The sequence below is a fragment of the Bradyrhizobium ottawaense genome (assembly GCF_002278135.3).
Classification (GTDB): domain Bacteria; phylum Pseudomonadota; class Alphaproteobacteria; order Rhizobiales; family Xanthobacteraceae; genus Bradyrhizobium; species Bradyrhizobium ottawaense.
On sequence record NZ_CP029425.2, the window covers coordinates 8101283 to 8156759 of the forward strand.

Sequence of the window (55477 nt, forward strand, 5' to 3'; positions counted from 1 at the left end):
CTACACCGAAGCGGCCGCCACCTTTCAGGATCTATCCGGTGGCACCAACGACTTATCCAAGCTCCTGTCGCACTATGCCGCAAGAGTGTCGCCCTTCAAGCTCTCGCCAGACCAACCCGTGATCATGATCGTCGACAACGACAAGGGATCAGCCGATCTGTTTAGGAAATTGACCAAGATGCTCGGCAGGGTCGTCGGCGGGCTCGATCCATTCTACTACGTTTGCGCAAACCTTTATGTCGTGCCAGTCCCGAAGGGCATAACAACCCTTGAGGCAGCCATCGAGGACCTGTTCGAACCGGCGCTTCTTGCCAGGACCATCAAGGGCAAAAACTTCGATAGAACCGGCAAGGAGAAGGATCGAAGCAAGTGGTACTCCAAGGTCGAGTTCGCAACTGAGGTTGTGAAGCCCGAGCGAGCTACAATCAACTTCTCCGGTTTCGAACCGCTCCTGCAGGCCATATCAGACGCATGCAAAGACTTTACCGGACGTCGGGCCGCACCGTCCAAACCTTTGCCCAGCGCCTCCGCGAGCGCCGGTTCTCCGTAAACCATGGAGAGTGCTCTCAACTTGTGGTATGGGATGGACTCCCAACTCGCGGGGGAGCGCCGTGTCCGACGACTATGACGAAAGGCAGATGTTCTTCGAAAGGCGCACTGATAAGACGATTATCAGCAAGCGCTTTCCCAGCGCCCCCTCGGGACAGATGCTCCGCATCGCTACGCACATTGTGCAGGGCGATTCCGGCCTCGCGTTCGCGCAGGTGAAGGACGAGGTTGTCCTGCGGCAGACGCCGTCTGGACGATACGAAATAAAGGCGACCTTTGTCGAGGACGACAGGTCGGTAAGAACGCTGACGATTCAGAAGTACAGCAAGCGAACCGGCCCGATTGAAAAGCAGTCCTTCTCATTTGTCGGATCGGAAATCGCCACACTCTTGAATTTCGTGGCAGGCCTGAAGACGGTGCCATTCGATGATGGATCGAAGGTGCATCTTCCCGATGACATATTGCGCGACATCATTCTTGATCAAGGGCAGGCTCGACGCATCTTCGCCAAGAATTCGGAGGTATTCTTGCAACTTGCTCAGCAGGAAGACCTGACACGGGACTTGGTGGCCATCGGATACAGACGCAAGCAACTTCGTTACTTCGAGAGACTGCTAAGAGATCGGGAATTTTTTGCTGCCGAGCAAGATCGGCTCGATTGCAAGCCCGAGGCTTTGTGGCAACAGTTTTTCGAGGCCAACACCTGGATATTTGGGTACGGCCTATCCTACCAGTTCGCTTCGAAACTCGATGAAGGCAAGCTTGAGCGAATTGTGAGGGGACGAGACTTAACCGGACCTGGCAAGCGAGCAGACGCGCTGATGAAAACGCGCGGCATCGTGAGTTCTCTCTGCTTTGTTGAGATTAAGCGGAACGACACGCCGCTGCTTGGACCGAGTGAGTACCGCTCCGGAGCATGGCCGCCTTCATCCGAATTGGTGGGCGGCGTGGCTCAGACTCAAATGACCGTTCATGCAGCTGTGGAGGCAATCGGTCACAAGTTATCGCTCGAAGACGAGTTGGGCGATCCAACGGGAGAAATTGTTTTCAGCATCGAGCCGCGATCTTGCCTCGTTGTTGGCAGTCTCGATGAGTTCAAGACCGAGAACGGCGTGAACATCTCCAAATTTCGTTCGTTTGAGCTTTATCGCAAGAATACTTGGCGACCGGAGATACTGACTTTTGACGAACTGTTGCAGCGCGCTCGCTTTATCGTCGAACACGAGCCGGCGGACAAAGAAGCTGATGGCTAGTGGGCGTCTGATTGTGGAACGGATTTGCAGCGTGATCCATTCGCGTTGTTCCGAGCGCTGTGCTGATTTTGACCCGCGTGGTCCGCTCATTCCCCCGTCGTCAGCAACCAGTGTCCAATTTGTCTCTCGCGTATCTCGCGGCAGTCATGTAGTGGTTGGACTAGTGGCCCCCAAAAGTGCCACACAAAGACAGATCGCCGGATCGAAAACGTCAATAAAATCAATTTGAAGCAGGGTTGCGGCCTAAGTTCAATCCTGTCTGGCAGCACCATTTTTCCCCATTGAAGCGAGCCCTCCACTTGGCAGCCCCATTTGGCAGCGAGCCCGCAACACCCACGGATGCGATCGTGATCACACGTTCCCTGCCCTATGAAGGACTGCTCCACGAAATCGTCGAGCATAATGGCGTGCTCTATCTCGGCGGCATCGTCCCTGAAAATGCGGGGCTCGATATGGCGGGCCAGGCCGACGATGTGCTGCGCCAGTTGAAGACTCTGCTCGATGGGGCCGGCTCCGATCTCTCCTGCGTTCTGCAGGTGACGATCTTTATGGCTGATCTCGCCGACAAGGCGGCGTTCAATCAGGTGTGGAAGCGCAATTTCACCGCGGACCACCTGCCGGCACGTGCGGCCGTTGGCGTTGCGGATCTCGGCCCGGGCGTCAAGCTGGAGCTGACGGCGATCGCCGCCCGCCGCTGATCTACACGGGCGAGGCGAGAGCGCTCGGTCATTCCAGTGTTCGCACATCAAGCAACGTTCTCGCGGCGCGAAGCGTCCGAGTTTTGCTGTATTCCTTGACCCTCTTCCTTGAAGAGGGCGCAGGGAAGACCGGGTGCCGGCTGGCACCCATGACCCGCTGCGCGAAGAATTTGCACACGCAAATGCGCAGGCGGACAACAGGTGGGCCGGAAAACACCCGGCCTTCCCTGCGCGATGGGTTGACGGCTTATGCCTGCTCTCCCCGGAGCCGAGTTCCTTCTGGCCTCCGTCACCTCGCGAAAACCGACGCACCGCGTCCGGTTGGCCGATGCATCTTCGCGAAAGCTTGGCTGTAGCAACGACAGCCAGGACCACATGGTTTAGCCGTACGCGACCGCCCGGCTTCGCCCAAGGGGCTTCGCCGGACACTGCGCCGTTCGTCACACGGAGACGGACCTCACGAGGTTCACCCGCCCTGGTCCCGCCTTCCCGTGCCCGACGCAGCCGCGTCCACCGCACCCCAGCCCACGTTCGTTGCGACGTACGATCGCCCCTCTCCATCGGGCCGGGATGGCGGGAATATGCCGCGAATCCGAATTTCGGTAAAGTGGAATATTTTTGCGAGGAGGGGTTGACGGGGTCTGGGGTGTTTTGCCCGACGGGTCGCGATTGGGCGCGCTGGTAAGGTTAATCCTTCCTTTCGATTGTCGGTAAAGTTTTATCTATTATCGTGTTTGCCGTGGATGACGAACCAGAGGCTTGGATAGTGTTTGCGTGTTGCCTGATCGTGACTGGGATTGCGTTGCTTCTCTCCGGCATCGTTGCCTTCGGCTTTCATAGAAACTCGCTGCACGCGATGGCGTTGCTGTAACCGGATCAGGGCGCCCGGCTCGCAGGATGGGTGTCGACTTGTCCGCCGTGGCTCAATGAGCGAAGGCGGAAGCGAAACCCATCAAGTCCTTTCGAGGCGGTGACGAAACATGATGGGTTTCGCAAGGGCTCTACCCATCCTACGCACTACGCACTATCAATTGTCGTTACCCGCAGCACGCCTCGCAAACCGATCATCTGCCCGACGCAGCCGTCGACACAGTTCGCGGTTGATGTTCTGCAGCACGATCACATAGGCGTGGATGTCGGCCTTGTAGCAAGCGTAGAGATTTTGGGCGGTCAGCTCGTACAGCACCGTCGGTGCCTCCGCGACAACCGTTGCCGAGCGGTTTTGCATTTCGATCAGCGTCATCTCACCGAAGAAGTCGCCGCGCTCCAGCACGGAAATCGGGATGACGCTCCCCGCATTCGTCCGTTTGCTCACCGCGAGCCGGCCGGATTTGACGATGAACAGCGAGCGGCCCGGCTCGCCCTCCGCCACGACGGTTGCGCCCGCGTCGAAGCGGCGCTCGACCAGCATCGACATCAGCAGGTCGAGACCTGGCTCCGGAAGGCCGCCGAAGAACGGCGTCGCGAGCAGGAACGCTTCCAGATCGGGGGCCGTGACAACCATTGCGCTAGGATACGCCCCACCGCTATCTGCGGCAAGCAGAGCGGCGTGTTCCGTCATTGCGAGTGTAGCGAAGCAATCCAGAATCGGTCCGCAGCGACAGTCTGGATTGCTTGGTCGCATCGGCGCAAAATTGCTTCGCAATTTTGTCGCGAGCTCCTCGCAATGCCTCGCAAATCCGCCGCTCACTGCCGCGCAGCGCTCTCCCCGCGCAGTTCCCTTCGCTTTCGCCACACCTGCAGGTCGATCATGGCTTTGATCGTCGCCGCGAGGACGGCCGCGCAAAGCACGGCCTTCGAGATCGTCTCCATCGTTCCCTCGATCAGGAGGCAGTGGACCACGCTGCCCGCGACGATGACGAACGCGAGGGGAATATGAATGATGCGCCAGGTGCGCGGTCGCAGCTCCAACCGCCGGCGCAGGGACGCCAGCAGCGCAACGATGAAGATGGCCCACATCGCGGTCACGCCGAAGGGCGAGAATGGCGTCGGCGATGAGAAGGTCAGCGCGTCGATCATGTCGGGCGGACTGGTGATCCAGAGGCCGGCGACGTGGATCAGCACCGCGAAGGCCAGTGCGCCGCCGATCCAGTGATGGGCACGCCGTCCGCGATAGGCCGACAGTGGAGGCAGATATCCGCCGATCAGCAGAGGCTGAACCAGCACGAGACCGAGCGCGATGATCCCGGCGAAGCCGGCGAGGATGTAGACCGGACCGCGCCATGCGAGCTGCTCGCTTGTCGCAGCGGCAGCGATCGGCACGCCGATGGCCAGGGCGAGGGCAACCCAGATCAGGATCGCCCGGGCCGATCTCCACCCCGTCATTCGCTGGCCCGATCAGGCCGGCTGCAGGACGAAGTGCGCCTCGAGGCTGGTTTCCTTGGCGCTGCGCATCACCGGCCGCAGAAAGACGGTTTTGAATTCGCCGCTGTCATAGGCGAGGTGACCATGCGGCTGGCCGAAGATCGGAATGATCTGCGGCATCTCGAGCCGGAACTTGCCGTCCTTGTCGGTGAGCGTGGCGCCGTGGCTCTGCGGCTCGTGCTCCTGGCCTTCGGTCGTGTGCGCCCAGATCTGGATACGCTGCCCCGCGAGCGGAGCGCCGTCGCCGGCGCGGCGCACGGTGCCGCTCATCCAGAAACCACCCTTGCCGATCCGATCCACGATCGCCGCACCCTTGCGGTAGTTGTTGGCGCCGCCCGACATCGTTTCCGTCGGCGCGAGGGCGTCGGCGCGAGCGGGCAACAGCAGGCCAGGCACGCCGGCTGCGAAAACCCCGCTCGCCAGGACGGAGCCGCCCGCGACCAGCAGGTTGCGGCGATTGAGTACGACCATGGTCATGTCGGTTCCTCCGGGCGAGCAGTGCAGTGGCACCAGTGAGACTACAGCAACTGACGCCCGACGCCCAGTTACGACGAAGGGCGTCCCGGGTCGCAATAACGCTGTTGTGAAAGCAGATAGAGCCGCGTCAGAAGTTCGCCTTGACGTACTTCTCGCCGATATTGAGGGCGTCCAGCAGCGACTTCCTGTCGTCGTGTCCGGTCTGGTAACCCTTGACGATCGCGTCCCCGCGTTCTTTCGGGGTGCCGTGATGTTTCGGGTGCTTGAGCATGTTGTCGCCCGCGTTGAATTGCGTCAGGGCGATCACGGCGGCGTTGAAGCTCGATTGCTGCAATTTGCGAACGCCTGCAAAATAACCGGCAAGAAAATCCGCATGCAGCTCCACCCGTTTGACGGTGGGCTGCCCATCGAGGAGAATTTCGTCCACCCCCACCTTCCACTGCAGGACATGTCCAAACTCGTGGGCGCAGATGCCGGCGACCGCGGCATCTCCCGCCTCGGGATCTGCCATCAATTGCTTCAGGAGCCGTTGGCCGAACAGCACTGTGCCATCGGTCCCGGCCACGCGCTTCTCCCGCAACGCAAAGGCATTCGGCGAGTCATGGTCGTCGAAATAGGCGAAGCTGGGCGTGACGTTCAGACAATCGGAAATCCGGACCAGCGTCTCCGCCAGCGCCCGGTCGAAATCCTTGTCGCCCGACTTCGGTATCGATGGCATCTCGCGCACGTTGCCGCCATCCTGCTTGTCGCCGAGAATGTTGCTGGCTTCGCTCGCGGTCAGACTGCAGCCATAGGACGGATTGTGGCGAGCGTCGGCGGCCCTTGCACCAATGCCGCCGAAAAGAAGAAGGCCACAGCCCGCGATGCAACATCGTCGTGTCAGCATCTGCATGTCTCCCTAGCAGAGATTTGGAAACCGCTTACAAGCCTCGGAGGTGCCGCTGGTCTGGGGCGGGGGATTCGCCGGAGGATTTGGCACGCTTCCGGGAGTCGGAGCCGCGGTTTGCGGAAGCGGCACGGGCTGGGCCGGCAGTTGCTGGGGCGTGGAGCCGATGTTGAAGTTCGCGTATTCGATCCGGTTGGTATAGAGGCTGATGCCCAGCAGCCAGGTCGACACCCCCTGCTGATGCTGCGCGACCATCGAATAGACCGGTCCCGCCGGGAGCTGAGTTTGCCCGCTCAGGACGACATTGGTCACCTGCCCGAGCTGAACCAGCGGCATGTAGACGTCGCTGTTGTTGGTCTGCATGGCGATGGTCTGCCAGAGCTGGGGACCGTACCAGGTTGGATTCGGCGTGCCCGTCTGCAATTGCTGGATGACGGCCGTCAGGATTTGCCGGGGATCCGCCTGCGCCGACGCCGTCCGCGTCACCGGCACCTGAAGCAGGCAGGCCAGCACCACCGCGATCAAGAACCGAATCGATCCCTTCAACATCATCTGCATTCCCCTGACACTCACGCTGCGAAGCCAAAGCCGCCAAATGCTCGATGCCCACCGGCACCTCGATCGGTCAGTCAGCCGATCACCTGTTGATCTGTCCGGTCGAGCTCCTGATATCCGGCACCGTCGGCGGCACGACGATCGGCCGCTCCGGGACTGAACGATCGACATCAGGGGCAATCCTGAACGTACTCGACCCGCCGCCCGTACCGGTTCCCGACCCAATGTCGGAGCATTGGATCCTGCACGCCATCTTGCTTCGGTCGCAGTTGCAGCCTTCGGCGATCCGGCTGGACAGCTCAGCGCGGGGCAGCGGAAGCGCGATCAGCGCCAGGCTGGCCAGCATCAGTGTCTTGCGTGTGCTCATCCTTCACTCCACAGGCCTCAATCGAACGCTCTTGAAACCGACCACGACCGGGCGCGGCAGCAGCGTATCCGGCAACAGCACGTTCGACGTCGCGCGGCGCTCGAAGGCGATCGCCCCGCCGGGCGCTTCGTTCGGGCCGGCCTGCGGCGTCGGAGCGGGGGGCTGCGGCTTGCCGTCGCCGCTTGCGCCTGCAGCCGCCGGGGCCGCCTCCGCTGCGGCCGCCGGCAATACAGCCTGCCGATTCACCCCCACGTTCCCCCGCGTACTGCCATCCTCGCCCATGCTGGTTTGAATCGAGCGTGCCAGGAACACGCGGCTGACGAGCGCGAGTTCCACCGAGAAGCGCGGCCGCTCGACGCCCGTCTTCCGATCTTTCACCTTGTCGTCGATCCTCTTGCCGATCAGGATCGAAAGCTGCTTGCGCAATCCTTGCTGCGAGCAGAACCCTTTCGTTGCGTCGTCTTCGCAGAAGTCGAGCAGCCGAAGCTCCGCCGGCACCGCCGGAACGCCATAGGTCTCGGTGGCGGAAAACCTGACCTCGACCGTCTCGGTCGAGCTGGCGTCGGCGCCGAACCCGCCGCTCAACAGCTGGGACATCGCGCTGGCGCTGCCGCTGCCGCTGGCCCGCTTCACATTGGTGATGGTGAAGCGCGGAAACAGCACGAGCGGAAGGGTGGTCCGGGTCGCGGGCGGCTTGAACAGCGATTCGGTGGAGTTCGCTTGCGGCCAGATCTGTCCGTCATGCTCAGGCCGCACGTTCGTGGCAGGAAACTGATAGACCGCCCGATAGGCCTCCTCGATTTCCGGCGTCAAATCGAGATGCAGCAATTTGATCGAGCGCCCCGCGAACGGCTCGTCCGTCGCCGAATCGCTGACCGCATCGTCGGAGATCATCGCAAAGACATCGCCGACCTGGATGTCCTCGACGGGTGGATAGACCGGCTCGAAGCCGAGCTTCTGGATCGCCTCGTTCCATTGCTTTGCGACCGAAAGCTTGGGCTGCTCGCCGGTCCCGGCCCAACGCACCAAAGCGAATATCGCGGCGGCCGCAACGATGAAGCCCGCCACTACGATCCAGGTCCTTGACCCCTTCTTCGCCGGGGCAGGCGCTTCGTCAGCCGGGGGAGTCACTTCGCCGGGAGGACCACCCATGATCCAACTCTCTATTCCGTTATGCGGCGCAGCCTGCGGCTGGAACGCCTTGCCAATACATTTTCAGCGAGCCCAGCCTTGCTGGTGCTCGCTCACGACGGCCGCTCCATCGACAATCAATCGCGTCTCGGGATGCCGCTTCGTTCGCAAAAACAGGCCTTCAAACAATACGCGTCACTAAACATGAAACCCGTGCTGGTTGCCACTGGCAATTCGCACAATTCCGGAATTGGCGATGCTGCCGCGCGGCTGGGCGCCGGGTCGTCATGACGCACACAGCGATGCCCTGCCAGGGCGCACCGGCGCTGATGCCAGGGACGCTTTCCCCGCGCCTGAAAACATCAGCTATTTCAATACGATCCATATCCATCCATGCCGGGCCGACATGGTCGGTCATTGCGCGGCGGCGCTAACATTCCGATCGACGGGCACTACATGTGAAAGCCCAATGCGCATCCCCTCACCGGTACCCTCCCCATGATCCCCTTCTCCGTGCTCGACCTCGCACCGATCCGCCAAGGCGGCAACGCCGCGCAGGCGTTCCGCAATTCGCTCGATCTCGCCCGGCATGCGGAGGGCTGGGGCTTCAAGCGGTTCTGGCTCGCCGAGCATCACAACATGACGGGCATCGCGAGCGCGGCGACGTCGGTGGTGATCGGGCATATCGCGGGCGGAACGAAGACGATCCGCGTCGGCTCCGGCGGGATCATGCTGCCGAACCATTCGCCGCTGGTCATCGCCGAGCAGTTCGGCACGCTGGAATCGCTCTATCCCGGGCGGATCGATCTCGGGCTCGGGCGGGCGCCGGGCACCGACCAGTTCACCGCGCGGGCGATGCGGCGCGACCTCGCGACGGCATCGGAGAATTTTCCGCATGACGTGCTGGAATTGCAGGCGCTGCTTGGCGATGTGCAGCCGAACCAGGCGATCCGCGCCGTGCCCGGCATGGGAACGAAGGTGCCGCTCTGGATTTTGGGATCGAGCACGTTTGGCGCGCAGCTTGCCGCAATGCTCGGGCTGCCGTTCGCCTTCGCCTCGCATTTCGCGCCGCAGATGATGATGCCGGCGCTGCGCGAATATCGCGCGCGCTTCGAGCCGTCGGCGCAGCTCGACAAGCCCTATGCGATGGTCGGCGTCAACGTGTTCGCGGCCGATAGCGACGCGGAGGCGCAGCGGATGTTTTCCTCGCTGCAGCAGCAATTCATCAATTTGCGCCGCGGCACGCCCGGCCCGCTGCCGCCGCCGGTGGACGACATGGATGCGCTGTGGTCGCCGGGGGAGAAGGCCATGGTCGGCCAATCGCTGTCCTGCTCCGCGGTCGGCTCGCCTGATGTGGTCGAGCAGAAGCTGAAGGCGCTGCTCGCCGAGACCGGCGCGGACGAACTGATCACCACGGGGCAGATCTACGACCACGCCGCGCGGCTGCGCTCGTTCGAGATCGCGGCGGCGGTGCGGGATCGGCTGGCGCAACAGCCGGCGGTGTGAGCGCGATCGAGCGCCCCGCCAGAAGTGCGCCCTCTCCCGCAGGCGGGAGAGGGCGCGCACCGCGTTTGTGGCGACAACTCGAATTCTAATCCGGAAAGCCGAACAGCTTTGCCGGATTGTGGACGAGAATCTTCTCCAGCTCCGTCTGGTCGGGCGCGTAGCGGTACATCAGCTCGAGCAGATCGGCGTCGTTGGGCGGCTGCTTCACGGAGACCGGGTGCGGCCAGTCGCTGGCCCAGACGCAGCGGTCGACGGCGGCCTCGATATAGGCGCGCGCGATCGGGATCACGTCGTCGTAAGGAGCGCCGGCTTTCGAGGTCTTCTCGCCGAGTGACAGCATGACCCAGAAATTGCCCTTCTCGAGCAGCTCCAGCATCTTGCGCAAATTCGGATCGTTCCTGCCGGCCTCGGGATCAGGGCGCGCCATGTGATCGATCAGCACGGGGACGTCGAGATTCTCGTATTTGGCGACGCTCGACATGATGCCGTCCTTCTCCGGCTGGATCTTGACGTACCAGCCGAGCTCGCGAATGCGGGCAATGGCGCGGGCGAAATCGGCATCCGAGAGCACGGCGCCGAGCTCCTGGCGGAAGCTGAAGCGCGCGCCGCGCACGCCGGCGTCATGCAGCCTGGCGAGATAGGCGTCGTTCGCCTCCGCGAACACCAGCGCGTTGGCGCAGCCGCGATAGTTCGGACCCATCGCTTTGAGCCCGTCGAGCACGACGGCGTGGTCGGCGCCGTAGGTCGTGGTCTGCACGATGATGCCGCGCTCGATGCCGAGCGTCTTGTGCACGCGCAGCGCAGCCTCCCAGGTCGCAGTCGGCATCCGATAGGCCGCACCGGGGCGCTCCGGATATTTGTCGATGGGCCCCAGCACATGAAACTGGCTGTCGACGGTCTTTGGCGGCGGAGCCTTGACCGGGCGGCGCGGATTGGGATCGAACGGCAAATAGGTCGGCATGCGATGCTCCTTCAGTCGATCACGGCGGTGAAGTCGCACTGCACCAGCGCGCCGCCGTCCATATTGTCCATCGGCAGCGCGTGACGTGCCGGGCGGGAATGCTCGTCCGGAAACATCTTGAGCCATTCGACATTGACGGGACCGCGCTGCGTGCGGTCCTTCAGCCACACCGTCATCTTGATGATGTCGTCGGTGCTGCCGCCGGCGGCTTCCACGATCGCCTTCATATGCGCGAACATGTTGGCGCATTGGGCATCCAGGCTCTCGGGCATCGCGTTGGTCGCGGGATCGCGGCCGAGGATGACGCCGGACATCACGAGATTGCCGATGCGGCAGGCGTTCGGAATCGGATTGACGTGCTTGAAGCCGCCGATGTGGACGCTCTTGCGCCGTGTGTGACCACTCATGGTGCGCTTCCTCTTTGTTATTGCTTCAGACGAACTGGCACGACACCGAGCCGAACGGACCGTAATCGGCATGAAAGGTGTCGCCGCGGCGGATGTCGACGGGGCGCGTGAACGAGCCCGCCAGCACGACTTCGCCGGCCTTGAGATGCTCGTCATGCGGCGCGAGGCGGTTGGCGAGCCAGGCGATGCCGTTGGCGGGGTGATTGAGCACGCCGGCGGCAAGCCCGGTTTCCTCGACCTCGCCGTTGCGGAACAAGAGCGCGCCGATCCAGCGCAGATCCGCATCGAGCGGGCGGAACGGCCGGCCGCCGAGCACCAGCGCCGCATTCGCCGCGTTGTCGGAGATGGTGTCCATGACCTTTCGCGTCTTGCCGGTCTCGGGGTCGACGCGGTGCATGCGCGTTTCAAGAATCTCCAGCGCGGGCGTGACGTAGTCGGTGGCGTTGAGCACGTCGAAGATGGTGCAGTCGGGCCCGCGCAGCGGCGCCTTCAGCACGAAGGCGAGCTCGACCTCGATCCGCGGCGCGTGGAAGCGATCGAACGGAATCGGCGTGGCGTCGGCATAGAACATGTCGGCGAACAGCACGCCGTAATCCGGCTCGCTGATGCCGACCGCATTCTGCATCGCCTTCGAGGTCAGGCCGATCTTGTGGCCCTTGATGACCCGGCCGCGGCCGAGCTGCAGCTTGGTCCAGCTGCGCTGGACGGCGTAGGCATCCTCGATGGCGAAATCGGGATAGTCCTTCGTGAACATCGGGATCAGCGTCTTGGTGCGCTCGGCTTCATCCAGGCGCGCGGCAAGCCGTTCGATCGTGGCGGCATCGAGCATGGTCTACTGCTCCGCCGCGACGGTGTTGCGCAGCATGCCGATGCGGCTGGACTCGACCTCGACGACGTCGCCAGCCTTCAGCCAGCGCGGCGGATCGAAGCGAACACCCGCCCCCGTCGGCGTGCCGGTCACGATCATGTCGCCGGGCTTCAGCGTCGCGAAGGTCGAGAGATAGGAGATCAGATAATCGAACGGGAACATCAGCCGCTCGGTGGTGTCCTGCTGCCGCACCTCGCCATTGACGCGCGTGGTGATGTCATGCGGGCCGCGCGGGTCGAGCTCGTCCGACGTGACGATCCACGGGCCGATGCTGCCGGAGCGATCGAAATTCTTGCCTTGCGTGACGTTGAACTTGCCGTGCCGCAGCCAGTCGCGAATCGTGCCCTCGTTGCACAGCGTCATGCCGAAGATGTGCCCCCACGCCTTCTCGCGCGGAATGTGACGGCCGCCCTGCCCGATCACGATGACGAGCTCGCCTTCATAGTCGAGCTGATCCGAAACCTTGGGCTTCTCGAGCGGCTGACCGGAGCCCGTCATCGACGACATGCTGCGCACGAACAGGCTGGGATATTTTGGCAGGTCCGAATTGTCCTTGTACTCGGCGTTGCGCTCGGCGTAGTTGACGCCGATGCACCAGAGCTTTTCCGGCGCCAGCACGGGCGGCAGCAGGACGAGATCGTCGAGCGCATAGTCCGGCGTCGCGCCCGCGATCGCTTCCTGCGCATCGGACAGCGCGTTGGCCGCGATCAGCGCCTTCACGTCGGAGAAGTCGCGGCCGATCCGCCTGGTCAGATCGATCACGCCGTCAGCGACGGCCGCGCCGTAGCGCGGCTCTCCGTCCACGAGATAGCTCAGGAGTCGCATGGTCGTTCTCCAATTTGTGTCGGGCAGCGCGGCTGGCGGCGCGCTCAGTCTTTCGATTTGGGCGTCTGAAATACGGTGTTCAGCGTCACGATCTCGCCGAGGCGGGCGTAACGGGGACCGCCGATGCGCGCGATCGGGTCGAGCGCCTTGGTCTCGACCTTGCCGTCGTTCACGAGGCCGTCGCGCAAATGGAACATCACGACCTCACCGACGATCAGCCGGCTCTTGGCCTCGCCGAACTCGAGGCACTGGCGGAAGCGGCATTCCATCGCGACCGGCGCGGCGGCAAGCCGCGGCACCTTGATGCGCTCGCTCGGAATCGTTTCCAGGCCGAGATGCTCGACCTCACTGATTTCAGGCGGATGCTCGACCGATGAGTCGTGCACCGCCGACATCAGCGGCGTATCGGCGATGTGGATGACGTATTCCTCGGTGTCGAGGATGTTGTGCGCGGTGTCCTTGTAGTCGGCGCCCTTGCGGCCGACGCTGATGGCGAGCATCGGCGGCTTCTGCGAGACGAAGGTGAAGGCGCTGAACGGCGCGAGGTTGAGCACGCCCGTGGCTGACCGACTGGTCACCCAGGCGATCGGACGCGGCACCACGATGCCGGTCATCAGGCGGTAGATGCGCTCGGCGCCGAGCTCGGTGGGATCGATCCGCATCGATCAATCCGCCCTGATGTTGGCCTTGCGCACCACCGGAATCCACTTGGCGTCCTCGCGCTCGAGGTAGGCCTTGAACTCGTCCGGCGTCATCGGCGTGGCTTCGCCGCCGAGCTTTTCGAATTTGTCGACTACGGCAGGATCCTTCAGGATCGCAACCAGCGTCTCGTGCAGCTTGTCGATGACGGGCGCCGGCGTGCCCGCGGGCGCGAACAGGCCCGTAAACGTCTGGCCATCGAAATCCTTGTAGCCGAGCTCGGCGAAGGTCGACACGTCGGGCAGCGATTTCAGCCGGTGCGGGCTGGTGACGGCGAGCGCGCGAAACAGGCCGGCCTTGATGTGCTGGAGGCTGACCGTGAGCTGGTCGAACGCGAACTGCACCTGGCCGCCGAGCAGATCGTTGATCGCCGGCGCATTGCCGCGATAATGCGCGGTGACCCATTGCAGCTCGAGGTTCGACTGCATCAGCTCGCTGAGCAGATGGTTGGTGGTGCCGGGGCCGGGCGAGGCCATGGTCAACTTGCCGGGCTCGCGTTTGGCGAGATCGAGGAATTCCTTCAGCGTCGTCGCCTGCACCGACGGATGCACCTCGAGCACCAGCGGGGTCATCGAGATGGTCGAGATCGGCATGAAGTCCTTTTTCCAATTATAGGCTTCGCGCTTGTTGATCTCGGTTGCGAACAGCACCGGGCCGTTGGCGCCGACGAACAGCGTGTAGCCGTCGGGCGCGGATTTCGCGAACGCCTCGCCCGCGATCATGCCGCCGGCGCCGGCCTTGTTCTCGATGATGAAGGGCTGGCCGAGCTTTTCCTGAAGCTTGTCGGCGACGATGCGCGCGGCGCTGTCGACATTGCCGCCGGCCGGATAAGGCACGATCAGCTTGACGCTGCGGGCCGGCCATTGCTGGCCCGACGCGGGCCCTGCCAGCATCGCGGTGGCGGCAGCTATGGCAATCCAGATTAATCTCATGTTAACCTCCCGGCAGCGCTTCCAATTCCATGTCGCGTGCGGCGATGCGCGCGGCAGCTCGATCGGGGCGCAATCTCCAGATGCGCGCTTGTCCTGTCGAGTGAATTGTGGCGTTCTTGTCCATATTATGGACAAGACGCGAATCGCCCGCAACGCGATATCACCGCGGCAGGGCGCGCAGGCGATCCGGCGCGCCCTCGCCGTGCTACGCATTCTTGCCGCGGGTCGCGAGGACGGTGTGCCATTGGCCGAGGTGATCCGGGCGACCGGTCTCACCCGTCCGACCGTGCATCGCATCATCCATGTGCTGATCGAGGAAGGCATCGTCGAGCGACACGAGCGGACCGGCCGCTACGCGATCGGCAACGAGGTGCCGGAGCTGGCGCTGGCACGGCCGCGGCCGTCGCGGCTGCTGATCGCCGCCAATCCATCGCTGCAACGTGCTTCCACCGAAATCGGCGACACGATGTTCCTGACGGTGCGCACCGGCAACGACACGCTGTGCGTCGATCGCAGGATCGGAATCTATCCGATCCAGGTGCTGTCGATCGAGGTCGGCGCGCGCCGGCCGCTCGGCGTCTCCAGTGCCGGCGTCGCCATCCTCGCCGCGATGCCGGCGCCGGAGGCGCGAAAGATCGTCGCAGCGAACGAGAAGCGGTTCGAGGCTTACAAGACCGATGTGGCGACGGTCCTCGGCGAGGTCACCGCCGCGCGACGGCTCGGATACGGCCTGAGGGAAATCGGCCTCGTGCAGGGCACGAAATCGATCTCGACCTGGATCAAGACCCCGGATGGGCGACCGGCCGCCGCCATCACCGTTTCCGCCGTTCGAACGAGGCTCGGCCCCCGCCGCGAGCAGGAGGTCGCGGAGATCTTGTTACGGGAGGCGCGGAGTATCGAGCAGGCGATCGGTGGGTAATCACAACCAGCGCTCAGGCGGTGGTCCTTCGCCTCTCCCCGCTTGCGGGGAGAGGCCGGAATTCGAGCGAAGCTTGAATTCCGGGTGAGGGGGAGTCTCCGCGAATCCGATTGCCACCGAGATCGCGGATGGAGCCCCTCACCCCAACCCTCTCCCCGTAAGAACGGGGCGAGGGAGCGCACCGGCGATGCGGACAGAGCTCGCCTCAATCATGTCACCGCTGCGCGTCATCACACGGCGCTGTCAATGGGCTGACTTCGCGCGCATTTTTATGGCACAACGCCCCCTCCGCCGACCGACCAACGAGGCCCCCGCATGCCCGCGCCAAAACCGCCTGCCTTCGAGACCCTGAGCCTGCATGCGGGCCAGCATCCGGATCCCGTGACCGGAGCCCGCGCGGTCCCGATCTACCAGACCACGTCCTACGTGTTCCAGGATTCCGACCACGCCGCCGCACTGTTCAATCTGGAGCGTGCCGGCCACATCTATACGCGCATCTCCAATCCGACCACGGGCGTGCTGGAGGAGCGGCTGGCGGCGCTGGAGGGCGGCGTCGGCGCGATCTGCACTGCGAGCGGCATGGCCGCGCTGCATCTGGCGATCGCGACGCTGCTGAGCGCCGGCGATCACATCGTGGCGTCGAGCTCGCTCTATGGCGGCACCATCAACCTGCTGGCACACACGCTGCCGCGCTTCGGCATCACCACCACTTTCGTGAAACCGCGCGATCTCGATGCGTTCCGCGCGGCGATCAGGCCCAGCACCAAGCTCGTGATCGGCGAGACCATCGGCAATCCCGGGCTGGAAGTGCTCGACCTTCCCAAGGTCGCTCAGATCGCCCATGACGCAAAAATTCCGCTGCTGATCGACAACACCTTTGCCACGCCCTATCTCAGCCGGCCCATCGAGCTCGGGGCCGACATCGTCATGCATTCGGCGACCAAATGGATCGGCGGCCACGGCATCGCGATCGGCGGCGCCATCGTCGACGGCGGCCGCTTCGACTGGCGCGCATCGGGCAAGTTCGGCGTGCTGACCGAGCCCTATGGCGGCTATCACGGCATCGTCTTCGACGAGCAGTTCGGCACGGCGGCCTTCATCATGCGTGCGCGCACCGAAGGCTTGCGCGATTTCGGAGCCTGCCTGTCGCCGACCAACGCGTTCCAGCTTCTGCAGGGCGTCGAGACGCTGGGCGTGCGCATGGACCGTCACATGCAGAACACGCACCTCGTGCTGGAAGCCCTGAAGTCCAACAAGGCCGTCGACTGGGTGCTGCATCCCTCGCTGGAGACGCACACGGACTATCAGCTCGCCAAGCAACTGCTGCCGCGCGGTGCCGGCTCGATCATCTCCTTCGGCATCAAGGGCGGGCGGCCCGCGGGCCGCAAGTTCATCGAATCGCTGCGCATGATCAGCCATCTCGCCAATGTCGGCGACGCCAAGACGCTGGTGATCCACCCGGCCTCGACCACCCATCAGCAGATGGACGCCGAACAGCTCAAGGCGGCCGGCATCGGGGAGGAGCTGGTGCGGCTCTCGGTCGGCATCGAGACCGCTGGCGACATCATCGACGATCTCGCGCAGGCGCTGCGCATCTCGCAGAAGGTCTGACACCATGAAGCTCTCCGTCAACGGCCTTGATGTGTTCACCGCAACCGGCGGCCGCGACTTCGACAAGTCCCTGCCCGCGGTCGTCTTCATCCACGGCGCCGGCTTCGACCATTCGACCTGGGCGCTGCACACGCGCTGGTTCGCCCATCACGGTTTTTCCGTGCTGGCGCCTGATATGCCCGGCCACGGCCGCTCTAGCGGGCCTTCGCTCGGCAGCATCGCCGAGATGGCCGACTGGACCGCGGCGCTGCTCGATGCGGCGGGAGCTGCGAAGGCGCATCTGATCGGCCATTCCATGGGATCGCTGATCTCGCTGGAGACGGCGGCCCGTCACCCCGACAAGGTTTCCGCGCTGAGCCTGATCGGCACCGCCGCGACCATGACGGTCGGCCCGGATTTGTTGAAGGCCGCCGAGGCCAACTCGCAGGACGCCAACGACATGGTCTCGATCTGGGGCCTCGGATTCAACGCCGAGCTCGGCGGCAGTCTCGCGCCGGGCCTGTGGATGCATGGCGGCGCGCAGGCGGTGCTGAAGTCTTGCGAGCCGGGCGTGCTGTTCAGGGATCTGTCGGCCTGCAATGCCTATGCGAATGCGCTCGCCGCGGCCGCGAGCGTGAAGGTGCCGACGACATTGATTCTCGGCGAACGCGACATGATGACCCCGGCGAAGGCGGGCAAGGCGCTAGCGGCCGCCATCCCGCATGCGAAGACCGTCGTTGTGCCGGGCGCCGGCCACATGATCATGGCCGAGCGCCCGGATGAATTGCTGGCGGCGCTGAGGGGCTGAGAGTTCAGCCGCAAGAACTTCCACGGCGTCATGGCCGGGCTTGTCCCGGCCATCCACGATCTTTCTTGCAACACAAAGAACGTGGATGCCCGGGACAAGCCCGGGCATGACGCCGTCGCGTTATCTCAGGACCCCGGCGTCCACTTCCAGACGATGTCGGAGACGTTGACCGGCTTCGGGATCAGGCCGAGCTTCGCAAAACGGTCGGCGACGGCCTGCTGGGTCTTGATCACCTCGGCGTCGAGCGGCACCACGCTGTAAGTCGATCGATTGACGAAGCGGCGGACGGCCTCGATGTCGACGCCGGTCGCCTCGGACTGCGCCTTCGCGACCTCCTCGTGATGTGAGTTCGCCCAGGCGCCTTCCGAGGCGAAGGTGGTGTTGAGCCGGGCGACCAGCGACGGATGTTTTTCGACGAAATCCGTGTTGGCGATGTAATAGGCGTTCGGCTTGTGCACGTCCTTGTCGAACGCGATCACCCGCGCGCCCTCCTTCAGTTCGGCGAGCGCCAGATAAGGATCCCAGATCGACCAGGCGTCGACCGAGCCCTTGACGAAGGCCGCGGTCGCATCAGCCGGCGCGAGCGGCGCCGGCGTGATATCGGACCAGGACAGCCCGGCCCTTTCGAGCGATGCGACCAGCAGATTGTGCGCGCTCGATCCCTTGCCGAAGGCGACGCGCTTGCCCTTGAGGTCGGCGAGCGTCTTGATCGGTGAATCCTTCGGCACGATGATCGCCTGATTGTCGCCTTCGGACTTCACAGCCGCGACGTAGCGGATCCTGGCGCCGCCCGCTTGCGCGAAAATCGGCGGCGTATCGCCGACGAAGCCGAAATCGACGCTACCGACATTGATGGCCTCCAGCAGCGGCGGACCGAACTGGAAGTCGACCCATTTGACCTCGATGCCGAGCGGCCTGAAGGCGTTTTCGAGTGTCTGACGCTGGCGCACGGCCGGGAAGAAGCCACCCTTCTGCGTGCCGATCCGGATTTCCGCGGGCTTGTCCTCGGCGTGCGCGGACACATTGAATGCGGTCGCGACGAGCAGCGCTGCGGTCAGAAAATGGCGTCGTGCAATCATGTTGCGTTCCTTTGCGTTGGATTCAGTTGGCGAAGAACGGAGAATTCGCGCGCCGGCTCCGCTCGGAGAGCACCGCGCGGGCCGCGCGCTCGGCCTCTCGCGCCGAGCGGAACTGACGGCCTTCGAGACTGTCGAACAGGCGCTCGGAGGAGAAGAAGCGGAAGCCGCGGGCATCCCTCGTGACGATGCCGGCGGCACGGTCGTGGATCTCGATGATGTAGGCGTTGGACTGAGCCTGAGACATGACTGCTCGTTCGCCGGAATTCCGGCGCTCCTGACTTGCAAATTTGCGGTGTGGATATTGCTAGGACGAGGTCAGCAACAACAACAGGCGCCCGTCGCCGCCGAGAAACAGCGCCGCGTCATGCACGCATGCATGTCATTGGAAGTGCGCTGGCGATCGGTTCTCATGGTGCGGCGTGGACTCGAGGAGCAGTTTCGATGCTGCAAATATCCAGCGATTGCCGCGATTGGTCAATGAAATGGCTATCCATATTTGCGGGCCGCGCGCGGGGGTGCTTCTCCCACAGGATGCGCTTGCAGTCGGATTCATCTTGCGCGGCAAGGATCGCCGCGGCGATATGCCGGGCTCTTGTAGGGTGGGCAAAGCGACTTGTCCGCCGTAGCTCGAAGAGCGAAGGCGGAAGCGTGCCCACGATCTGTCGCGATGTTGGACAGGAGGTGGGCACGGCGCAAGCGCGCCTTTGCCCACCCTACGATACTGAACTTGCGGAGAGAACCCCTCACCCCGCCCTCTCCCCGCAAGAGCGGGGCCAGGGAGACGAGAGAGCGCGGAACGTCACCACATCGTCGCGGCAGCCCGTTCCGGCCAGATGCGATCGTACTCCGCGCCGCCGACCTGGTTGTCGCTCATCTCGGCGAGGATCTGGCCCGGCGTCGGCAGCGTCTTCGGATCGATACGCTTGTCGGGATTCCAGAGGTCGGAGCGGACGATGGCGCGGGCGCACTGGAAGTAGATTTCGTCCACCTTCATCACCATGACGCTGCGCGGCGCCTTGCCTTCCACCTTGAACGAGGCCAGCAGCTCGGGATCGATGGATAGATGTGCGCGACCGTTGGCACGAACCGCATTGCCGGAGCCGGGGATCAGGAACATCAACGACACCCTGGGATCGCGCACGATGTTGCGCAAGGAGTCGACACGATTGTTGCCGCGGCGGTCCGGCAGCATCAGCGTGTTGGGATCATGAATCCGGACAAAGCCGGGCAAGTCACCACGCGGCGAGCAGTCGATGCCTTCCGGTCCGATGGTGGCAAGCGCGGCGAACGGCGCCTTCTCGATGAAGATGCGGTAGAGCGGCGTGACGTGGTCGGCGACTTTCACGGTCGAGGCGTCGTTGGTGGCGCCGTAGATGGCCTCCAGCTGTTCGATCGTTTCAATCACCGACATTCCGTTCTCCCTGCTGTAGTGGCTAATCGTGCCAGCCTTCGTTCCTGATCACGCGCACGAGCTGGCGGGCGTGATACTCGGCGCTGCCGGCATTGAGGATGGTGACATCCGCCTGCGCCGACCTGTCGTCGACGCTGCGAGTGAGGCGCTCGGCGATATTGCCGTCGCTCTGTCGCGCGCGCGCGGCCAGCCGCGCGGCCAGCACATCCGGCGGCGCCGTGATCGCGACCACCACGACGTCGGCGTAGGCCTGGCGCAGCGCACCGATCACCGTGCGCGAGACATTGGCGACGACCGTGCGGCCGGCGCGGATATCCTCGTTGATGTCGAGCGGCAACGCATAGGAATGCCCGTGCGCGTCCCAATGCACGGCGAAGTCGCCATGCTCGCACGCGCCGCGGAATTCGTCGAAGCCGAGCGCGACATTGTCTTCGTCGGCGGAGGATTCACGCGTCACGATTCGGCGCGGGAAGACAATGTCGTGATCGTCAACGCAGGCCGCCTGCGCCAGCCGCAGCAGCGTGTCCTTGCCGGCGCCGCTGGGACCGACCACGAGCACGAGCCGGCCGGGACCGATCGCGCCCGCGTCGTCCTGCGCCATGGCCGGAATCTCGCTCATGCGACGCGGCTTCCTTCACGCCAGACGCTGCGGACGACGGGAACACTGCCGGCAACATGCACGCGAATGAGGTCGGCGCGCTTGCCGATCGCGACCTCGCCGCGGTCGGTGAGGCCCACCGCTTCCGCGGGCGCCTTCGTCACGGTGCGGATCGCCGCGGGAAGGCCGATCGCGGGCACATGCTCGGGCAATTGCAGCGCTCCCATCAGGAGGCTCGACGGGATGTAGTCCGACGACAGGATGTCGAGCAGGCCTTCGCGGGCGAGATCGACCGCGGCGATGTTGCCGGAATGCGAGCCGCCGCGCACGACATTCGGCGCGCCCATCAGGATGTCGATGCCAGCCTCGTGCAAGCCGCGCGCGGCCTCGAGCGTGGTCGGGAATTCCGCCACCGACACGCGGTCGCGCACGGCGTCCGCGACGTTCTCCTCGGTGGTGTCGTCGTGGCTCGCGAGCGGGATCTTGTACTGATGCGCCAGCGACACGATCTCGCGCATGTTGGTGGCGGCATAGAGCTTCTGATATTCGAAGCGCTTTGCGAACAGTTCGTCGAGCTCGGCATCGGTCTTGCCGCCGCCCCTGCCGCGGTAATAGTCACGCAGCTTGACCTCGTCGCGGAACTGACGCTGACCGGGGGTGTGGTCCATCAGCGACATCAGCTTGACGTCGGGACGGTCGATCAGCTCCCTGGCCTCCTCGACCACGCTCGGCATCGGGATTTCGCAGCGCAGATGCAGGAAGTGGTCGGCGCGCAGCAGGCTAGCGTCGCGCGCGGTCGTGATCGCGGCGGCGAGCACGCCGGCCCGGCCGTCCACTTCCTCGGCGCCGTCCTCGCGCCAGACCCGAAGCGAATCGAACACGGTGGTGATGCCCGAAGTCGCGAGTTGGCCGTCGTAGGAGATGACGGCGGCAACCGGATTCCAGAACACCTTTGGCCGCGGCACGTAATGGGCTTCGAGATGGTCGGTGTGCAGCTCGATCAGCCCCGGCATGATCAAATCGCCGCCGGCATCCTCGGCGCCCGCAGGCGCAGTCCCATCGCCGATCTCGGCAATGCGCCCGTCGGCAAGAGCGAGCCAGCCCTGCTCGATCACCCGGTCGGCCAGCACGATCCTGGCGTTGGCGATCACAATGTCCTTCGGCTTGGCGTTCATTTCCATGTCCCTCAGGCCGCGGCGGCGAAGCTGGTGACGTCGACGATGCGGTCGGCAATCAGATGACGGATTTCGTCGTCATGGACAATGGCGACCATGGCGACGCCCTGGCGTTTCTTCTCGGCGACCAGCTCGACCACGACGGCGCGGTTGGCGGCATCGAGCGAGGCGGTCGGCTCGTCCAGCAGCAGGATCGGCAGGTCCGAGATGAAGCCGCGCGCGATGTTGACGCGCTGCTGCTCGCCGCCGGAGAAGGTCGCGGGCGGAAGCTGCCAGAGGCGCTCGGGGATGTTGAGGCGGTGCAGCAGCTCGCCGGCGCGGGCCTGCGCCTCAGTGCGGGCCATGCCGTTGACGATCAGCGGCTCGGCGACGACGTCGATGGTGGCCACGCGCGGTACCGCGCGCAGGAACTGGCTGACATAGCCGATGGTGGAGCGGCGGACGTTGAGGATCTGCCGCGGCTCGGCGCTGGCCAGATCAATCACCGCGCCTCGATGGCGGACGCCGATGCGGCCGCTATCGCAGCGGTAGTTGCCGAAGATCATTTTCAGGATCGAGGACTTGCCGGCGCCGGATGGCCCGGAGAGCACGACGCACTCGCCCGGATTGACCTGGAAGGTCACGCCGCTGACGACCGGCAATTCGATGCCGCCCTGCAGGTGCATGGTGAAGGTCTTGTTGGCGTCGGCAACGTCGATCATGGCAGTCATTGGGCGGCTCATCTGAGAAATCTCATGGCGGCAGAATCGAGGAGACGAGGAGTTGCGTATAGGGCTCGCGCGGATCGTCGAGCACCTGATCGGTGAGACCGGTTTCGATGACCCGACCGCCCTTCATCACCATCACGCGGTGCGACAAGAGCCGGGCGACCGCGAGGTCGTGGGTGACGATGATGACGGCGAGATGCAGCTCGGCGACGAGGCTGCGCAGGAGGTCGAGCAGGCGCGCCTGCACGGACACGTCGAGGCCGCCGGTCGGCTCGTCCATGAACACCAGCCGCGGCTCGGTGACGAGGTTGCGCGCGATCTGGAGGCGCTGGCGCATGCCGCCGGAATAGGTGCGCGGCGCATCGTCGATGCGCGCGGTGTCGATCTCGACGCGGGTGAGCCAGTCGGAGGCAGTCGCGCGGATGCGGCCATAGTGATTCCACCCCACCGCCATCAGCCGCTCGCCGACATTGGCGCCGGCCGAGACCGCCATGCGCAAGCCCTGGGCGGGATCCTGATGCACAAAACCCCAGTCGGTGCGGTACAGGAAGCGCCGCTCGGCTTCGCCGAGCGAGGCGAGATCGCGGGCGACACCGTCGCGCATCCGATAGGACACATGGCCGCCGCTGGCCGCAAGCTGGCCCGACAGCAGTTGCAGCAGCGTCGACTTGCCCGAACCTGATTCGCCGACGATCGCCAGCACCTCGCCGGGATAGAGCGAGAAGGAGACGTCGCGGCAGGCGGCGATGCGGCCGAAGGATTTGCTGAGGGAGGTCGCGACCAGCAGCGGCTGGTCGTTTTCGAGCGCGGCCTGATCAACCATTGGTGCCTCCTTGCGCCTTCTCCTTGTACGGCGCGGCACTGAGGCTGCCGTGATGGCCGGCGGCCTGACGGCCCTCGCAATAATCGGTGTCCGAGCACACGAACATCCGTCCGCCCTTGTCGTCGGTGACGATCTCGTCGAGATAGGAATTCTCCGCGCCGCACAGCGCGCAGGGCGCGTTGAAGCGGTAGGGTTCGAACGGGTGATCCTCGAAATCGAGCGACACCACCTGCGTATAAGGCGGGATCGCATAGATGCGCTTCTCGCGGCCGGCGCCGAACAATTGCAACGCCGGGCAATTGTCCATCTTGGGATTGTCGAATTTCGGCGTCGGCGACGGATCCATCACATAGCGCGCATTGACCTTGACCGGATAGGCGTAGGCGGTGGCGATGTGACCGAAGCGGGCGATGTCCTCATAGAGCTTCACATGCATCAGGCCGTATTCGGCCAGCGCATGCATGCGCCGCGTCTCGGTCTCGCGCGGCTCGAGGAAGCGCAACGGCTCCGGGATCGGCACCTGATAGACCAGCACCTGGTCTGCGTGCAGCGTCGCCTCGGGGATGCGGTGGCGGGTCTGGATCACGGTCGCCTCATCCGTCGCCGTGGTCGTGGCGACGCCGGCGGTCTTGGCGAAGAATTTTCGGATCGAGATCGCGTTGGTGGTGTCGTCGGAGCCCTGGTCGATCACCTTCAGCACGTCGGCGGGACCGAGGATCGCAGCGGTGACCTGCACGCCGCCGGTGCCCCAGCCATAGGGCATCGGCATCTCGCGGCTGGCGAACGGCACCTGATAGCCGGGAATGGCGATCGCCTTCAGGATCGCGCGGCGGATCATCCGCTTGGTCTGCTCGTCGAGATAGGCGAAATTGTAGGCGGGCGCGTTCATTCCGCGGCCTCCTTCATGGCGTCCGCCGCCTGGGCGTCAGTGAATTCCTTGCGCAGCTTGCGGAGCAGGCCTAGCTCGGACTGGAAGTCGACATAATGCGGCAGCTTCAGATGCTCGACGAAGCCGGTGGCCTGGACGTTGTCCGAATGCGACATCACGAATTCTTCATCTTGCGCCGGGGCGAGTGCCTCCTCGCCCAGCTCGCGGGCGCGCAGCGCGCGATCGACCAGCGCCATCGACATGGTCTTGCGCTCGCTCTGGCCGAAGGCGAGGCCATAGCCGCGGGTGAAGCACGGCGCTTCCGTCGCGGAGCCCTTGAACTGGTTGACCATCTGGCACTCCGTGAGCTCGATCGCGCCGAGCGGCACGGCGAAGCCGACGTCCTCCGCCAGGAATTCCACCTCGACCTCGCCGAAGCGGATCTCGCCGGCGAAAGGATGGTTGCGGCCATAGCCGCGCTGGGTGGAATAGCCCATCGCCAGCAGGAAACCTTCGTCGCCGCGCGCGAGGTTTTGCAGGCGCAGATCGCGGTCCGCCGGAAAATTCAGCGGCTCGCGGGTGAGATCGCCGACGCTGGCACCGTCTTCGGCCTGCGGCGAGGATTCGATCAGCCCGTCGCGGCCGAGAATGTCCGTCACGCGCGGCGTTGGCGCCGTCGTCGCATCAGCCGTTGCCGGCGCTTCCGGCACAAAGCCTTGCGCGAGCGCGGGATCGAGCAGGCGGTGGGTGTAGTCGAAGGTCGGCCCGAGGATCTGGCCGCCCGGAATGTCCTTGAAGGTCGAGGACACCCGCCGCTGCACCCGCATCGCGCCGGTGTCGACCGGCTCGCTGGCGCCGAAACGCGGCATCGTGGCGCGGAAGGCGCGAACCAGGAAGATCGCCTCGATCAGGTCGCCGCGCGCCTGCTTGATCGCGAGCGCCGCGAGCTCGCGATCATAGAGCGAGCCTTCGCTCATGACACGGTCGACGGCCAGCCCAAGCTGCTCCGAGATCTGGTCGAGCGTGAGCTCCGGAACGCCTCGGTCGCCGCGCCGCTTATCTGCGAGCAAGCGATGGGCGTTCTCGATGGCGCGTTCGCCGCCTTTGACTGCGACATACATGCTTCTAGCTTCCCTTGCTCACGATGCGCGTGGTGCGGGGGATCGCGGCCACGGCGTCATCGGCGACCAGCACCACATCGATGCCGCGCGGAAACAGTGCTTCGTTGACGCGCAGGCGCTCGAACAGATCGAACGGCTTGACCGACGCCTGGAGCATCGCGGCGCCGTCGATGCCGGGACCGCGCAGCTCGAAGCTGCGTCCTGCGTCGAGGCTGTCGACCTGGAGGATCAATGTGGTGGACCGATCCGGATATTCGCTGGTGCCGAGCGCGAAGCGTTCGAGCGGCGGCAGCGCACCGCCGTCACTGATCAGCGCAAAGCTCGCGATGGAGGAATCCTGCACCACCGGCGCGCCGGTGTGGAACTTCAGCCATTTCACCACGTCCGGGCTCTCCGCCATCCGCGCCTCGAGCCAGAGCGGCGTGTCGTGGTCGAACAGCGTCAGCGCGATCGCGGCGGTGCCGCGCATCATCGTTTCCGGCTTGCCAGCCATCGGCACGATGCGCTGGACCGAGCCCGGCCGCGCCATCGCGTCCATCACCGAGCGAAAGGTCGATTGCGCCGACAGCACCTTGTCGGCGAAACCGGGCGGCAATTCCGCAATCGTGGTCATGATCTCACCCCTCACCGCGCACCATGGTGTAGAAATCAACCTTCGTCGCGGCGGTCTCGGCCGCCGCCTGCTTCCGGCGAATCATAAGCTGCTCACGCAACGGCGCGATTACGTCCCGCTCCACCGCTCCGCCGAAATCCCGGGACTGAACCAGCGCGTCGCACAGCGCGATCAGCCGCGCTTTCTCGCCGTCGCGCCCGAGCGTGTAGCCGAACCCGACCTCGCCGCTCGCCAGCCGGACCGCGGCGCGCGACACCGTGGCTTCGCCGAGATTGAAGGGCGCGCCGTCGCCGCCGACCCGGCCACGCAGCATGACGAGGCCGTTTTCGGGCGCACGCAAATCCTGATGGGCCGGGACAGCCAAGTTGCGGAGGCGGGCGGCGATCTCGCCCGCCTCCGCGTGCGCCAGCACGGCCATGGCGGCCTGACGCTGGGCTTGCTGGTTGTTGTGCTGGGTCACCTGATCCACCGAACCTCTGACAGAACTTGCCGCATCGAAGTTGTCTATGATAATAGACAACTTCATACGGGAGCGCCATGACTGTTTCGTGACAAAGCTGTGATTTCTGGAGTAGGTTGCCGCAACATGAGCATGCAGGACACCGCCTCCTCGGGCGTCGCGCTATGGCGCCTCGTTGCCGACGGCATCGAGCGCGGCATCGCCGATGGCCGCTTCGCGGCCGGCGACAAATTGCCGGGCGAGATGGAAATCGCCGAAACCTATCGGGTGAACCGCCACACCGTGCGGCGCGCGCTGGCAGCCCTTGCCGAGCGCGGCCTCGTGCGCGCCGAGCGCGGCAGCGGAACCTATGTCGAGGCACAGAAGCTCGCTTATCCCCTGCGCTCACGCACCCGCTTCTCCGAGATCGTCGGCGCCGGCGGCCGCGAGCCGCGCGGGCAGCTGATCGAGGCGACCGACGATGTCGCGACCCGTGAGCTGGCGCGCGAGCTCGGCTTGAAGGCCGGCGCGCCGCTGGTGCGGATCGAGGCGATTCGCCTCGCCGACCGCACGCCGATCTGCGTCTCCACCACCTGGCTGTCGGCGGAACTATTTCCGGGTGCCGGCGCCGTGTTCGCAGCGACGCGCTCGATGACGAAGCTGCTGGAACATTACGGCGTCCGCGACTATCGCCGCGGCGCGACCCGGATCACCGCCGGCATCGTCGACGCAACCGACGCGGCCCGGCTCGATCTGGCGCTGGGACGGCCGATCCTGGTGGTCGATGCGACCGACCACGATCTCGACGGCAAGCCGCTGATGACCAAGCATTCGCGCTTTGCGGCGGAGCGGGTGGAGTTTCTGGTGGAGTCGTAGGGTGGGTTAGCCTTGGGCTGCGCGAAGCGCAGTCCGAAGGCGTAACCCACCTCTTCTGTCTCCGCGGAGATAAACAGTGGTGGGTTACGCCTTCGGCTAACCCACCCTACGGCACCTTTGATCAGGCGACAGCCCGCCTGCCAATAATCGCAAAGCGCAGCTTGCCCGAGATGAAATCGATCGCGGCGACCGCTACCAGGATCATCAGGATCAGGAACGACACCTTCTGCCATTCCAGCACGCGGATCTGCTCGGCGAGCTGGAGGCCGATGCCGCCGGCGCCGACGATGCCGATGATGGTGGCCGAGCGGGTGTTGGATTCGATGAAATAGAGCACCTGCCCGGCGATCACGGGCAGGACCTGCGGCAACAGGCCGAAGCGGATCTCGTGCAGCGGGCTGCCGCCGGAGGCGCGGATGCCCTCGACCTGCTTCTGGTCGGCGGCCTCGATCGCCTCCGAGAACAGCTTTCCGAAGGCGCCGAAATCCGACACCGCAATGGCAAGCACGCCGGCGAACGGGCCAAGCCCGACGACGTTGATCCACACCAGCGCCCAGATCAGCGTGTCGACGCCGCGGATCGAATCCAGCACGCGGCGGACAGGAAAACGCAGGAGCTTCGACGGCACCACGTTGCGCGCCGCGAGCAGGCTGACCGGAAGCGCGAATATCGCGGCCAGCGTCGTGCCGAGCAGCGCGATCGACAGCGTCTCGCCGAGCGCCTTCAGATAGATCGGGAGCGACGATCCGGGGTCAGGCGGGATCATCATCAGGCTGATCCAGCCGAGCTGGCTGAGACCTGCGAAGAATCGCGACGGCGAGAAATCGAGATCGACTAGGCCGTAAATGAGGATCGCGAACGCCGCGACGATCATCGCCGGCGTGGCAAGCCGCGCCGAGGCCGGCCGGTCGAACACATCGGGATAGCGCGCGCGAAGCTCTCGCGTGTCGACCGCTTGCCGCCTCGTCACGTCCGCGCCTCCTTGCCGAACAGGCGGCCGCGCAGCCAACCGGTGCTGATGTCGATGATGAACACGGTGACGATGATGGTGAGCAGGATCGCGCTGACGTCCGAATAGTAGAATTTGCGGATGGCGACGACGAGTTCCTGGCCGATGCCGCCGGCGCCGACGAAGCCCATCACCGAGGCTTCGCGGACGTTGATCTCGAAGCGCAGCAGCGCGTAGCTCGCATAGCCCGCGGTCACCTGCGGCACGACGGCGAACCGCATGCAGGACAGCCAGCTCGCGCCGGTCGAGCGGATGCCTTCGACCGGCTTCATATCGGCGTTCTCGACGATTTCCGAGAACAGCTTTCCGAGCGCGCCGGTGGAGTGGATCGCGATCGCGAGCACGCCCGCCATCGGTCCGAGCCCGAAGGCGATGACGAAGATCAGCGCGAAGACGATGCCCGGAACGGTGCGGGCGAATTCGAGCAGGCGCCGGACGACGAAGCGCAGCCAGGGTGCGGGCGAGGTGTTTTCAGCCGCGAAGAAGTTCAGACAAAATGCCAAGGTCGCGCCGATCAGCGTGCCGACATAGGAGATCAGCAGCGTCTCGCCGAGCATCTTCAGCCATTTGCGCCAGCCCCAGAGCCACTCGCCGACATCGGTCCAGACGCGCTGGCCGTTGTCGAGCGTGAGGATGCGGTCGAAATAGCTGATGAAATTGCCGAAATAGGTGAACAGCGTGCGCAGATTCACTTCCGCACCGACCGCGGCGAGAAGCAGCGCGGCGGCGAAGACCGCGATCCCCAACAGCAGGCGGAGCCGCCTGCGCCCGACCGCCTGGCGATAAGCGGCGTTGAGCACGGCAAGCTGCTGCTCGGGGAGGATCGAAACCGCTGTTGTCATCGGCCTGAGCCAAGTTCCGTCAAAGAAAGAGCCGGGTCCAAGGACCCGGCTCCAGTTACATCGCCCTGAGATCAGGACGCCTTCTTCTTACGCAGCGCATCGACGAACTTGATCAGCTCGATCGTGCCGTCCCAATCCTTGGTGGTGGCGGGATGAAAGCCCTTCTTCTGGCCGTCGGAGAGGCGGTCGAACGCGGCCTTGTCCTTGGCCGGCGCGTCGAAGAACGCCTTGGCGATAGCGGCCTTGGCGTCTTCCGGCAGGTCGGAATTGTAGGCATAGGGGCCGTTGATGATCGGCGCCGACTTATGGATGATACGGAAATCGTCCTTCTTCATCGCCGAGCCGTCGGCATTCTTCAGCATGCCCTTGGTCAGCATCTGCGCCAGCGTGGAATCGTCGTCGCTGGTCCACTGGTTGGCGGCAACGTCGACGGTGCCCTGCGACAGCGCCAGCATCGCGTTCTCGTGACTGCCGGTGAAGACGACCTTGCCGAAATAGCCGTCGGCATCGGGGATGCCCATCTTGTCCAGCTCGAAGCGCGGCACATTGTTGCCGGAGGTCGAGTTCGGATCGACGAGGCCGAGGTTCTTGCCCTTGAGCTGGTCGACGCTCTTGTAGGCGCTGCTCGCCTTGACGAAGAACACCGAATAATAGCCGGTCGAGCCGTCGGCGTTGATGTCGTTGGCGAAGGCGTCGGACTTGACGCCGGTCAGGCGGGCGCGGGCGAACGAGGCCGAGCCATAGCTGGCGATATGGATGTTGCCGGCGCGCTGGCCCTCGATGACGGCGGCGTAGTCGTTGGCGATGCGCAGCGTGACCTTCACGCCGAGTTCCTTGGAGAGATAGCTCACGAAAGGCGCCCAGCGCTCGGTGACGCCGGAGGCGTTCTCGGCCGGGACGACCGCGAAGGTCAGCTCGGGATATTTGGCTTTCCAGTCTTCGGCGGAAGCCGACGAGGCGAAGGCGAGCGCCGCGGCGCCGGCCAGAACGAGTCTACGAGTGATCATGATACCCTCTTCATCGGTTGGGTCGGTTGACGCAAAAGCTTGCAACTCAAACAGGCGCGACGCGGCTCAGGCGGCGGCCGCCGTTCCAAGTGCCGGGACGCCCGCGGGCGCCGGGTCAGGCATGGTGCCCATGACGTCGGCGGCTTCGAGATCGTAAAGCTCGCGCGCGACGTGGTCGGTCAGTGCGGCCGGCGCGCCGTCGAACACCACCCGGCCCTGCGCCATGCCGATCAGGCGGTCGCAATAGCTGCGCGCCAGATCGAGCGAATGCAGATTGCAGATCACGGTGATGCCGAAATGCTTGTTGATGCGCAGCAGCGCATCCATCACGATCTTGGTGTTGCGCGGATCGAGCGATGCGATCGGCTCGTCGGCGAGGATGATGTCGGGCTGCTGCACCAGCGCACGCGCGATCGCGACGCGCTGCTGCTGGCCGCCGGAAAGCTGGTCGGCGCGCTGGGCCGCGAGCGACGCGATGTCGAACTGTTCGAGCGCGGACATCGCCAGCGCCTTGTCCTGCTCGGGCCACACTTGCGACAGCGAGCGCCAGGCCGGCATCGTCGCAAGCCGTCCCATCAGGACGTTGGTGAGGACGTCGAGCCGGCCGACCAGGTTGAATTGCTGGAAGATCATGGCTGAGCGCGCCCGCCACTGCCGCAGCTCCTTGCCGCGCAGCGCGGTGACGTTGATGCCGTCGAACAGGATGCGGCCCTGCGTCGGCGTCGCGAGACGATTGATGGTTCGCAGCAGCGTCGACTTGCCGGCGCCGGACCGTCCGATCACACCGACGAAGCCGCCGGAGGAGACTTGAAACGAAGCGTCGTCCACCGCGGCTTTCGCGCCGAAGCGACACGTCAGACCTTCCACCACCAGCATGCAGGACTCCAGATTAGCTGGAGCCAACCGCTAACGCCCGCGCTTGACACTTGTGTGACACGGGCGTTGCACTGCGGCGATGCTACACACCTCATCCCCTGTCATCGCCGCGTCATGACATCGTCATCAAGCCGCTCGAAGAGGAACGCCCGCCCTCGCGCTCCGGATGCAACATGGCCGCCAAAACTCTTTCGGTCCAGCCGACCATCGATCCCTCGGCCAAACTGCATGAGACCAGGCTCGGCGCCTATACCGAGGTCGGCGCGCGCACCATCCTGCATGAAGTGGCGATGGGCGATTACTCCTATGTCGTGAACGATTCCCAGATCACCTACACCACCATCGGAAAGTTCTGCTCGATCGCGGCCATGACGCGCATCAATCCCGGCAATCATCCGATGCACCGCGCGACCCAGGCGCATTTCACCTATCGCTCGAGCGCCTACTTCGAAGGCGAGAGCGACGACGCCGAATTCTTCGACTGGCGGCGCCAGCATCACGTCCATATCGGCCACGACGTCTGGATCGGCCACGGCGCGATCGTGCTGCCGGGCCGCAACATCGGCACCGGCGCGGTGATCGCGGCCGGCGCCATCGTCACCAAGGACGTGCCGGCCTACGCCATCGTCGCCGGCAATCCGGCCCGCATCGTGCGGCGGCGTTTCTCCGAGGAGATCGCCGGAAGGCTCGCGCGGCTCGCCTGGTGGGACTGGGATCACGACAAGTTGCGTGAAGCGCTGCCCGATTTCCGCAAGCTCGGGATTGAAGATTTTCTTGCGACATACGAAGCAGGGGCGGCTCCCCTGACCAGATCCCTTACCAGCAAACGAAACGCGGTCGCGTGACAGACATTTTCCTTGAAGGCGGCCGGGCCCTGATCGGCGCCGAACTCGTCGAAACGTCATTGGCGGTGTCGGGACAGGACATCGCGCAGGTCGATGCCTCACGGGGCCGGGCGCGGCTGATAATCGATTCGCGCAACCTGCTGGTGCTGCCCGGCATCGTCGACCTGCACGGCGACGCCTTCGAGCGGCAGATGATGCCGCGCGCCGGTGTCGACTTCCCGATCGACGTCGCGCTCGCCGACAGCGATCGCCAGGCGATCAGCAACGGCATCACCACCGTCTTTCACGCCACCACCTGCTCGTGGGAGCCGGGCCTGCGCAGCGCCGATAACGCGCGCGGCCTGATGGAGGCCATCGAGCGGCAGCGTCCGCAGTTCGCCGCGGACACCCGCTTCCATCTGCGGCACGAGACCTACAATCTCGGCGCCGAGGCCGAGATCAGCGAATGGCTCGACGAAGGCCGGGTCGACCTGTTCGCTTTCAACGACCACATGGACGGCACGGTCGCCGACATGGCCAAGCCGCGCAAGCGCAACCGCATGGTGGAGCGCACCGGGCTGTCAGCTGAGGAATTCGACCGGCTGGTCGAACGCGTGGTCTCGCGCGCCGACGAAGTGCCGGCTTCGGTTGCGCGGCTGGCCGCCGCGGCGCGCGCAGCCGAGGTGCGGATGCTCTCGCACGACGATGCGACGCCGGCGATGCGCCAGGAGTTTCGCGAGCTCGGCGCTGACATCGCGGAGTTTCCGATCAACGAGGAGACGGCGCGGGCGGCAGCAAGCCACGGCGATGCCATCGTCTACGGCGCGCCCAACGTCGTGCGCGGCGGCAGCCACACAGGCTGGACGAAGGCCTCCGACATGATCGCCAAGGGGCTCTGCTCGGTGCTGGCGTCCGACTATTATTATCCCGCGCAGCTGCTTGCCGCGTTCCGCCTCGCCGCCGATGGCGTGCTGCCGCTGACGGAAGCCTGGAATCTGGTCTCCGCCGGCCCGGCGCGCGCCACCGGCCTTGCCGATCGCGGCGTGCTCGCCGAAGGCCGCCGCGCCGACATTCTGCTGATCGACGACAGCGTGAAGCTGCGGCCGCGGCTGATCGCGGTGATATCAGGTGGCAAGCTCGTCCATCTCACCGATGCGACGCGGCTGCTCACTGCTGAGGCGACGCCCCGCGAGGCTGTCGTCGCGGCCTAAATTGGTTATGCTGAGGCGATGACAGGTTTTCCCCGCTACGCGATCTATTTTGCCTCCGGCAGTGACAGCGCGCTGTCCCGCTTCGGCGCCGAGTTGCTCGGCTACGATGCCTACACCGGCAACGAATTGCCGTTCCCGCATGATGCGCTGCATGTCGCGCCGGACTGGCGCGACGTCAGCGCCGATCCACGCAAATACGGCTTTCACGCCACGCTGAAGGCGCCGATGGCGCTCGTATCAGACAGGACCGAAGCGGAACTGATGGCCGCCTGCGCCGCATTCGCCGGCAAATCGCGGCCGCTTGCCGTGATCCGGCCCGTGGTCGATGCCATCAGCGGCTTCATCGCCGTCATTCCGGCCGAGCCGGTCGAGGCGCTCCAGCAGCTCGCCGCCGATTGCGTCCGCGAATTCGACTCGTTTCGCGCCGCGCTGTCGGCGGGCGATCGGGCGCGGCGCAAACCCGAGAAACTCAGCGAGCGGCAGCGCGACTATCTCGACCGTTGGGGCTACCCTTACGTGATGGAAGAATTCCGCTTCCACATGACGCTGACGGGGCGGCTGGATGCCGAGCGCCGCGGACCGATCCTGGAGATGCTGAGGCCGCGGTTTGCGACGCTCGGTCTCGATACGCTGGCGATCGACCGCATCGCGCTATTTCGGCAGGATGATGCGGCGGCAAGATTCCACATCGTCGACGAGTGGCCTCTGGCGCGATAGACCTCAGCGCCAGCTCGCAAGATTCAAGGCGAGCGCCACCGCGCCAACCAGAACGAGGCTGGCCGCCCAGACTGCATCCAGATTGAACCAGCTTCGCGAGACGAACCTCAATCCAAGATGGCGGTAGACCAGCCACGCCAGACATCCGCCGGCGCCGACCATGGCGGCAACATGCACCAGGGACACCAGCACCGCCATCCCCAGACTTGTCTTCATCAGCGCGCCCGCCGCTTCATGGCCGGCATCGAATTCGAAGGCCTGGCAGAGCCCGAGATAGATCGGCACGAGCATCAAGGCGGCGCCGTGAGCGATGGCGACGGCAAATGACCAGAGCGCCAATTGCGTCGGCGGAATTCGTGCCAGCGCGCGGGGATGACGCCGCGCGATCAGCCGATAAACGCCGAAGCCGATGACGAGAAGGCTCGCGCCAATCTGGATCGAACGCTGCCACTCGGCCAGCACGAGCAGGAACGCGAATGGCAGCAGCACGAGAAATGTTGCCAGGAGATGCCCGGCCGACAGGGCCCACAACGCACGAAAGAGCGCGCGCGGGCTCTTGTCCATGAGCCCGGCCGAAACGGCGAGCGGCCATCCCATCCCCGGATTGACTCCGTGATAGAGGCCGCTCGCGACAAGGGCGAGCCACAGCCAGCCAAGCGCCGGGCTCGCGTGCCCACCATCTAGACCGACGGGTAGCAAAAGGAGTCCGTCGAACAATCGCCGCCCTCCAGCCTGATCTGGTGCGCACGATAGCCGTCCGGGAAGCTCACGAAATAGTCCTTGTCGAGCTCGAGGCCGCCGTTGCGACCGACATTGGCCATCACCTCCACGCCCGGAACCCCATCGGGATAGAACTGGTCGTCCCAGGTGGAATAGAGCGAATTGGTCCAGTACACGCGCCTGCCGTCGCGGCTGATCTCGACCATTTGCGGGCCGGCCGCAAAGGACTTGCCATTCGGATGCGCTGTACGGCGTGCGATGCCGCCGATGTGGACGGAGCCCGCAAGCTTCGGCTTTCTGGGATCGGTGACGTCGTACTGGCGCATTTCACCGGTGCCCCAGCACGACACATAGAGAAACCGGTCATCCATCGACAGGTCGATGTCGGTCACGAGCGGCGGCACGGCGCCAAATCCCTGCAGCAGCGGCGGGAGATTCTCCTTTGGCGCGGGTTCGGGCGGGATCGTTGCCGTCTTCTCGGCGTGGAATTTCCCGCCTTCGCGCCACCAGGTCCAGATCGATGCTTCGAGATTGGTGGTGTCGACCACGACGCCCACGAAGCCGTATTCGCGAACCGGATCGTGCGCAGGCCGCACCTCGAGCGCCATCTGATGATTGGCGCCAAGGTCGATGGTCTGCACGTTGCGCCGGGCGCGAAGATCCCAGAAGTGGAGACGATGGCCATATTTATTCGCCAGCAGATCCTCCGGGACGATCCCGTTCTCGAACTGCGGCGGCAAGGCCCATTCGCTCGTCACCATGTAATCGCGCGGCAGATTCCACCAGAAGTCATAATGCAGCGCCTGCGGACCGCGGTCGATCTCCCATCGTCCGAGGACCTCGAACGTCTCGCAATCCATGATGAAGACGCCTGGTGGCCCGTTGGTGCCGTCCTTACCGCCACCACCCAGCGTGCTCACGTAAATGCCGTCCGGCCCGCAATGGATGGTGTGCGGCCGCGAATAGCCGGTCTTCTTGAAGATTTCCTCGGGCTCGATGATCTTGTGGATCTTGGCTTTGGTCGGATCTGGCTTGGTATCGATGATGTAGATCCGCGACGAACGGATTCCGGGGATGATGAGATAGCGCCGCTCGATGAAGGCATGTCCGGCGAGCGGCGACAGAGCGGAGGAGCAGGCATTCCAGCCGAAGTGGTGAAACTCATCACCCTTGTTGGGCATCGTCACGGTGTGGACGATCTGGCTGTAGGTCGGCGATCCCGGCTTGACGTCGATGACCGCGAGAGCATCCGGCTTCGAGAAATCCGGACTGAGCAGCAACGTGTAGGCGAAGTTCTCCGCAGGTGCTTCCATCGCAAGCCTGGGCGATGCGTGAAATGTGGGATCCGGCCTCATCGTCATGGCACTGCCTCCCTGTTCTGTCGGTTCGCGCCAACCTGGCTCGGGATAACGGCATTATGAAGAGGTGTTACACGATGTCTCGAGATGCTCCGCGGGGCCTGGTTGGCGAACGTACCCTACTTCATCGCCGGGCTGCGGGAAACGGCCGAACCGCGCTAATTCGACGCCTTCAGCCAACTGGGGAAGCTCGCGAGTGAGGCTGGAGGGCGGGCCTCACACTCGATGTCGTCCCCGCGAACGCGGGGACCCATAATCCCAGGGAGTGGTTATCAAGCGAGCTGCCAACTCCGAGTCTTCGCCACACTTCTCTCTGTGGCTATGGGTCCCGGATCTACGCGCGCTTGAGGCGCGCTTGTCCGGGACGACACTGAGTGTTTGGTACCGCTACTTCCCCCACCGCAGCGCCAGCGCGTCGCGCTCCTTGGCGAGTTCCAGCAGGCCCGCGCGCGTGGCCGGATGCAGCGGCTGCAAGGGGTGGCGCACCGCGTCCGACTTGATCACGCCGCCGGCCTGCATCATCGCCTTGCAGGCGATCAGGCCGCATTGGCGGTTCTCGTAGTTGATCAGCGGCAGCCAGCGCTCGTAGGCGGCCTTCGCTTCCTCGCGCTTCCCGGCGAAATAGGGATCGACGATCTGGCGGATGCCGTCGGGATAGCCGCCGCCGGTCATCGCGCCGGTGGCGCCGGCGTCGAGATCGGCGAGCAGCGTGATCGCCTCCTCGCCGTCCCAGGGGCCCTCGATGTCCTTGCCGCCCGCCTCGATCAGGCTGCGGAGCTTTGAGGCCGCGCCCGGCACCTCGATCTTGAAATAGCGGATGTTGGCGAAGTCGCGCGCCAGCCGCGCCAGCAGCTCGACCGACAGCGGCGTGCCCGCGACCGGCGCATCCTGGATCATGATCGGAATGGTGATGGCGCCGGAGAGCACCTTGAAGAATTCGACGATGCCCTTCTCAGGGACGCGGAAGGTCGCGCCATGATAGGGCGGCATCACCATCACCATCGCGGCGCCGGCGGCTTCGGCCTGCTGGCTGCGCGCGGCGCAGACGGCCGAGCTGAAATGCGTGGTGGTGACGATCACGGGAACCCGGCCCGCGACATGCTCCAGCACCGCATGCATCACGGTTTCCCGCTCGGCATCAGTGAGCACGAACTGCTCGGAGAAATTGGCGAGGATGCAGAGGCCGTTCGAGCCGGCATCGATCATGAAATCGATGCAGCGGCGCTGGCCCTCGAGGTCGAGCTCGCCGCGCTCATCGAAGATGGTGGGCGCGACCGGGAACACGCCGCGATAGGGGCGCTGGGCCTTGTGTGGGGTGACCGGCATCGAACTCTCCATCCCTGATCTGTCTTACGTCTGGCGCCGCATAGGTGACGCGGCGGCACAGATGTAGCCGCCGGAGGGACCTGCGGCAATGCCGAACGCGCGACGTCAGATGGAGAAACTGAAGCGAAACTACGCGGTCTTGACCGCGCCCAAAAAGCCCTCGACCGCGACGCGGAGGCGGTCGGCGTCGGCCGACATCTTCTTGACGGATTCCGACAAGACCGTGCCGGCGTTGCCGGTCTCCTGATTGAGCCTGGCGACGCTGCCGATGGTGTCGGTGACTTCCCGCGTGCCCTGCGCGGCCTGCTGGAAGTTGCGCGAGATCTCGGTGGTGGCCGCGCGCTGCTGCTCGACGGCGGCGGCGATCGCCGTCATCTTCTCGTCGATGCCGCTGATGGCGCCGCCGATGGCGCGGATCGCGGTCACGGCCTGGCCGGTGGCGCCCTGGATCTCCTCGACCTGACGCGAGATCTCTTCCGTCGCCGTCGCCGTCTGTGCGGCGAGGTTCTTGACCTCGCCCGCGACCACGGCGAAGCCCCGGCCCGCTTCACCGGCGCGCGCGGCTTCGATGGTGGCGTTCAAGGCCAGAAGGTTGGTCTGGCCGGCGATGGCGTTGATCATCTTCACGACCTCGCCGATGCGGCTCGCGGTCTGGTCGAGGATCTCGACCGTCGCATTGGTCTGCTCGGCCTGCGACACCGCTTCGCGAGCCTCGCGGGCGCTCGACTGCACCTGCGCGGAGATCTCGCCGACGGATGCGGAGAGCTCTTCGGTCGCCGCCGCGATGGTCTCCAGATTGTTGGTGGCCTGCTCGGCGGCGGAGGAGACCGCCGCGGTCTGGCTGCTCGATTCCGACACCAGCGAGCGCACACCGGTTGCGGTGTCATCGAGCTCCCGCGTCGAGGCCACAACGCTGTGAATCACCGCCTGCACGGTGTCGTCGAAACTGCGGCAGGCCTCGTCGACGGTGCCGGAGCGGGCCAGTTGCAAGGCCTGCTGCGATTCGCGCTCCCGGCCCAGGCGCTCTGCGGTCGCCGCGCTCTCGCGCAGGCTTTCGAGCGCCGCGGCCATGGTGCCGAATTCGTCGGGATGCCGGGATTGCGGCACCGGCGTCGCGTAGTCGTGCGCGCTGATGCGGGCGATGGCGTCGAGAATGGCGCGCACCGGGCGCATCAGGCGATTGCGCACCACGAACACACCGGTCAGCGTCACGGCAAGCGCGAGCAGAAACGCGAGCGATTGGACGATGAGGTTGGTGAGGGCTTTCGCCTGAACCATCTCGGCACGTGCGATCGACTGGTCGAGGGCCTTGTTGGCGACTGCGACGATGGGCGCGAAGGGCGACTGGCACAGCGCGTTCCATTCCGCGGCGGGCATCGCCGGCTTGCCGCTGCCGTCGAAATTCCGGGTGAGATCGCCGATCTGCTTGAGCACGCCGTCGGTCTTGGCCCGCGCCTCCTTCGCCGCATTGACGAGGTCGGCCGTCACGTCGGGCGCAGCCAGCAGCTCCTCCATCCCGGTCCAGCCGGCGGTAACGATGCCGTTCCAGCTCGCCACGGTCTGCTTCTGGGTCTCGTCGAGCGGCTTGCTGGCATTGACGTTCGGGCGCAGCGTCGAGCACTGGATGCCGTAACGGTCGCGCACCTGCCAGGCAAGGCGGCGGGCCTGGATCATGCGTGCGATGAAGGGGTCGTTCATCCAGGCGCGGTTCGACACCGCGGTGGACGCCAGGTTGGCGGTATCGATCACCTTGGTGACGGCATCGTACCAGGGTGCGGTGCGTTCCATCTTGCGTTCGGCACGCGGCAGCTTGGCCTCGTCGTAGAACAGCTGGAATTTCGGGGCGGCCTCGCTCCAGCGCTGCTTCAGCGTGCTTGCGAGTTCGTCGCGGCGGGCAAAGTCGACGGTCGAGAGCGCCGCGACGATGGAATCATGGCCGGCCTGCTCGGCCTTCTCGGCAGCACCGAGCTTGGCGCGCGGATCGTCCTCGCCAAGCAGCGCGCTCTGAGCATCGCCGCGATTGTTACGCAGCGCGAGCACGCCGTGGAAGATCGCCTTGTCGGCATTCGCGAGACGTTCCGTCTCGAGACTCTCGCTGTAGCGGCCCAAGGCCCCCGCCATCTGGAACGCCGTCGAGGCCAGCGCGCCGACGGCCAGCAGGGCCATCAGCGTCAGGAGAAGGGAGCTTACCGATTTCTTAAACATTGCCATGGGTCGGGGGCCTACTCTTCACGAGCGGCCACCTTGCATCGCGACATGCCAAGGTTTGGTTAAGACTTTAATCAAATACCTGCGGTTGTGCGCGGCCGCGCCTCCTGGGCTGGCCGCATCCCCTCACGCGACCTTGGTGAAATCCGGCGGACGGCGCTCGGCAAAGGCCGTAAACGCCTCGCGCGCCTCGGCGGTGCGCAGGCGCTGCGCGAACTGCTCGCCTTCGGCCTGCATCTGCGCGACCAGCGCCTCGCCGTTGCGCATCAGCTTCTTTGTGGCGGTGAGCGCGCCGGCCGGCTGGCGGGCAAGACGCTGCGCCAGCGCAAGCGCCTCGGCATCGAGCTTGTCGAGCGGCACCACGCGGTTGGCGAGGCCCCATTCCAGCGCGGCCTTCGCCGGCACGGTCTCGCCCAGCGCGAACATCTCGTAGGCACGGGCATGGCCGATACGCGCCGGCATCAGCAGGCTCGATGCGGCCTCCGGCACCAATGCGAGGCTGACGAAGGGCGTCGACAACTGCGCGTTGTCGGCGAGCACGACGAGATCGCAATGCAGCAGCATCGTGGTGCCGACGCCGACGGCGCGGCCCTGCACGGCGGCGACCAGCGGCCGGGTGCAGCGGGCCAGCGACTGGATGAAGCGCACGACGTTACGGCTGCCTTCGGACTTGCCGGCTGCGACCGCGGCGAATTCGCCGACGTCGTTGCCGGCGGTGAACATGTCGCCCTCGCCGCGGATCAGGATCACGCGGGCCGACGGATCGAACTCGGCGGATTCGATGGCATCGGCGAGCGTGCCGTACATCGCATCGGTCAGCGCGTTCTTCTTGTCGGGGCGCGCCAGCGTGAGGGTGAGAATTCCGCCATTGTTCTCGATCCGGACGTGCTCGGTCATTGCTCTACTCCTTGGATTCGTCTGAAGGTCTTGTTTCTGAAGGTCTTGTTTCTGAAGGTCTTGGAAACTTGTCCTGAATGCTGGTCAGCCAGCGCGCGACGATGTCGATCTCCGCAGCCGTGAATCCGTCCGTCAGCGCGGCGTTGACCTCTGCCGCGCCGTCTTTCGCCTGCGCCAACGCGGTCCGCCCCTTCGGCGTCAGCCAGATGCGCCAGGCGCGGCCGTCCTCGCGATCGGCCCGCCGCTCGATCAATCTCGCCGCCTCCGTGCGGTCGACGAGGCCGGAAATGCCGGCCGGCCCCATGTCGAGCGCTGCGCCCGCCTCGCCCATCAGGACGCCGTCCTGCTTGCCGAGGATGAACAGCAGCCCGGCCTGCGCCGGCGTCACCTCGTTCTCCGGCCGCGCCGCCATCCAGCGCTGCAAGCGGCGTTGCGCGACGCTCAGCAGGTAGATCAGTCGATGATGCCGCCCGTCGGCCGGTTTATTTCGCATGCGAAATAGATAGCCGGACGCAAGCTTGTTGTCAAACGGGCCACCTCGTTACGGCGCGCAGGTGAAGCTCGCCGCCTCCGTCACCGCACCCGACTTGTAGTGCGGCCAGGCCGGCCAGCGGCACAGCGGCAGCGCGCGCAATGTTGCGAATGAGGGCGCCTCGACCTTCTGCTCGGCAACTTCGAGGTCGCCGGGCGCCTTGCCCTTCTCGACCCAGTCGACCAGCACGCTCAACATATCGACATTGGCCGGTGCGCCGGAGCCGACATGATCGACGCCGGGTGCGGTGTAGAGCCGCGCGAACTCCGCGGTCTCGGTCTTGCCGAGCTTGCGCTCGACGCTCTCGAAATAGCGGATGCCGGCATAGGGGCTCTGCGCGTAGTCGGCCATGTGCTCGAGCATGATCAGACGGCCGCCGCGGGCGCGGAAGCGGCCGAGATCGGGATCGGTCGAATCCATCAGCTTTGAAACCTCGAGCAGCCGCGCCTTGTGCTCCTCAACCTTGTAGCTGGTGACATCGAGCTTGGGATCGCGCGCAAAGACATATTGAATGCCGCCGGCGCCGTAGATCCAGGCAATGCCGTTGTTGGGCGCAGGCGGCTGCGCCGGCGGCGCGGTGCCGAGCCACCACGCCACCCAGCCGCCGGTCGGGCCAATCACCGGCGTATCCTCGCCCGACACGCCCCAGCCGGGATAGTCGTCGAGACCGTTGGCGAGCGCAAACGGGAATTTGTAGGTCCCGTGCAAGGTATCGATCGCCTTGATCTGTGCATCGGTCAGGCACTGATCGCCGCTCTTTCCGGCCTCACAGCGCAGCGTTTCGACCTTGAAGGCCGCCTTGCAGGCGACGGGGTCCTGCACCAGCGCATCGTCGGAGCCATCGGCCTTGTCGCAAGCCGCCCGCACGGCTTCGCCGACGAGCTTCACCTGCGCCGGATTGATCCAACCCGCACCCATGGTGACGAGACCCGAACGCGTGCCGGCATGCTGCAGGCCGACCCAGTTGATCACGGGCACGCGTGCGAAGATGCCGTCGAAATCGTCGGGGTAACGCTGCGCCATGGTCAGGCCTTCACGGCCGCCCTCGGACGAACCCATGAAGTACATCTTCTCAGGTCTCTTGCCGTAGGCGCGCTCCATCAGCCCAACGGCCACATCGCGCACCTTCTTGTAGGCGCGGTGAGCAAAATTCTCGAAGGCTTCGTCGTTGAGCGCGAAGACCTGTGGCGGCTCGCCTTGCCTGGTCTCGTGACCCGAATCGGTGCCATAGGTGACGAAGCCGCGCGCCAGCGGCGACGGCTTGTCGAACGGATAGGCCGGCGGCAGCGCAAGGCCGGTGATCAGCACACCGTTGAAACCACCGCCGCCATATTGCAGCGAGCGGCCGTTCCATTCGACGGGAAGGTTGACCTGGAATTTGATCGGCGGGGCCTTGGGATCGGCAGGGTCGATATGGCCGAGCACCTTGCAGAAGCCGGGGTTGGCCGGCGTGATGCGCCCGGACGGCGTCGGCCCGCGTTCGGCGACGGCGATCGGCGAGGGCGCCTGCAAGGTTGCGGAGTCGATCTTCACGGCATCGGCAGCGCCGACGAGACCCTTGCAGACCGCATCGGCGTCCTCTGCCAGCGTTGCCGCCGACGCCGCGCCCGTCCCCAGTGTCGCCATCGAGCTTACAAGCAACGCACACAGCTTCGCTTTCTTTCGCGTCATCGTTTCCACCCGGCTTTCTCGATTTGTTGCGTCGACGGCTGGCCGCATTCAATGCAACCTTCGTCCTCCCGTCAATCGCTCACGCCGAGCCGCTCATCAGAATGATCCGAGCGCGCTCCCCAAGGCGATCACGGCCACCAGCGCCAATAGCGACGTCACGATGCCCACCATCACAATGTCGAGATAGCTGTCGCGATGGGTCAGGCCGCAGATCGCGAGCAGGCTGACCACCGCACCGTTGTGCGGCAGGATGTCCAGCGTCCCCGAACCGATCACCGCGACGCGATGCATCAGCGCAAGGTCGATGCCGCTGCGCGCGGCGATCTCGACATAGGTCTGGCCGAGCGCGTCGAGCGCGATCGTCAAGCCGCCGGATGCCGAGCCGGTCAGCGCGGCCAGAATATTGGTCGCAACCGCGAGCGAAACCAACGGGCCACCTTCGATCGCAAGCACCCAGTCTCGCACCGTTTCGAAAGCCGGCAGCGCCGCGATGACCGCGCCGAATCCGACGAGGCTGGCGACGCTGAGCGCCGGCAGAACCGATGCATTGGCACCGGCGTCCATGGTCTGCCGCAGTGACGGAAGCCGGGCCCAATTGAGAAGGATGGTCGTGACGATGGCAGCGCCCAGGGCGGTGCTGACCGACCACACACCAGCGACCGCCGCCAACGATGTACCGCCGAAGCGCTGCTCGCTCAGATACGAGACATCGAGCCGCGGCAACACCAGCAGCGACATCACGAGATTGACGGCCACGACGACGGCCAGCGGCAGGATGGCACTCACCACCGGAGCCGACAGTTCACCGCGCCGTCCATGCCGGATCTCGGCCGGATCGAACTCTCGCGCGGTGGTCGCGTATTCGCGGACCAGTTCGTCGTCGACGGCACGTTCGGCCGCACCCTCCATGTCCTCGCCATAGCCTTCCCCCGCACGGCGGGCCGCGGCTTCAGCGCGGCGCAGCCACCACAATCCCGCGCCAGCCATGATCAGGGAGGCGATGATGCCGAGTCCGGGTGCGGCAAACGGCGTCGTTCCGAAGAACGGCATCGGGATAGCGTTCTGGATCGATGGCGTGCCCGGCAAGGCCGACATCGTGAAGGTCGATGTGCCCAGCACGATCGCGGCCGGAATCAATCGCCGCGGAATCGCGGCGGCACGAAACAGCGAGCGGGCCATGGGGACGATCACGAAGAACGCGACGAACAGGCTGACGCCGCCATAGGTGACCATCGCACCGGCGAGCACGACCGCCAGGATCACGCGGCGCTCGCCAAGACGTCTCGCCATGAAGGTGGCAACCGACGCGACCGCCCCGCTGTCGTCCATCAGTTTCCCGAATACGGCGCCGAGCAGGAAGATCGGGAAGAACTGCGCCAGGAATGCTGCGGCATTCACCATGAAGATCTGCGTCAGGTTCGCAAGCAGCGGCTCGCCGCCGAACAGCGCCGCGACGAGCGCGGCGAACGGCGCCAGCAGAAGAACGCTCCAGCCGCGAAAGGCGAATAGGACGAGAAGGCCAAGCCCGACGAGAATGCCGAGAAGCCCCACCTCTCAGCACTCCGACAGCAGGATGTCGAGATCGGCGGTCGAGCGCCGACCGATATCCGGGCCGTGCTCGTCGAGGAAGGTTTCGGCCGCCTGACGTCCTTCGCCGTGCAGCATCGAGACGAACTCCCATTCGGCGTTGAGCTTGGACGAGGCGCCGAACTTCGCGAGCATGTCGCTCTTGACGCGGTGGGTCCGCATCTTCGCCCAGCGCGCGCCCTCGCCGCTTCCCGGGTCGGCCGCCTGACGCAGCAACGCGATCATACGCAACTCCTTCATCAGCGGCGAGTTGAACGAAATCTCGTTCAGCCGATTGAGTATATCCGCAGCCGTCCGCGGCTCTTCCGGCTTTTCAGTCGGATTGATCTGCACCAGGATGGTGTCGTGCGCGTCGCTTTCGCGAATGAGCGGTGTGATGGTCGGGTTGCCGGCATAGCCGCCATCCCAATACGGCTCGCCGTCGATCTCGATCGCGCGGAACATGGTTGGCAGGCAGGCCGACGCGAGCAACACGTCAACCGTGATCTCCGCGTTGCGGAAGATGCGTCCTCGCCCGGTGCGCACCCGCGTCGCAGTGATGAACAGCTTGATCGGCGAGCGCGCGAGGCGCTCGAAATCGATGCTCTCAGCCAGCACCGCATGCAGCGGATTGTAGCCGGTCGGATTGAGGTCGTAGGGGGAGAGCACCCGCGACATCAGGTCGGTCAGGATGTAGGCCGGCGACGTATCGAGCGTCCAGCGCCCCATCAGCCGGTCGAGCGGCGAGCGCTGGAGCGGGCTGAAGGCCGCCGCCTTCGAAACGCGGCGCCAGTATCGTTCGAGCGCGTCACGCGCACCCTCGGCGCCACCGGCCGTCCACCCATCCGCCAGCACCGCTGCGTTCATCGCGCCTGCGGACGTCCCGGAGATCGCGGCGATCGTAAGCCGCTTCTCTTCCAGCAGGCGATCGAGCACGCCCCAGGTGAAGGCGCCATGCGAACCGCCGCCTTGAAGCGCGAGATCAATCAGTACGCTGTCCGGTTCCATCGCGGCACTCACGCAACTGAAGCTCAATTCGACGCGACTTGTCACGTGGGCGTCGAAGTCGATGGCGTAGTTTAGAGAGCCTTGGCGGAGAAATGCAACCGGAACGTGGGCCCCGCGCCGTCTAAAGCGCGATGCGATGAGGATGAATCGTCATCGCGCTTTAGGTCGTTGTTTAAGCATGATCTTTTCGGAAAGCCGCTGCGCACTTTTCCGGATCATGCTTTAGTGCTCGAACACCAGCCGCGCGCCGACCGTGCCGTCGAGGGCGCGGATCTGCTGGAGCAGCGCCGCGGAATCCTGCCCCGCCAGATCGGCATCGAGCACGACGTAACCGAGATCGCCGGCGGTCTCCAGATATTGCGCGGCGATGTTGATGTCGCGCTGGAGGAAGACCTCGTTGAGCCGGCGCAGCATGCCGGGCACGTTGCGATGGACATGACTGAAGCGCGCGCCGGAGGGACGCAGATGCAGCTGCACTTCCGGAAAGTTCACCGCGCCCATGGTCGAGCCCGTGATGAAATAGTCGACCAGCTTGCGCGCGACTTCGCCGCCGATGCGCTCCTGCGCCTCTTCGGTCGAACCGCCGATATGCGGGGTGAGGATGACGTTCTCGAGGCCCTGTATGGGGCTTTTGAAGCGATCAGAATTCGACGACGGCTCGACCGGAAACACGTCGACGGCCGCGCCGGCGAGATGACCGTCGCGCAAAGAGCGAGCGAGCGCGTCGAGATCGACCACGGTGCCGCGGCTGTTGTTGATGAGGAACGAGCCGGGTTTCATCGCCCGTAGCTCCTTCTCGCCGATCATGCCCGCGGTTTCCGGCGTCTCCGGCACGTGCAGGCTGACGACGTCGCTCTGCGCCAGCAGCTCCTCCAGCCTCTCGACCGGCTCGGTGTTGCCGTGGCGGAGCTTGTCGGTGCGGTCGAAATAGATCACGCGCATGCCGATGGCTTCGGCCAGCGTCGAGAGCTGCGAGCCGATATTGCCGTAGCCGACGATGCCGAGCGTGCGGCCGCGCACCTCGCGGCTGCCGGTCGCCGATTTATCCCAGCCGCCGTCATGCGCCGACACCGAGCGCGGAAAGATCCGCCGCAGCAGCATCACGATCTCGCCGATCACGAGCTCGGCGACGCTGCGCGTGTTGGAGAACGGCGCGTTGAAGACGGGAATGCCGCGCTTGCGCGCCGCCGCAAGATCGACCTGGTTGGTGCCGACGCTGAAGCAGCCGACGGCGAGAAGCTGGTCGGCGGCCGCGAGCACGTCATCGGTGATCTGGGTGCGCGAGCGGATGCCGAGCAGCGACACGCCCTTGAGCGCACGCCGCAGATCGTCACCGTCCAGCGCCTTGGTCAGCCGCTCGACATTGGTGAAGCCCGCGCCCTTGAAAAGGTCGACAGCGCTGTCGTTGACGCCTTCGAGCAGCAGGGCCTTGGCACTCCGCTCAGGGCTTTGGCCTGGGGCTGGCATGGTGTCTCCATAGATGATGAGCTTGGTCGCAGCTCATAGACCGCGGACGATGCGCGGCACAATAGGGGTCGGATACGGGGAGAAAATGGCGGGGAGGTAGATGTTTACAGCGCCGGGCCGCGGCGGCCGTCCTGTCATCCTGAGGTGCGAGACGGGCGGTGCCAAGCACCGCACGGGGAGCTTCGAAGGATGAACGGCCCCCGATGCAGTTGGGCGGAGAGCGCCGGGCCGTCGCCCTTCGAGGCTCGCCGAAGAGGCGAGCGCCTCAGGGTGACGGATAACACCGTCAAATCACATAAAACCCGTGCGTGCCGTCGCGGCGGAGTTGCTCGACCAGCCCATATTCCCAATCGAGATAGGCCTGCATCGCGGCTTGCGCGACGTCGGTGCCTTCATAGGGCCGGCGGTAACGGTGGGCCGGATCGGGCTTGGGCAGCACGCGCGGCGGACCGATCTCGAGCGCGCCATCATAGCCTCCTTCCAGCACATAAACCTCCCAACCCATCTGGGCGAGCCATGATGCGGTCATATCGGCGCGGACACCCTTGTCGTCGGTCAGGAGAATGCGCGCGCCACGCACGGGCGCGGCCATGTCGGTCTCCTGGACCAGCTGGCCGCCGGGATAATGGTGGAAGCCCGCGAGGTGACCCGCCGCATATTCCTCGGCATCGCGCACGTCGAAACGATAGAGGGTGCGGTCCGTTTGCGCGACGAGTGCAGCCATCTCGCTTGCGCCGATATGGCGAACACCGGCGCGATAGGCGACGTCGCGCGCATTGGCCGGGCCGCTCTCGAACGAGCCGAGCGCGCCGCGCCTGTCGGCGCCGTGATCGAGCGTGTGCCGCGCCAGCGTCCAGCCGATGGTGCCGTTGCGCAGCGCCCGCACCTTATTGGGCACGCCGGCATTGATCAGCGACTGGGTGCCGATGATCGAGCGGGTACGGCCGGCGCAATTGACGATGATGGTGGTTTCAGGATCGGGCGCGGCCTGCCCCGCCCGCAGCACCAGCTCCGCGCCGGGCACGCTGACCGAGCCCGGAATGTTCATGGTCGCATATTCGTCGAAGCGGCGGACGTCGAGGATGGCGATGTTGGCCTTGTCCGCGATGAGTTTTGCCACCTCGTCGGCGCTGAACGACGGCGTGTGCCGTCGCGCCTCGACCAACTCGCCGAACGCTTTCGAATAGGAATTGACGTCCTCGAAAACCTCATAGCCCGCTGCACGCCAGGCCTTCAGCCCGCCGTCGAGCGCGCTGATATGGGTATATCCGAGCGCGAGGAGGCGTTCGGCGCCGGCCGCGACCAGCCCCTCGCCGTCATCGTAAAGCACGATCGCCACGTCCTTGCGCGGCAGCCTCACCTGGGCTTCGACCTCGATCCGATCCACGGCCATGTTGGCCGCGAACAGGGGATGCCCCGTCGCAAAGCCTGCCTCGTATCTGAGATCGAGCAGCGCGATTTCTTCGCGCAGCAGCAGTGCGCGGCGGATATCGGCGGGGGTGACGGTCGGAAGCTTCATGGCGCGGACCTTGAGAAGAGGGCCATGAGCTTTTGACCGATTAGAAGCGCGTTGGCTAGCCTCGTCGGCTCACTCGCCGGGAACGAGTCGCCCGAGCGGCTGCTGTGCCGGACGGCGCAGCTTGCGGCGCGACAGATAGAGCAGGATGCCGGTGACCGCGAATAACGGCATCGACATCGCGGCAATCATGAATGCGAGCTTGCCCGGCCAGCCCAGGATCTCGCCGCGATGGATGTCGTAGATGGCCGCGATGCTCTTTTCGCCGAACGTCTTGTCAGCAAAGCGCTCCGCTGAGACCAACTGCCCGGTGACGGCGTCGATGCGGAATTCGTCGCGCGTGGTTTCCAGCAACGAGGCTTTCCCCCACGACCGGATGCGCAACGTCGTACCCTGCGCAGGCAGCGTCAGCAAGGCCCTGGAGAATCGGTCGCCCTCCTCACGCTGGAACGTCATCCAGGCCTGATCGAATCCGATTGGCGGCGCCGGTTCGGAGTTGGCCGCACGCGGCAGCTTTGCGGGCATTTTCGCTGCCGTGACGTGCGGACGTGCGAGCAGCCAGGTCACGCCGTCCTTGTACCATTCGAATGAGAAATACAGGCCGGTGAGCGTCATCGTCAGATAGATCGGAAGGACCCAGGTGCCGATCACGGTATGCAACGACCGGTGCAGAGCGCGGCCACCGAGCCCAAGATTCGGTTTCAGCCACATTTTCGGACTGCCTGCACGACGCGGCCAGCGCAGCACGAGGCCCGACACCAGCATGAGGATCAGGCCGAGCGCGACCGTGCCGGTGATCGGACGTCCCCAGCCCTTGCCGTCGCCGGGAATGAGCAGCCAGCGATGCAGCCGGCGCACGGTCGCGAAAAATGCTTCGCCGCGCGGCGAGCCCAGCACGCGGGCGTCATAGGGATCGACATAGAGCGAGGTCGGCCGGTCGCCCCGATCGTCACGGGCAAAGCGGACATGAACCGCCGCAGATGGATCGCTCGACAGTGTGACGGCGGCGACCTTGCCGAGGTCCTGCGAGGCCTTCAGCCGGGCAACCAGCGCATCAGGCATCAGCGCCGGCGCCTGACGCGGCGCGACCTGCATGATGCCGGCATTGAGATGATCGACGATCTCGTCCTCGAAACTCATGGTCGCGCCGGTCAGCGCGATCAGGGACACCAGCAGCGCAAGGACCAGGCCCGCGATGGAATGGACCTGAAACAGGACCGCCTTGATGGTGTGTCCGAGCCGCGCGGCCATGGCTAGAACTTCACCGTGGCCGACAGCGATACGCGCCGCGCATCGCCGATGGCGACGTTCAGGGCGTTACCGGTGGTGGATGTGTAGTAGACCTTGTCGAACAGGTTCTTGACGTTGAACTGATAGGTCACCGGCAGATTATCGACCTTCGTGTCGTAAGTCGCAAAGATGTCTGCGACGGTATAGGCCGGCATGAAGAACGTGTTGGCGGCGTCGCCCGGCCGGTCACCGACATAGCGCGCGCCGCCGCCCAGCCGCAGACGTCCGGCGAGCGCGTCCCCGAAATCATAGACGAGATAGAGTGAGGCCGTGTTCATCGCGACATTCAGCAACTTTGCGTTGCCGACGACGGGATCATTGATCAGGCGCGCATCGGTATAGCCGTAACTTCCAATCATGCTCCAGTGGTCGGTCAGCTTGCCGGTCACGTCCAATTCGACGCCGCGCGACCGGGCCGCTCCGGAGGTGCGCGCCGCCGACTTGCCGTTGCCGATGTCATCGAGCACCAGCACGTTCTTCTTTTCGATGTCGTAGACCGCCAGGGTGCCCGACAGCCGCTTGTTGACATCGAACTTCAGCCCGGTCTCCCACTGCGTTCCCTCTTCGGGCGCAATGGTGGAGTCGACGACGAAGCCGGTGGTGAAAGCCGCGATGGTCGAGGTCGGCTTCAGCGACTGCGTATAGCTCACGTAATAGGAGAGCTGGTCGTTCAGCTTGACGATGACGCCGCCGAGCGGCAACACCTTGTCGCCTGCGAGATTGGTGTTCGTGACGAAGACTGGCCGGCCCTTTCCTGCGAGCTGCTCGTATTCCATCCAGCGCACGCCCCCAACCACGGACAGCCAGTTGGTCAGATGGAAGGTGTCCTGAGCAAAGAAGCCGCGGGTGCCGAGCTTGTCGGTCTGCTCGCTGTCGGTTGCCGAAACGGTCGTGCCCGGCACGACCAGTCCGTAGACCGGGTTGTAGAAATTGAAGCTTGGCGTCGCCTGGCGGATCAGATCGTGGCGATCGATCGTGCGATAGAGCGCTTCGCCTCCGAACAGGATCTCGTTTCGGAAGCCGCCGACCCAGACGTCGCCCTGCAGATACGAGGTGCCGTAACTGGCATTGCTCAGCGAGTTACGGGTGCCATCGTTGCTGCGGGTCTCGACGCCGGTCGCGGCGTTGACGCCTGTGATGCGGAGCTGATTGGCGCTGAAGGTCTCGGTGTTGTAGCTGTAAGCCGCGGTGACCTTCCAATTGTCGTCGAGCTTCTGCTCCACCGACGCCTGCACCAGGTCGGAGGTGCCCCACATATTGTTGAAGGGCTCGTCGAGCCGGCGCGTCGCCGGGATCGCCAGCGGCGCCCCCTTGACGAAGGACGTGCCGCGGTCGAACGGCGTGATGAACTCGCGGTGCTCATAGGTGAGCTGAACCGTCGTGGTGTCGCCGTACCAGGCCAGCGACGGGTTCACCAGCATTTCCCTGTGGCGGCCGAAATTACGCCAATAGTCCTCGCTGACGCCGTAACCGACGAAGCGATAGGCGAGACCGCCGTCGCCGATCGGGCCGGTGATGTCGAGCGTGCCGTCGGCGCCGCTGCGGTTGTTCGCGTAGGTCGACCCGAGCAGCGTGACCGAGCCGTGCTGGTACAGCTCCGGACGCTTGCTGATGGTGTTGACGATGCCGCCGGGGTCCATGATGCCGTAGAGCAGCGAGGCCGGTCCCTTCAGCACCTCGACGCTTTCGACGGCGGCATTGAGGCTGCGGCCCTGCACCAGCGGCATGCCGTTGCGCATGATCGAGCCGTCGCGATTGTCGCCGAAGCCACGGCGGATCACGGCATCCTGGGTTCCGGCAAGCGTGTTGGTCTGGGTGATGCCGCTGATATTGATCAGCGCGTCGTCGATGTTGCGCGGCAGTTGGTCCTTCAACACCTGCTCGGGCACGACGTTGACGGACTGAGAGGTGTCGAGTGGCGAGGCGCCGCTGCGCAGCGTCGTCGCGCTCGGCATCGCGCGGTAGCCGAGCTTTGCGGCCTGCTGCGCGGCGGCTTCCGCAGCCGCGCGCTCCGAGAGCGTCGGTGCGGCGGCCGCAGGGTTACGATTGCGCTGGCGCGCGGCGGTCTGCGCGCGGCGCGACGGCTGGTCCGATGCGCGCACCAGCTTCGGCCGCTGCGCCGGCGCCTCCACCGTCACCGGCGGCAGTGCCGATTGCGCCTGCGCGGTCGTCGTGTTGGAGGGGCATTCGGCGAGCAGCACGGCCGCTCCGATGAGAAGACCCGCACGGCTCTTGCCGGCATGAGTTCGATGGCCGCAGATGCGCTGGCCATCCAGATGAGCACGCACGTTCGATTCACTTCCCGGTCAGACGTAGCCTTGAAGCTGGCGCGTCTAACAGCCGCAGCGATTGAAGAGAACCGCAGGCAGAGTTGAATCGCTCTAGTGTTGAATCGTTCTAAGGACGGAGCGGCATCGAACGGCAATCTTCGATTGCCGTCGTGCCGGCCGCGACACGCAGCGCGCGAATTCGCGGCGGCGTATCACGATTTTGTGCGGTCTCAGGCGATGGCAGGAGCCGTCAACTCGTCGAGCTTCCGCTTGAACGCGGAGCCGTCGGACGAGGCGCGGAGCGGCGGGCGCACGCGCTGCCAGGCAGCATCGCCGGTCTGTGCCGACAGGATCGCTTTCAGCGTCGCGGTGAACGAGGGCGTTTTCAGCACGATTTCGATCGCAGCCTGCATGCGCGCCTCGACATCCTTGCCCTCGACCATGCCCTTGACCAGCTCGGGCACGACATTGGCCATGCCGCAGATGGTGCCGGCGCCGCCGGCGGCGATCGCGCGGGTGATATCGGCTTCATTGCCGACGGTGATGGCGAGCTCGGGAGCCGCCGCGCGGAATGCCTGGAACTGCTTGAAGTCACCGCTGGAGTCCTTCAGGCCGGCAATCACCTTGCCGTAACGCTTGCGCAGGCTCGCGGCGACGGCGGTGGGGATAGCAACGCCCGACATCTGCGGGATGTGATAGAGATAAGCACGCAGCCGATCGTCGGCGACGCCGTCGATGATCGCGGCAAAGGCATCCGCGATGCCTTCAGGCGCGACGCTGCGGTCGAAGTAAGGCGGCAGCACCAGCACGTGGCGCAGGCCGAGGCCGAGCGCCGCGCGCGAGAGTGCGATACTGTCGGTGATGGCGGGAAAGCCACCACCGATGCCGATGCGTTCCGGCGCAACACCGGCCTTGAGCACGGCTTCGATGGTCGCAACGCGCTCGGTGACATTGAACGAGGTGCCCTCTCCAGTGGTGCCGAACAGCACGACGCCGTCGACACCTTTGCCGAACAGCTGCTTGGCGTGAGCCGCAAGCTTGGCGGCGTCCACGCTGCCGTCGGCCGCCAGCGGCGTCGCCGATGCCACCCAGAACCCGCGAATTGCCTCTGTCATCACACCGCCCTCTCAGCTGCGATCTCGGATCAAGCCTCTGATCTCCCAATGGTCTCCAAGGGGCTTCCGAGCTTGTTTTTGCTTTACTTTCTGTCTTGTACCTTACATACAAGAAAGACGCAAATATTTTCCCCCGTCACGGCGCGCATGGGCGCAGCCAGATTTAGGGAGGTCTCGCATGAACATGGTGACCCCGGTGAAGCGGCCCGACCAATTGCTCGGCGCACTTCGCGACAAGCTTGGCGCAGCCGGCGTCCTGATCGGCACCGACGTGCCGGCGCGCAACTGCAACGACTGGAGCGCCAGCCTGCCGCAGACGCCGCTTGCGGTGATCCGTCCCGTCGATGCGCAAGGCGTGGCCGATGCGATTGCGACCTGCCGGCAGGCGCAGCTGCCGTTCGTGCCGCAGGGCGGGCTGACCGGGCTGTGCCGAGGCGCCTCGCCCGAAGCCGGCTGGGTCGCGATCTCGCTCGAGCGCATGAGCGGCATCGAGGAGATCGACCGCGCTTCCGCGACGATGACGGTGAAGGCGGGCACGCCGCTGGAGACGATCCAGAAGGCGGCGGACGAAGCCGGCTTCTTCTTTCCGCTCGACCTCGGCTCGCGCGGCTCCTGCGCCATCGGCGGCAATCTCTCGACCAATGCCGGCGGCAACCGCGTGATCCGCTACGGCATGACGCGCGAGCTTGTGCTCGGTCTCGAAGTCGTGCTGCCCGACGGCACCATCATCACTGGCCTCAACAAGCTGATGAAGAACAATGCCGGCTACGATCTCAAGCATCTGTTCATCGGCTCGGAAGGCACGCTCGGCATCATCACCCGCGTGGTGCTGCGGCTGTTTCCGAAGCCGCGCTCGACCATGGCCGCGCTCTGCGCGCTGACGGACTATGCCGCGGTGATCGCGCTGCTCGCTGCGGCGCGCAGCGGGCTCGGGCCGCTGCTGTCGGCGTTCGAGGTGATGTGGCCGGACTATTGGGACGTGATCACGACTCGCGCCGGCGTGAAGCCGCCGGTCGCCGCAGGTCACGGCCTCTACGTGCTGGTCGAGGCGCAAGGCACCGACGAGAGCCTGGACGCGCCGCGCTTCCAGGCCTGGCTCGAAGAGCTGATGGAGCGCGGGCTGCTGGCCGATGCCGCGGTGGCGCAATCGCTGGCGCAGACGCAGAGCTTCTGGCGCGTGCGCGACATCTGCGCCGAATTCGGCCAGGTGCTGGGCCCGCACATCTCCTACGACATCGGCCTTGCGGTGGCGCGAATGGACGAGTTCGTCACGCGCTGCAAGGCGGCGCTCGCTTCCGGCATCGAGGGATGTGAGAGCGTCTATTACGGCCATATCGGCGACGGCAATCTGCACCTGGTCTCCTGGGTCACCGGCCTCTCCGTCGAGCAGCAGCCGAAGGAAGAGATGGACACGATCATCTACGGTCTCGTTCGCGAGATGGGCGGCAGCATCTCGGCCGAGCACGGCATCGGCACGCTGAAGAAGAAGTGGCTGGGCCATGCCAGGAGCGAGGCCGAGATCGCGCTGATGCGGACGCTGAAAGCGGCGCTCGATCCCGATCATCTGCTCAATCCCGGCAAGGTGGTCTGAGAAACGCAAATGCGCTCGCTCAAGCTCGATACGCCGAAATCGCTGTCGCAGCGGGTGATGCAGCGGCTGCGGCAGGCGATCATCGACGGCGAGTTCGTGCTCGGCGCTGCCATCTCCGAGGAGATGGTGGCGAATTCCTTCGGCGTCAGCCGCACGCCGGTGCGCGAGGCGATGGGCCAGCTGCAGGCGCAAGGCCTCGTGGTGATCCGCCCGCAGGTCGGCAGCTTTGTCTTCACGCCGAGCGCGGACGACATCAACGCGCTCTGCACCTTCCGCATCGCGCTCGAACCCAGGGCCGCCGAGCTCGCCTATCGTTGCGATCGCGACGGTACAATCGCCGCAATGAGCGAGGCGATCGCGGCGATGGAGCCGGCGGTCGCGGCAAAGGACAACATCGCCTATGGCCGCGCCGATGCGGTATTTCACGAGGCGCTGTTCAATCATTGCGGCAATCGCTACCTCGCCGAATCCTATCAGCTGGTCTCCGGCCGCGTCGCGGCGCTCCGCACCAATCTGACCTCACCGATCGACGTGCGGACCCGCACGTCGTTCGACGAGCATCGCAGGCTGCTCGATTTGTTCGCGCGCAGCGAGTTCGCCGCCTTCGAAGAATTGATGACCACGCATATCACCAATTCGGGCGTGGTTTACGCCAGGGCGTTGAAGGTGGACTCGCTGAAGGTGGAATGAGCGCTTCTAGCGCCCTTCCCTCGGTCCCGGCCTGTCCAGAAAATCCAGCGCGGTATTGATCTGCTCGAGGTGGTGCTCGATCCTGTCGCGGTCCTCGACCGATGGCACCTTTTCGAGCTGCTCCACGAGCTTCTGCTTTCGCAACAGCAGGTTCTCTATGACTGTACTCACAGCTCCCCCATCGCCAGAGGCGAACATCGCGAGCGCGCGCGAGGCGGGCTCGCGGCAACCCTCCATCAGAATGTCCGCGAAGGCCGATGG

The 55477-nt window shown here is 65.1% G+C and carries 57 protein-coding genes (1 of these 57 only partly in view); 14 read left to right on the forward strand and 43 right to left on the reverse strand.

Going from position 1 to position 55477, the window contains the following annotated elements; translation table 11 throughout:
- From CIT37_RS37850 to CIT37_RS37860, 3 genes are all read left to right on the forward strand, one after another.
- Positions 1–550 carry the end of a retron Ec67 family RNA-directed DNA polymerase/endonuclease gene (locus tag CIT37_RS37850; RefSeq protein ID WP_095426821.1) on the forward strand. 1169 nt of this gene lie to the left of the window's left edge, so the window shows 550 of its 1719 coding nt (coding positions 1170–1719); its start codon lies beyond the left edge, outside the window; its stop codon occupies positions 548–550.
- Positions 551–611: 61 nt separating this feature from the next.
- Complete coding sequence (locus CIT37_RS37855) at positions 612–1802, forward strand: Shedu immune nuclease family protein (RefSeq protein ID WP_225004618.1); 1191 nt, start codon at positions 612–614, stop codon at positions 1800–1802.
- Positions 1803–2149: 347 nt separating this feature from the next.
- Positions 2150–2500 (forward strand): RidA family protein, encoded by a 351-nt coding sequence (locus CIT37_RS37860; protein ID WP_028140745.1) that lies wholly within the window; start codon positions 2150–2152, stop codon positions 2498–2500.
- Positions 2501–3527: 1027 nt separating this feature from the next.
- Here CIT37_RS37860 and CIT37_RS37865 read toward each other — a convergent pair.
- The 7 genes from CIT37_RS37865 to CIT37_RS37895 all read right to left on the reverse strand — a co-directional run bounded on the left by CIT37_RS37865 (position 3528) and on the right by CIT37_RS37895 (position 8301).
- Positions 3528–4004: a cyclic nucleotide-binding domain-containing protein gene (locus CIT37_RS37865; protein WP_095426820.1), complete on the reverse strand. Its 477-nt coding sequence runs from the start codon at positions 4002–4004 to the stop codon at positions 3528–3530.
- Between the two features lie 182 nt (positions 4005–4186).
- The gene (locus CIT37_RS37870) at positions 4187–4825 is read right to left on the reverse strand and encodes a ferric reductase-like transmembrane domain-containing protein (protein ID WP_095426819.1); all 639 of its coding nucleotides are present in this window, start codon (positions 4823–4825) and stop codon (positions 4187–4189) included.
- A 12-nt stretch (positions 4826–4837) separates the two neighbouring features.
- Positions 4838–5341 carry a peptidase associated/transthyretin-like domain-containing protein gene (locus CIT37_RS37875; RefSeq protein ID WP_095426818.1) on the reverse strand — a complete coding sequence of 168 codons (504 nt, stop codon included), beginning with the start codon at positions 5339–5341 and terminating at the stop codon, positions 4838–4840.
- Positions 5342–5468: 127 nt separating this feature from the next.
- The gene (locus tag CIT37_RS37880; protein ID WP_152036301.1) at positions 5469–6227 is read right to left on the reverse strand and encodes a M48 family metalloprotease; all 759 of its coding nucleotides are present in this window, start codon (positions 6225–6227) and stop codon (positions 5469–5471) included.
- Between the two features lie 12 nt (positions 6228–6239).
- Positions 6240–6779 (reverse strand): hypothetical protein, encoded by a 540-nt coding sequence (locus tag CIT37_RS37885; protein WP_334262532.1) that lies wholly within the window; start codon positions 6777–6779, stop codon positions 6240–6242.
- Positions 6780–6864: 85 nt separating this feature from the next.
- Positions 6865–7149: a hypothetical protein gene (locus CIT37_RS37890; RefSeq protein ID WP_095426815.1), complete on the reverse strand. Its 285-nt coding sequence runs from the start codon at positions 7147–7149 to the stop codon at positions 6865–6867.
- 3 nt (positions 7150–7152) lie between these two features.
- Positions 7153–8301, reverse strand: a complete 1149-nt coding sequence (locus tag CIT37_RS37895) for a hypothetical protein (protein ID WP_152036303.1) — start codon at positions 8299–8301, stop codon at positions 7153–7155.
- Positions 8302–8379: 78 nt separating this feature from the next.
- Here CIT37_RS37895 and CIT37_RS37900 point away from each other — a divergent pair, with 78 nt between their 5' ends.
- Positions 8380–8571 (forward strand): hypothetical protein, encoded by a 192-nt coding sequence (locus CIT37_RS37900; RefSeq protein ID WP_109866570.1) that lies wholly within the window; start codon positions 8380–8382, stop codon positions 8569–8571.
- A 207-nt stretch (positions 8572–8778) separates the two neighbouring features.
- A complete protein-coding gene (locus CIT37_RS37905) occupies positions 8779–9786 on the forward strand; it encodes an LLM class flavin-dependent oxidoreductase (protein WP_095426813.1) in 1008 nt (335 codons plus the stop codon).
- Positions 9787–9871: 85 nt separating this feature from the next.
- Here the strand turns inward: CIT37_RS37905 and CIT37_RS37910 are convergent, their stop codons facing one another.
- The 6 genes from CIT37_RS37910 to CIT37_RS37935 are packed head-to-tail and all read right to left on the reverse strand — an operon-like array spanning position 9872 to position 14478.
- The gene (locus CIT37_RS37910) at positions 9872–10747 is read right to left on the reverse strand and encodes an amidohydrolase family protein (RefSeq protein WP_095426812.1); all 876 of its coding nucleotides are present in this window, start codon (positions 10745–10747) and stop codon (positions 9872–9874) included.
- An 11-nt stretch (positions 10748–10758) separates the two neighbouring features.
- Positions 10759–11154: a RidA family protein gene (locus tag CIT37_RS37915; protein ID WP_095426811.1), complete on the reverse strand. Its 396-nt coding sequence runs from the start codon at positions 11152–11154 to the stop codon at positions 10759–10761.
- Positions 11155–11179: 25 nt separating this feature from the next.
- Positions 11180–11983 (reverse strand): 2-oxo-hept-4-ene-1,7-dioate hydratase, encoded by an 804-nt coding sequence (hpaH, locus tag CIT37_RS37920; protein ID WP_095426810.1) that lies wholly within the window; start codon positions 11981–11983, stop codon positions 11180–11182.
- 3 nt (positions 11984–11986) lie between these two features.
- Positions 11987–12847, reverse strand: coding sequence for a fumarylacetoacetate hydrolase family protein (locus CIT37_RS37925; RefSeq protein ID WP_095426809.1), 861 nt, complete (start codon positions 12845–12847; stop codon positions 11987–11989).
- 44 nt (positions 12848–12891) lie between these two features.
- Positions 12892–13509, reverse strand: coding sequence for a flavin reductase family protein (locus CIT37_RS37930; RefSeq protein ID WP_095426808.1), 618 nt, complete (start codon positions 13507–13509; stop codon positions 12892–12894).
- 3 nt (positions 13510–13512) lie between these two features.
- Positions 13513–14478, reverse strand: a complete 966-nt coding sequence (locus CIT37_RS37935; protein ID WP_095426807.1) for a Bug family tripartite tricarboxylate transporter substrate binding protein — start codon at positions 14476–14478, stop codon at positions 13513–13515.
- 127 nt (positions 14479–14605) lie between these two features.
- Here CIT37_RS37935 and CIT37_RS37940 point away from each other — a divergent pair, with 127 nt between their 5' ends.
- From CIT37_RS37940 to CIT37_RS37950, 3 genes are all read left to right on the forward strand, one after another.
- On the forward strand, positions 14606–15397 hold the full coding sequence (locus tag CIT37_RS37940; protein ID WP_161966282.1) for an IclR family transcriptional regulator: 792 nt from the start codon (positions 14606–14608) through the stop codon (positions 15395–15397).
- Positions 15398–15712: 315 nt separating this feature from the next.
- Positions 15713–17008 (forward strand): O-acetylhomoserine aminocarboxypropyltransferase, encoded by a 1296-nt coding sequence (locus tag CIT37_RS37945; protein WP_095426805.1) that lies wholly within the window; start codon positions 15713–15715, stop codon positions 17006–17008.
- A gap of 4 nt (positions 17009–17012) precedes the next feature.
- The gene (locus CIT37_RS37950; RefSeq protein WP_095426804.1) at positions 17013–17795 is read left to right on the forward strand and encodes an alpha/beta fold hydrolase; all 783 of its coding nucleotides are present in this window, start codon (positions 17013–17015) and stop codon (positions 17793–17795) included.
- 125 nt (positions 17796–17920) lie between these two features.
- On the opposite strand, the gene CIT37_RS37955 is transcribed toward CIT37_RS37950, so the two are convergent.
- The 11 genes from CIT37_RS37955 to phnG all read right to left on the reverse strand — a co-directional run bounded on the left by CIT37_RS37955 (position 17921) and on the right by phnG (position 26659).
- Complete coding sequence (locus tag CIT37_RS37955; RefSeq protein ID WP_095426803.1) at positions 17921–18874, reverse strand: sulfonate ABC transporter substrate-binding protein; 954 nt, start codon at positions 18872–18874, stop codon at positions 17921–17923.
- 22 nt (positions 18875–18896) lie between these two features.
- On the reverse strand, positions 18897–19118 hold the full coding sequence (locus tag CIT37_RS37960; RefSeq protein WP_028140760.1) for a hypothetical protein: 222 nt from the start codon (positions 19116–19118) through the stop codon (positions 18897–18899).
- A 555-nt stretch (positions 19119–19673) separates the two neighbouring features.
- Entirely contained in the window at positions 19674–20285 is a 612-nt protein-coding gene (locus CIT37_RS37965; RefSeq protein WP_038972214.1) for a pyridoxamine 5'-phosphate oxidase family protein, read from the reverse strand.
- Between the two features lie 22 nt (positions 20286–20307).
- Entirely contained in the window at positions 20308–20904 is a 597-nt protein-coding gene (gene phnN, locus CIT37_RS37970) for a phosphonate metabolism protein/1,5-bisphosphokinase (PRPP-forming) PhnN (protein WP_095426802.1), read from the reverse strand.
- Complete coding sequence (locus CIT37_RS37975) at positions 20901–22058, reverse strand: alpha-D-ribose 1-methylphosphonate 5-triphosphate diphosphatase (protein ID WP_095426888.1); 1158 nt, start codon at positions 22056–22058, stop codon at positions 20901–20903. Before CIT37_RS37975 ends, phnN begins: the two co-directional genes overlap by 4 nt.
- A gap of 11 nt (positions 22059–22069) precedes the next feature.
- Positions 22070–22768 carry a phosphonate C-P lyase system protein PhnL gene (phnL, locus tag CIT37_RS37980; RefSeq protein WP_161966283.1) on the reverse strand — a complete coding sequence of 233 codons (699 nt, stop codon included), beginning with the start codon at positions 22766–22768 and terminating at the stop codon, positions 22070–22072.
- A 22-nt stretch (positions 22769–22790) separates the two neighbouring features.
- Complete coding sequence (phnK, locus tag CIT37_RS37985) at positions 22791–23588, reverse strand: phosphonate C-P lyase system protein PhnK (RefSeq protein ID WP_095426800.1); 798 nt, start codon at positions 23586–23588, stop codon at positions 22791–22793.
- Positions 23581–24477 carry an alpha-D-ribose 1-methylphosphonate 5-phosphate C-P-lyase PhnJ gene (locus CIT37_RS37990; RefSeq protein ID WP_028140766.1) on the reverse strand — a complete coding sequence of 299 codons (897 nt, stop codon included), beginning with the start codon at positions 24475–24477 and terminating at the stop codon, positions 23581–23583. Before CIT37_RS37990 ends, phnK begins: the two co-directional genes overlap by 8 nt.
- Positions 24474–25577 (reverse strand): carbon-phosphorus lyase complex subunit, encoded by a 1104-nt coding sequence (locus CIT37_RS37995; protein ID WP_095426799.1) that lies wholly within the window; start codon positions 25575–25577, stop codon positions 24474–24476. The genes CIT37_RS37990 and CIT37_RS37995 overlap by 4 nt, the downstream gene beginning before the upstream one ends.
- 4 nt (positions 25578–25581) lie before the next feature.
- Entirely contained in the window at positions 25582–26190 is a 609-nt protein-coding gene (gene phnH, locus CIT37_RS38000) for a phosphonate C-P lyase system protein PhnH (RefSeq protein WP_038950662.1), read from the reverse strand.
- A gap of 4 nt (positions 26191–26194) precedes the next feature.
- Complete coding sequence (gene phnG, locus CIT37_RS38005; RefSeq protein ID WP_038972221.1) at positions 26195–26659, reverse strand: phosphonate C-P lyase system protein PhnG; 465 nt, start codon at positions 26657–26659, stop codon at positions 26195–26197.
- A 117-nt stretch (positions 26660–26776) separates the two neighbouring features.
- On the opposite strand from phnG, the gene phnF reads away from it, so the two are divergent.
- Positions 26777–27505, forward strand: coding sequence for a phosphonate metabolism transcriptional regulator PhnF (phnF, locus tag CIT37_RS38010; protein ID WP_018321223.1), 729 nt, complete (start codon positions 26777–26779; stop codon positions 27503–27505).
- A 121-nt stretch (positions 27506–27626) separates the two neighbouring features.
- Here phnF and phnE (CIT37_RS38015) read toward each other — a convergent pair whose 3' ends face one another.
- The 4 genes from phnE (CIT37_RS38015) to phnC all read right to left on the reverse strand — a co-directional run bounded on the left by phnE (CIT37_RS38015) (position 27627) and on the right by phnC (position 31239).
- Complete coding sequence (gene phnE / locus CIT37_RS38015; protein WP_095426796.1) at positions 27627–28475, reverse strand: phosphonate ABC transporter, permease protein PhnE; 849 nt, start codon at positions 28473–28475, stop codon at positions 27627–27629.
- Positions 28472–29356 (reverse strand): phosphonate ABC transporter, permease protein PhnE, encoded by an 885-nt coding sequence (phnE, locus tag CIT37_RS38020; protein WP_028140772.1) that lies wholly within the window; start codon positions 29354–29356, stop codon positions 28472–28474. The genes phnE (CIT37_RS38015) and phnE (CIT37_RS38020) overlap by 4 nt, the downstream gene beginning before the upstream one ends.
- A 71-nt stretch (positions 29357–29427) precedes the next feature.
- Complete coding sequence (gene phnD, locus CIT37_RS38025) at positions 29428–30363, reverse strand: phosphonate ABC transporter substrate-binding protein (RefSeq protein WP_028140773.1); 936 nt, start codon at positions 30361–30363, stop codon at positions 29428–29430.
- A gap of 66 nt (positions 30364–30429) precedes the next feature.
- Positions 30430–31239, reverse strand: a complete 810-nt coding sequence (phnC, locus tag CIT37_RS38030) for a phosphonate ABC transporter ATP-binding protein (protein ID WP_095426795.1) — start codon at positions 31237–31239, stop codon at positions 30430–30432.
- Positions 31240–31412: 173 nt separating this feature from the next.
- Between phnC and CIT37_RS38035 the strand changes: the two genes are divergently transcribed.
- The 3 genes from CIT37_RS38035 to CIT37_RS38045 are packed head-to-tail and all read left to right on the forward strand — an operon-like array spanning position 31413 to position 33991.
- A complete protein-coding gene (locus CIT37_RS38035; RefSeq protein ID WP_028140775.1) occupies positions 31413–32084 on the forward strand; it encodes a transferase hexapeptide repeat family protein in 672 nt (223 codons plus the stop codon).
- The gene (locus tag CIT37_RS38040) at positions 32081–33274 is read left to right on the forward strand and encodes an alpha-D-ribose 1-methylphosphonate 5-triphosphate diphosphatase (RefSeq protein WP_095426794.1); all 1194 of its coding nucleotides are present in this window, start codon (positions 32081–32083) and stop codon (positions 33272–33274) included. The genes CIT37_RS38035 and CIT37_RS38040 overlap by 4 nt, the downstream gene beginning before the upstream one ends.
- An 18-nt stretch (positions 33275–33292) precedes the next feature.
- Positions 33293–33991 carry a DUF1045 domain-containing protein gene (locus CIT37_RS38045; protein ID WP_095426793.1) on the forward strand — a complete coding sequence of 233 codons (699 nt, stop codon included), beginning with the start codon at positions 33293–33295 and terminating at the stop codon, positions 33989–33991.
- 3 nt (positions 33992–33994) lie between these two features.
- Here the strand turns inward: CIT37_RS38045 and CIT37_RS38050 are convergent, their stop codons facing one another.
- The 14 genes from CIT37_RS38050 to CIT37_RS38115 all read right to left on the reverse strand — a co-directional run bounded on the left by CIT37_RS38050 (position 33995) and on the right by CIT37_RS38115 (position 52935).
- Entirely contained in the window at positions 33995–34588 is a 594-nt protein-coding gene (locus CIT37_RS38050) for a hypothetical protein (RefSeq protein WP_028140778.1), read from the reverse strand.
- An 83-nt stretch (positions 34589–34671) separates the two neighbouring features.
- Positions 34672–36072 carry a selenium-binding protein SBP56-related protein gene (locus CIT37_RS38055; protein WP_038950652.1) on the reverse strand — a complete coding sequence of 467 codons (1401 nt, stop codon included), beginning with the start codon at positions 36070–36072 and terminating at the stop codon, positions 34672–34674.
- A 384-nt stretch (positions 36073–36456) separates the two neighbouring features.
- A complete protein-coding gene (locus CIT37_RS38060; RefSeq protein ID WP_028140780.1) occupies positions 36457–37395 on the reverse strand; it encodes a dihydrodipicolinate synthase family protein in 939 nt (312 codons plus the stop codon).
- Between the two features lie 129 nt (positions 37396–37524).
- Positions 37525–39606, reverse strand: a complete 2082-nt coding sequence (locus CIT37_RS38065) for a methyl-accepting chemotaxis protein (protein ID WP_095426792.1) — start codon at positions 39604–39606, stop codon at positions 37525–37527.
- 123 nt (positions 39607–39729) lie between these two features.
- Positions 39730–40500, reverse strand: a complete 771-nt coding sequence (locus CIT37_RS38070) for an enoyl-CoA hydratase (protein ID WP_038950649.1) — start codon at positions 40498–40500, stop codon at positions 39730–39732.
- A gap of 4 nt (positions 40501–40504) precedes the next feature.
- Positions 40505–40993 carry a MarR family winged helix-turn-helix transcriptional regulator gene (locus tag CIT37_RS38075; protein WP_095426791.1) on the reverse strand — a complete coding sequence of 163 codons (489 nt, stop codon included), beginning with the start codon at positions 40991–40993 and terminating at the stop codon, positions 40505–40507.
- 48 nt (positions 40994–41041) lie between these two features.
- Positions 41042–42703 carry a tannase/feruloyl esterase family alpha/beta hydrolase gene (locus tag CIT37_RS38080; protein ID WP_161966284.1) on the reverse strand — a complete coding sequence of 554 codons (1662 nt, stop codon included), beginning with the start codon at positions 42701–42703 and terminating at the stop codon, positions 41042–41044.
- A 96-nt stretch (positions 42704–42799) separates the two neighbouring features.
- Positions 42800–44254 carry a GntP family permease gene (locus CIT37_RS38085; RefSeq protein ID WP_028140785.1) on the reverse strand — a complete coding sequence of 485 codons (1455 nt, stop codon included), beginning with the start codon at positions 44252–44254 and terminating at the stop codon, positions 42800–42802.
- A gap of 3 nt (positions 44255–44257) precedes the next feature.
- Entirely contained in the window at positions 44258–45277 is a 1020-nt protein-coding gene (locus tag CIT37_RS38090; protein WP_095426789.1) for a patatin-like phospholipase family protein, read from the reverse strand.
- 222 nt (positions 45278–45499) lie between these two features.
- Positions 45500–46744 carry a phosphoglycerate dehydrogenase gene (gene serA / locus CIT37_RS38095; protein WP_028140787.1) on the reverse strand — a complete coding sequence of 415 codons (1245 nt, stop codon included), beginning with the start codon at positions 46742–46744 and terminating at the stop codon, positions 45500–45502.
- A 286-nt stretch (positions 46745–47030) separates the two neighbouring features.
- Positions 47031–48263: a rhodanese-like domain-containing protein gene (locus CIT37_RS38100; RefSeq protein WP_095426788.1), complete on the reverse strand. Its 1233-nt coding sequence runs from the start codon at positions 48261–48263 to the stop codon at positions 47031–47033.
- 69 nt (positions 48264–48332) lie between these two features.
- Positions 48333–49511, reverse strand: a complete 1179-nt coding sequence (locus CIT37_RS38105; RefSeq protein ID WP_095426787.1) for a PepSY-associated TM helix domain-containing protein — start codon at positions 49509–49511, stop codon at positions 48333–48335.
- 2 nt (positions 49512–49513) lie between these two features.
- Entirely contained in the window at positions 49514–51838 is a 2325-nt protein-coding gene (locus tag CIT37_RS38110) for a TonB-dependent siderophore receptor (protein ID WP_095426786.1), read from the reverse strand.
- A 212-nt stretch (positions 51839–52050) separates the two neighbouring features.
- On the reverse strand, positions 52051–52935 hold the full coding sequence (locus tag CIT37_RS38115) for a dihydrodipicolinate synthase family protein (protein ID WP_161966285.1): 885 nt from the start codon (positions 52933–52935) through the stop codon (positions 52051–52053).
- A 178-nt stretch (positions 52936–53113) separates the two neighbouring features.
- Here CIT37_RS38115 and CIT37_RS38120 point away from each other — a divergent pair, with 178 nt between their 5' ends.
- Positions 53114–54526 carry an FAD-binding oxidoreductase gene (locus CIT37_RS38120; RefSeq protein ID WP_095426784.1) on the forward strand — a complete coding sequence of 471 codons (1413 nt, stop codon included), beginning with the start codon at positions 53114–53116 and terminating at the stop codon, positions 54524–54526.
- 9 nt (positions 54527–54535) lie between these two features.
- Positions 54536–55216, forward strand: a complete 681-nt coding sequence (locus CIT37_RS38125; RefSeq protein WP_095426783.1) for a GntR family transcriptional regulator — start codon at positions 54536–54538, stop codon at positions 55214–55216.
- Positions 55217–55222: 6 nt separating this feature from the next.
- Here the strand turns inward: CIT37_RS38125 and CIT37_RS38130 are convergent, their stop codons facing one another.
- Entirely contained in the window at positions 55223–55387 is a 165-nt protein-coding gene (locus CIT37_RS38130) for a hypothetical protein (RefSeq protein ID WP_167456556.1), read from the reverse strand.
- Between the last annotated feature and the right edge of the window lie 90 nt (positions 55388–55477).

Excerpts from the sequence above, each read along its gene's own strand:
- CIT37_RS37865 (WP_095426820.1), bottom strand. The coding sequence starts at position 4,004 with ATGGTTGTCACGGCCCCCGATCTGGAAGCGTTCCTGCTCGCGACGCCG.
- CIT37_RS37870 (WP_095426819.1), bottom strand. The coding sequence starts at position 4,825 with ATGACGGGGTGGAGATCGGCCCGGGCGATCCTGATCTGGGTTGCCCTC.
- CIT37_RS37875 (WP_095426818.1), bottom strand. The coding sequence starts at position 5,341 with ATGACCATGGTCGTACTCAATCGCCGCAACCTGCTGGTCGCGGGCGGC.
- CIT37_RS37880 (WP_152036301.1), bottom strand. The coding sequence starts at position 6,227 with ATGCTGACACGACGATGTTGCATCGCGGGCTGTGGCCTTCTTCTTTTC.
- CIT37_RS37885 (WP_334262532.1), bottom strand. The coding sequence starts at position 6,779 with ATGATGTTGAAGGGATCGATTCGGTTCTTGATCGCGGTGGTGCTGGCC.
- CIT37_RS37890 (WP_095426815.1), bottom strand. The coding sequence starts at position 7,149 with ATGAGCACACGCAAGACACTGATGCTGGCCAGCCTGGCGCTGATCGCG.
- CIT37_RS37895 (WP_152036303.1), bottom strand. The coding sequence starts at position 8,301 with ATGGGTGGTCCTCCCGGCGAAGTGACTCCCCCGGCTGACGAAGCGCCT.
- CIT37_RS37905 (WP_095426813.1), top strand. The coding sequence starts at position 8,779 with ATGATCCCCTTCTCCGTGCTCGACCTCGCACCGATCCGCCAAGGCGGC.
- CIT37_RS37910 (WP_095426812.1), bottom strand. The coding sequence starts at position 10,747 with ATGCCGACCTATTTGCCGTTCGATCCCAATCCGCGCCGCCCGGTCAAG.
- CIT37_RS37915 (WP_095426811.1), bottom strand. The coding sequence starts at position 11,154 with ATGAGTGGTCACACACGGCGCAAGAGCGTCCACATCGGCGGCTTCAAG.
- hpaH (WP_095426810.1), bottom strand. The coding sequence starts at position 11,983 with ATGCTCGATGCCGCCACGATCGAACGGCTTGCCGCGCGCCTGGATGAA.
- CIT37_RS37925 (WP_095426809.1), bottom strand. The coding sequence starts at position 12,847 with ATGCGACTCCTGAGCTATCTCGTGGACGGAGAGCCGCGCTACGGCGCG.
- CIT37_RS37930 (WP_095426808.1), bottom strand. The coding sequence starts at position 13,509 with ATGCGGATCGATCCCACCGAGCTCGGCGCCGAGCGCATCTACCGCCTG.
- CIT37_RS37935 (WP_095426807.1), bottom strand. The coding sequence starts at position 14,478 with ATGAGATTAATCTGGATTGCCATAGCTGCCGCCACCGCGATGCTGGCA.
- CIT37_RS37940 (WP_161966282.1), top strand. The coding sequence starts at position 14,606 with ATGGACAAGACGCGAATCGCCCGCAACGCGATATCACCGCGGCAGGGC.
- CIT37_RS37945 (WP_095426805.1), top strand. The coding sequence starts at position 15,713 with ATGCCCGCGCCAAAACCGCCTGCCTTCGAGACCCTGAGCCTGCATGCG.
- CIT37_RS37950 (WP_095426804.1), top strand. The coding sequence starts at position 17,013 with ATGAAGCTCTCCGTCAACGGCCTTGATGTGTTCACCGCAACCGGCGGC.
- CIT37_RS37955 (WP_095426803.1), bottom strand. The coding sequence starts at position 18,874 with ATGATTGCACGACGCCATTTTCTGACCGCAGCGCTGCTCGTCGCGACC.
- CIT37_RS37960 (WP_028140760.1), bottom strand. The coding sequence starts at position 19,118 with ATGTCTCAGGCTCAGTCCAACGCCTACATCATCGAGATCCACGACCGT.
- CIT37_RS37965 (WP_038972214.1), bottom strand. The coding sequence starts at position 20,285 with ATGTCGGTGATTGAAACGATCGAACAGCTGGAGGCCATCTACGGCGCC.
- phnN (WP_095426802.1), bottom strand. The coding sequence starts at position 20,904 with ATGAGCGAGATTCCGGCCATGGCGCAGGACGACGCGGGCGCGATCGGT.
- CIT37_RS37975 (WP_095426888.1), bottom strand. The coding sequence starts at position 22,058 with ATGAACGCCAAGCCGAAGGACATTGTGATCGCCAACGCCAGGATCGTG.
- phnL (WP_161966283.1), bottom strand. The coding sequence starts at position 22,768 with ATGACTGCCATGATCGACGTTGCCGACGCCAACAAGACCTTCACCATG.
- phnK (WP_095426800.1), bottom strand. The coding sequence starts at position 23,588 with ATGGTTGATCAGGCCGCGCTCGAAAACGACCAGCCGCTGCTGGTCGCG.
- CIT37_RS37990 (WP_028140766.1), bottom strand. The coding sequence starts at position 24,477 with ATGAACGCGCCCGCCTACAATTTCGCCTATCTCGACGAGCAGACCAAG.
- CIT37_RS37995 (WP_095426799.1), bottom strand. The coding sequence starts at position 25,577 with ATGTATGTCGCAGTCAAAGGCGGCGAACGCGCCATCGAGAACGCCCAT.
- phnH (WP_038950662.1), bottom strand. The coding sequence starts at position 26,190 with ATGACCACGATTGCGGAATTGCCGCCCGGTTTCGCCGACAAGGTGCTG.
- phnF (WP_018321223.1), top strand. The coding sequence starts at position 26,777 with ATGAGCATGCAGGACACCGCCTCCTCGGGCGTCGCGCTATGGCGCCTC.
- phnE (WP_028140772.1), bottom strand. The coding sequence starts at position 29,356 with ATGACAACAGCGGTTTCGATCCTCCCCGAGCAGCAGCTTGCCGTGCTC.
- phnD (WP_028140773.1), bottom strand. The coding sequence starts at position 30,363 with ATGATCACTCGTAGACTCGTTCTGGCCGGCGCCGCGGCGCTCGCCTTC.
- phnC (WP_095426795.1), bottom strand. The coding sequence starts at position 31,239 with ATGCTGGTGGTGGAAGGTCTGACGTGTCGCTTCGGCGCGAAAGCCGCG.
- CIT37_RS38035 (WP_028140775.1), top strand. The coding sequence starts at position 31,413 with ATGGCCGCCAAAACTCTTTCGGTCCAGCCGACCATCGATCCCTCGGCC.
- CIT37_RS38045 (WP_095426793.1), top strand. The coding sequence starts at position 33,293 with ATGACAGGTTTTCCCCGCTACGCGATCTATTTTGCCTCCGGCAGTGAC.
- CIT37_RS38050 (WP_028140778.1), bottom strand. The coding sequence starts at position 34,588 with ATGGGATGGCCGCTCGCCGTTTCGGCCGGGCTCATGGACAAGAGCCCG.
- CIT37_RS38055 (WP_038950652.1), bottom strand. The coding sequence starts at position 36,072 with ATGACGATGAGGCCGGATCCCACATTTCACGCATCGCCCAGGCTTGCG.
- CIT37_RS38060 (WP_028140780.1), bottom strand. The coding sequence starts at position 37,395 with ATGCCGGTCACCCCACACAAGGCCCAGCGCCCCTATCGCGGCGTGTTC.
- CIT37_RS38065 (WP_095426792.1), bottom strand. The coding sequence starts at position 39,606 with ATGGCAATGTTTAAGAAATCGGTAAGCTCCCTTCTCCTGACGCTGATG.
- CIT37_RS38070 (WP_038950649.1), bottom strand. The coding sequence starts at position 40,500 with ATGACCGAGCACGTCCGGATCGAGAACAATGGCGGAATTCTCACCCTC.
- CIT37_RS38075 (WP_095426791.1), bottom strand. The coding sequence starts at position 40,993 with ATGCGAAATAAACCGGCCGACGGGCGGCATCATCGACTGATCTACCTG.
- CIT37_RS38080 (WP_161966284.1), bottom strand. The coding sequence starts at position 42,703 with ATGACGCGAAAGAAAGCGAAGCTGTGTGCGTTGCTTGTAAGCTCGATG.
- CIT37_RS38090 (WP_095426789.1), bottom strand. The coding sequence starts at position 45,277 with ATGGAACCGGACAGCGTACTGATTGATCTCGCGCTTCAAGGCGGCGGT.
- serA (WP_028140787.1), bottom strand. The coding sequence starts at position 46,744 with ATGCCAGCCCCAGGCCAAAGCCCTGAGCGGAGTGCCAAGGCCCTGCTG.
- CIT37_RS38100 (WP_095426788.1), bottom strand. The coding sequence starts at position 48,263 with ATGAAGCTTCCGACCGTCACCCCCGCCGATATCCGCCGCGCACTGCTG.
- CIT37_RS38105 (WP_095426787.1), bottom strand. The coding sequence starts at position 49,511 with ATGGCCGCGCGGCTCGGACACACCATCAAGGCGGTCCTGTTTCAGGTC.
- CIT37_RS38115 (WP_161966285.1), bottom strand. The coding sequence starts at position 52,935 with ATGACAGAGGCAATTCGCGGGTTCTGGGTGGCATCGGCGACGCCGCTG.
- CIT37_RS38120 (WP_095426784.1), top strand. The coding sequence starts at position 53,114 with ATGAACATGGTGACCCCGGTGAAGCGGCCCGACCAATTGCTCGGCGCA.
- CIT37_RS38125 (WP_095426783.1), top strand. The coding sequence starts at position 54,536 with ATGCGCTCGCTCAAGCTCGATACGCCGAAATCGCTGTCGCAGCGGGTG.